The organism is Nocardia sp. NPDC050799, from assembly GCF_040654015.1.
Taxonomy (GTDB): Bacteria; Actinomycetota; Actinomycetes; order Mycobacteriales; family Mycobacteriaceae; genus Nocardia.
Genome location: NZ_JBFAHF010000008.1, coordinates 1 through 57,671, shown reverse-complemented (window position 1 = coordinate 57,671; position 57,671 = coordinate 1). Strand labels below are relative to the sequence as shown.

Annotated in this window: 51 protein-coding genes and 1 pseudogene (1 of these 52 running past the window's edge); 22 read left to right on the top strand and 30 right to left on the bottom strand. The window is 66.9% G+C overall.

Features of this window, described 5'->3' with window-relative positions:
* The 4 genes from AB0H42_RS10690 to AB0H42_RS10675 all read left to right on the top strand — a co-directional run.
* Positions 1 to 1,314: the 3' portion of a hypothetical protein gene (locus AB0H42_RS10690; protein ID WP_357053010.1), read on the top strand. It extends 42 nt beyond the left edge of the window; the window shows 1,314 of its 1,356 coding nt (coding positions 43-1,356); its start codon lies off the left edge, out of view; the stop codon is at positions 1,312 to 1,314.
* A gap of 343 nt (positions 1,315 to 1,657) precedes the next feature.
* Positions 1,658 to 2,461: a TIGR03084 family metal-binding protein gene (locus AB0H42_RS10685; RefSeq protein ID WP_357053007.1), complete on the top strand. Its 804-nt coding sequence runs from the start codon at positions 1,658 to 1,660 to the stop codon at positions 2,459 to 2,461.
* A gap of 365 nt (positions 2,462 to 2,826) precedes the next feature.
* A complete protein-coding gene (locus AB0H42_RS10680; protein WP_357053004.1) occupies positions 2,827 to 3,297 on the top strand; it encodes an SRPBCC family protein in 471 nt (156 codons plus the stop codon).
* 9 nt (positions 3,298 to 3,306) lie between these two features.
* Complete coding sequence (locus tag AB0H42_RS10675) at positions 3,307 to 3,870, top strand: ribonuclease H (protein WP_357053001.1); 564 nt, start codon at positions 3,307 to 3,309, stop codon at positions 3,868 to 3,870.
* Positions 3,871 to 4,185: 315 nt separating this feature from the next.
* On the opposite strand, the gene AB0H42_RS10670 is transcribed toward AB0H42_RS10675, so the two are convergent.
* From AB0H42_RS10670 to AB0H42_RS10605, 14 genes are all read right to left on the bottom strand, one after another.
* Positions 4,186 to 5,082 carry a hypothetical protein gene (locus tag AB0H42_RS10670; protein WP_357052998.1) on the bottom strand — a complete coding sequence of 299 codons (897 nt, stop codon included), beginning with the start codon at positions 5,080 to 5,082 and terminating at the stop codon, positions 4,186 to 4,188.
* A gap of 93 nt (positions 5,083 to 5,175) precedes the next feature.
* The gene (locus AB0H42_RS10665; protein ID WP_357052995.1) at positions 5,176 to 5,877 is read right to left on the bottom strand and encodes a hypothetical protein; all 702 of its coding nucleotides are present in this window, start codon (positions 5,875 to 5,877) and stop codon (positions 5,176 to 5,178) included.
* Between the two features lie 546 nt (positions 5,878 to 6,423).
* Positions 6,424 to 7,110, bottom strand: coding sequence for a hypothetical protein (locus AB0H42_RS10660; protein ID WP_357052992.1), 687 nt, complete (start codon positions 7,108 to 7,110; stop codon positions 6,424 to 6,426).
* A 73-nt stretch (positions 7,111 to 7,183) separates the two neighbouring features.
* Positions 7,184 to 7,993 carry a hypothetical protein gene (locus AB0H42_RS10655; protein WP_357052989.1) on the bottom strand — a complete coding sequence of 270 codons (810 nt, stop codon included), beginning with the start codon at positions 7,991 to 7,993 and terminating at the stop codon, positions 7,184 to 7,186.
* 225 nt (positions 7,994 to 8,218) lie between these two features.
* A complete protein-coding gene (locus AB0H42_RS10650) occupies positions 8,219 to 8,845 on the bottom strand; it encodes a hypothetical protein (RefSeq protein ID WP_357052987.1) in 627 nt (208 codons plus the stop codon).
* A 39-nt stretch (positions 8,846 to 8,884) separates the two neighbouring features.
* On the bottom strand, positions 8,885 to 9,865 hold the full coding sequence (locus AB0H42_RS10645) for a hypothetical protein (RefSeq protein WP_357052984.1): 981 nt from the start codon (positions 9,863 to 9,865) through the stop codon (positions 8,885 to 8,887).
* Positions 9,866 to 10,051: 186 nt separating this feature from the next.
* Positions 10,052 to 11,212 (bottom strand): MlaD family protein, encoded by a 1,161-nt coding sequence (locus tag AB0H42_RS10640; protein WP_357052981.1) that lies wholly within the window; start codon positions 11,210 to 11,212, stop codon positions 10,052 to 10,054.
* Positions 11,212 to 12,306 (bottom strand): MCE family protein, encoded by a 1,095-nt coding sequence (locus AB0H42_RS10635; RefSeq protein ID WP_357052978.1) that lies wholly within the window; start codon positions 12,304 to 12,306, stop codon positions 11,212 to 11,214. Before AB0H42_RS10635 ends, AB0H42_RS10640 begins: the two co-directional genes overlap by 1 nt.
* The gene (locus AB0H42_RS10630) at positions 12,303 to 13,403 is read right to left on the bottom strand and encodes an MCE family protein (RefSeq protein ID WP_357052975.1); all 1,101 of its coding nucleotides are present in this window, start codon (positions 13,401 to 13,403) and stop codon (positions 12,303 to 12,305) included. Before AB0H42_RS10630 ends, AB0H42_RS10635 begins: the two co-directional genes overlap by 4 nt.
* Positions 13,400 to 14,398 carry an MCE family protein gene (locus tag AB0H42_RS10625; protein WP_357052973.1) on the bottom strand — a complete coding sequence of 333 codons (999 nt, stop codon included), beginning with the start codon at positions 14,396 to 14,398 and terminating at the stop codon, positions 13,400 to 13,402. Before AB0H42_RS10625 ends, AB0H42_RS10630 begins: the two co-directional genes overlap by 4 nt.
* Entirely contained in the window at positions 14,395 to 15,426 is a 1,032-nt protein-coding gene (locus AB0H42_RS10620; protein WP_357052970.1) for an MCE family protein, read from the bottom strand. Before AB0H42_RS10620 ends, AB0H42_RS10625 begins: the two co-directional genes overlap by 4 nt.
* The gene (locus tag AB0H42_RS10615; RefSeq protein WP_357052967.1) at positions 15,423 to 16,979 is read right to left on the bottom strand and encodes an MCE family protein; all 1,557 of its coding nucleotides are present in this window, start codon (positions 16,977 to 16,979) and stop codon (positions 15,423 to 15,425) included. The genes AB0H42_RS10620 and AB0H42_RS10615 overlap by 4 nt, the downstream gene beginning before the upstream one ends.
* A 3-nt stretch (positions 16,980 to 16,982) precedes the next feature.
* Positions 16,983 to 17,846: an ABC transporter permease gene (locus AB0H42_RS10610; protein ID WP_357052964.1), complete on the bottom strand. Its 864-nt coding sequence runs from the start codon at positions 17,844 to 17,846 to the stop codon at positions 16,983 to 16,985.
* Positions 17,847 to 17,850: 4 nt separating this feature from the next.
* The gene (locus AB0H42_RS10605; RefSeq protein ID WP_030524481.1) at positions 17,851 to 18,669 is read right to left on the bottom strand and encodes an ABC transporter permease; all 819 of its coding nucleotides are present in this window, start codon (positions 18,667 to 18,669) and stop codon (positions 17,851 to 17,853) included.
* Between the two features lie 610 nt (positions 18,670 to 19,279).
* Here AB0H42_RS10605 and AB0H42_RS10600 point away from each other — a divergent pair.
* Positions 19,280 to 19,972: a serine protease gene (locus tag AB0H42_RS10600; RefSeq protein ID WP_357052962.1), complete on the top strand. Its 693-nt coding sequence runs from the start codon at positions 19,280 to 19,282 to the stop codon at positions 19,970 to 19,972.
* Between the two features lie 94 nt (positions 19,973 to 20,066).
* On the opposite strand, the gene AB0H42_RS10595 is transcribed toward AB0H42_RS10600, so the two are convergent.
* Entirely contained in the window at positions 20,067 to 20,675 is a 609-nt protein-coding gene (locus AB0H42_RS10595) for a hypothetical protein (RefSeq protein ID WP_357052959.1), read from the bottom strand.
* Between the two features lie 664 nt (positions 20,676 to 21,339).
* On the opposite strand from AB0H42_RS10595, the gene AB0H42_RS10590 reads away from it, so the two are divergent.
* A complete protein-coding gene (locus tag AB0H42_RS10590) occupies positions 21,340 to 22,227 on the top strand; it encodes a L,D-transpeptidase (RefSeq protein WP_357052956.1) in 888 nt (295 codons plus the stop codon).
* A 508-nt stretch (positions 22,228 to 22,735) separates the two neighbouring features.
* Here AB0H42_RS10590 and AB0H42_RS10585 read toward each other — a convergent pair.
* From AB0H42_RS10585 to AB0H42_RS10575, 3 genes are all read right to left on the bottom strand, one after another.
* Positions 22,736 to 24,739, bottom strand: coding sequence for a M13 family metallopeptidase (locus AB0H42_RS10585; protein WP_357052953.1), 2,004 nt, complete (start codon positions 24,737 to 24,739; stop codon positions 22,736 to 22,738).
* 58 nt (positions 24,740 to 24,797) lie between these two features.
* A complete protein-coding gene (locus AB0H42_RS10580) occupies positions 24,798 to 25,271 on the bottom strand; it encodes a DUF4190 domain-containing protein (RefSeq protein WP_357052950.1) in 474 nt (157 codons plus the stop codon).
* A gap of 121 nt (positions 25,272 to 25,392) precedes the next feature.
* Complete coding sequence (locus AB0H42_RS10575) at positions 25,393 to 26,172, bottom strand: pirin family protein (protein ID WP_357052947.1); 780 nt, start codon at positions 26,170 to 26,172, stop codon at positions 25,393 to 25,395.
* Between the two features lie 201 nt (positions 26,173 to 26,373).
* Between AB0H42_RS10575 and AB0H42_RS10570 the strand changes: the two genes are divergently transcribed.
* The 5 genes from AB0H42_RS10570 to AB0H42_RS10550 all read left to right on the top strand — a co-directional run bounded on the left by AB0H42_RS10570 (position 26,374) and on the right by AB0H42_RS10550 (position 30,634).
* Entirely contained in the window at positions 26,374 to 26,877 is a 504-nt protein-coding gene (locus AB0H42_RS10570; protein WP_357052944.1) for an NUDIX domain-containing protein, read from the top strand.
* A gap of 79 nt (positions 26,878 to 26,956) precedes the next feature.
* Positions 26,957 to 28,276: an MFS transporter gene (locus AB0H42_RS10565; protein WP_357053356.1), complete on the top strand. Its 1,320-nt coding sequence runs from the start codon at positions 26,957 to 26,959 to the stop codon at positions 28,274 to 28,276.
* A 40-nt stretch (positions 28,277 to 28,316) separates the two neighbouring features.
* On the top strand, positions 28,317 to 29,072 hold the full coding sequence (locus AB0H42_RS10560; protein ID WP_357052942.1) for a 5-oxoprolinase subunit PxpA: 756 nt from the start codon (positions 28,317 to 28,319) through the stop codon (positions 29,070 to 29,072).
* Positions 29,073 to 29,096: 24 nt separating this feature from the next.
* Entirely contained in the window at positions 29,097 to 29,774 is a 678-nt protein-coding gene (locus AB0H42_RS10555; protein ID WP_357052939.1) for an allophanate hydrolase subunit 1, read from the top strand.
* The gene (locus tag AB0H42_RS10550; RefSeq protein ID WP_357052936.1) at positions 29,771 to 30,634 is read left to right on the top strand and encodes a biotin-dependent carboxyltransferase family protein; all 864 of its coding nucleotides are present in this window, start codon (positions 29,771 to 29,773) and stop codon (positions 30,632 to 30,634) included. Before AB0H42_RS10555 ends, AB0H42_RS10550 begins: the two co-directional genes overlap by 4 nt.
* 18 nt (positions 30,635 to 30,652) lie before the next feature.
* Here the strand turns inward: AB0H42_RS10550 and AB0H42_RS10545 are convergent, their stop codons facing one another.
* Entirely contained in the window at positions 30,653 to 32,257 is a 1,605-nt protein-coding gene (locus tag AB0H42_RS10545) for a DUF4185 domain-containing protein (RefSeq protein WP_357052933.1), read from the bottom strand.
* Between the two features lie 206 nt (positions 32,258 to 32,463).
* Here AB0H42_RS10545 and AB0H42_RS10540 point away from each other — a divergent pair, with 206 nt between their 5' ends.
* The gene (locus tag AB0H42_RS10540; protein WP_357052930.1) at positions 32,464 to 33,288 is read left to right on the top strand and encodes a hypothetical protein; all 825 of its coding nucleotides are present in this window, start codon (positions 32,464 to 32,466) and stop codon (positions 33,286 to 33,288) included.
* A gap of 9 nt (positions 33,289 to 33,297) precedes the next feature.
* Here AB0H42_RS10540 and AB0H42_RS10535 read toward each other — a convergent pair whose 3' ends face one another.
* Both AB0H42_RS10535 and AB0H42_RS10530 read right to left on the bottom strand, forming a co-directional pair.
* The gene (locus AB0H42_RS10535; RefSeq protein ID WP_357052927.1) at positions 33,298 to 34,758 is read right to left on the bottom strand and encodes a CCA tRNA nucleotidyltransferase; all 1,461 of its coding nucleotides are present in this window, start codon (positions 34,756 to 34,758) and stop codon (positions 33,298 to 33,300) included.
* Positions 34,759 to 35,120: 362 nt separating this feature from the next.
* Positions 35,121 to 36,797, bottom strand: coding sequence for a 4Fe-4S binding protein (locus AB0H42_RS10530; protein ID WP_357052924.1), 1,677 nt, complete (start codon positions 36,795 to 36,797; stop codon positions 35,121 to 35,123).
* Between the two features lie 176 nt (positions 36,798 to 36,973).
* Between AB0H42_RS10530 and AB0H42_RS10525 the strand changes: the two genes are divergently transcribed.
* Complete coding sequence (locus AB0H42_RS10525; RefSeq protein WP_357052921.1) at positions 36,974 to 37,465, top strand: histidine phosphatase family protein; 492 nt, start codon at positions 36,974 to 36,976, stop codon at positions 37,463 to 37,465.
* Between the two features lie 3 nt (positions 37,466 to 37,468).
* Here AB0H42_RS10525 and AB0H42_RS10520 read toward each other — a convergent pair whose 3' ends face one another.
* Positions 37,469 to 37,669: a hypothetical protein gene (locus AB0H42_RS10520; RefSeq protein WP_357052918.1), complete on the bottom strand. Its 201-nt coding sequence runs from the start codon at positions 37,667 to 37,669 to the stop codon at positions 37,469 to 37,471.
* A 200-nt stretch (positions 37,670 to 37,869) separates the two neighbouring features.
* On the opposite strand from AB0H42_RS10520, the gene AB0H42_RS10515 reads away from it, so the two are divergent.
* The 4 genes and pseudogenes from AB0H42_RS10515 (at position 37,870) to AB0H42_RS10500 (ending at position 40,167) form a co-directional block, all read left to right on the top strand.
* Positions 37,870 to 38,175, top strand: a complete 306-nt coding sequence (locus tag AB0H42_RS10515; RefSeq protein ID WP_357052915.1) for a GNAT family N-acetyltransferase — start codon at positions 37,870 to 37,872, stop codon at positions 38,173 to 38,175.
* A gap of 80 nt (positions 38,176 to 38,255) precedes the next feature.
* Positions 38,256 to 38,567: pseudogene (locus AB0H42_RS10510) on the top strand (pirin-like C-terminal cupin domain-containing protein); the annotation flags it as partial.
* A 126-nt stretch (positions 38,568 to 38,693) separates the two neighbouring features.
* Positions 38,694 to 39,140 carry a MerR family transcriptional regulator gene (locus AB0H42_RS10505; RefSeq protein WP_357052912.1) on the top strand — a complete coding sequence of 149 codons (447 nt, stop codon included), beginning with the start codon at positions 38,694 to 38,696 and terminating at the stop codon, positions 39,138 to 39,140.
* A gap of 16 nt (positions 39,141 to 39,156) precedes the next feature.
* Positions 39,157 to 40,167 (top strand): aldo/keto reductase, encoded by a 1,011-nt coding sequence (locus AB0H42_RS10500; protein ID WP_357052909.1) that lies wholly within the window; start codon positions 39,157 to 39,159, stop codon positions 40,165 to 40,167.
* On the opposite strand, the gene AB0H42_RS10495 is transcribed toward AB0H42_RS10500, so the two are convergent.
* Complete coding sequence (locus AB0H42_RS10495; protein ID WP_357053353.1) at positions 40,145 to 40,312, bottom strand: hypothetical protein; 168 nt, start codon at positions 40,310 to 40,312, stop codon at positions 40,145 to 40,147. The genes AB0H42_RS10500 and AB0H42_RS10495 overlap by 23 nt on opposite strands.
* A gap of 182 nt (positions 40,313 to 40,494) precedes the next feature.
* Between AB0H42_RS10495 and AB0H42_RS10490 the strand changes: the two genes are divergently transcribed.
* The gene (locus AB0H42_RS10490; protein WP_357052906.1) at positions 40,495 to 43,512 is read left to right on the top strand and encodes a Tn3 family transposase; all 3,018 of its coding nucleotides are present in this window, start codon (positions 40,495 to 40,497) and stop codon (positions 43,510 to 43,512) included.
* Positions 43,513 to 43,648: 136 nt separating this feature from the next.
* On the opposite strand, the gene AB0H42_RS10485 is transcribed toward AB0H42_RS10490, so the two are convergent.
* Complete coding sequence (locus AB0H42_RS10485; protein ID WP_357052903.1) at positions 43,649 to 44,716, bottom strand: hypothetical protein; 1,068 nt, start codon at positions 44,714 to 44,716, stop codon at positions 43,649 to 43,651.
* Between the two features lie 453 nt (positions 44,717 to 45,169).
* Here AB0H42_RS10485 and AB0H42_RS10480 point away from each other — a divergent pair, with 453 nt between their 5' ends.
* Positions 45,170 to 46,174 carry a site-specific integrase gene (locus AB0H42_RS10480; protein WP_357052900.1) on the top strand — a complete coding sequence of 335 codons (1,005 nt, stop codon included), beginning with the start codon at positions 45,170 to 45,172 and terminating at the stop codon, positions 46,172 to 46,174.
* A gap of 39 nt (positions 46,175 to 46,213) precedes the next feature.
* On the opposite strand, the gene AB0H42_RS10475 is transcribed toward AB0H42_RS10480, so the two are convergent.
* The gene (locus AB0H42_RS10475; RefSeq protein ID WP_357052897.1) at positions 46,214 to 46,900 is read right to left on the bottom strand and encodes a helix-turn-helix transcriptional regulator; all 687 of its coding nucleotides are present in this window, start codon (positions 46,898 to 46,900) and stop codon (positions 46,214 to 46,216) included.
* A 101-nt stretch (positions 46,901 to 47,001) separates the two neighbouring features.
* On the opposite strand from AB0H42_RS10475, the gene AB0H42_RS10470 reads away from it, so the two are divergent.
* A complete protein-coding gene (locus tag AB0H42_RS10470; RefSeq protein ID WP_357052894.1) occupies positions 47,002 to 48,015 on the top strand; it encodes an aldo/keto reductase in 1,014 nt (337 codons plus the stop codon).
* Positions 48,016 to 48,157: 142 nt separating this feature from the next.
* Here the strand turns inward: AB0H42_RS10470 and AB0H42_RS10465 are convergent, their stop codons facing one another.
* On the bottom strand, positions 48,158 to 48,550 hold the full coding sequence (locus tag AB0H42_RS10465; RefSeq protein ID WP_357052892.1) for a VOC family protein: 393 nt from the start codon (positions 48,548 to 48,550) through the stop codon (positions 48,158 to 48,160).
* Positions 48,551 to 48,636: 86 nt separating this feature from the next.
* Between AB0H42_RS10465 and AB0H42_RS10460 the strand changes: the two genes are divergently transcribed.
* Positions 48,637 to 49,098, top strand: a complete 462-nt coding sequence (locus AB0H42_RS10460; protein ID WP_357052888.1) for a MarR family winged helix-turn-helix transcriptional regulator — start codon at positions 48,637 to 48,639, stop codon at positions 49,096 to 49,098.
* Between the two features lie 25 nt (positions 49,099 to 49,123).
* Here the strand turns inward: AB0H42_RS10460 and cynS are convergent, their stop codons facing one another.
* Positions 49,124 to 49,573 carry a cyanase gene (gene cynS, locus AB0H42_RS10455; protein WP_357052885.1) on the bottom strand — a complete coding sequence of 150 codons (450 nt, stop codon included), beginning with the start codon at positions 49,571 to 49,573 and terminating at the stop codon, positions 49,124 to 49,126.
* A 249-nt stretch (positions 49,574 to 49,822) separates the two neighbouring features.
* Here cynS and AB0H42_RS10450 point away from each other — a divergent pair, with 249 nt between their 5' ends.
* Positions 49,823 to 50,740 (top strand): formate/nitrite transporter family protein, encoded by a 918-nt coding sequence (locus AB0H42_RS10450; protein WP_357052882.1) that lies wholly within the window; start codon positions 49,823 to 49,825, stop codon positions 50,738 to 50,740.
* Here the strand turns inward: AB0H42_RS10450 and AB0H42_RS10445 are convergent.
* From AB0H42_RS10445 to AB0H42_RS10435, 3 genes are all read right to left on the bottom strand, one after another.
* Positions 50,683 to 53,019: a hypothetical protein gene (locus AB0H42_RS10445; protein WP_357052879.1), complete on the bottom strand. Its 2,337-nt coding sequence runs from the start codon at positions 53,017 to 53,019 to the stop codon at positions 50,683 to 50,685. The two genes, AB0H42_RS10450 and AB0H42_RS10445, sit on opposite strands and share 58 nt — an antisense overlap.
* Positions 53,020 to 53,388: 369 nt before the next feature.
* Complete coding sequence (locus AB0H42_RS10440) at positions 53,389 to 57,342, bottom strand: DNA-directed RNA polymerase subunit beta' (RefSeq protein ID WP_357052875.1); 3,954 nt, start codon at positions 57,340 to 57,342, stop codon at positions 53,389 to 53,391.
* Between the two features lie 110 nt (positions 57,343 to 57,452).
* Positions 57,453 to 57,671: hypothetical protein (locus tag AB0H42_RS10435; RefSeq protein WP_357052872.1), on the bottom strand; the 219-nt coding region annotated here is incomplete at its 5' end.

The following is a 57,671-nucleotide window of genomic DNA, read 5'->3' as shown; positions in this document are numbered from 1 at the left end:
CTCACCGGTCAGAGCAAGTTCGTCGTCGATCTGATCAGTTTCCCGATATTCAGTGCGGCGGCCGGTTGGCTCACCAACTGGACCGGTGTGCTGATGTTGTTCTGGCCGCTGCTGTTCCGCGGTGTCCGGATTCCCGGGCTCGACGTGCTGTATCCCTATCTGCCGCGCCGGGTCCAGGTACTGCCGACCTTTTCCGAGGACGGGTCCCGGCTGGGTTTCCAGGGTTTCATTCCGGCACGCGCCGAGAAGATGGCCAGTATCTGTGTGGACAAAGCCTTGCTGCGGATCGGTAGTCCCCGGGATTTCATCCACGAACTCGATCTCGACGGTATCGCCGATTATGTCGCGGCCCTGGCCCGGAAACAGGTCAAGAGCATTGTCGACGAGGTGATGAACCGGGAGAATCCGGATCTGTGGAATGCCGTGCCCCGGGCGATGCGGCAACTGATCTATCAGCGGGTGGAACGGGAACTGCCCGAACTCACCGGCCGAGCGTTCGATTCCCTCGGCGACAATGTCGATCAGCTCATCGACGTGAAGGGTTTCGTGATCCGGTATCTGCAGGAGAATCCGCAGATCCTCAAGGACCTCACCACCACCATCGCGGCGCCGGAACTGAAGTTCATGGTCCGGATCGGCCTGCTCGGCGCCCCGTTCGGGCTGCTACTGGCGCTCTACCTGCACATCCACTCCGATATCCCGGTCTGGGGCTGGGTTCCGTCCTGGGCGATCGTGCTGGCGGCCTCGGCGCTCATCGGTGTCGTGGTGAACATCATCGCCGTACGGGTGGTGTTCACCCCCGGCGATCCACAACCCCGCTACAAATACCTCTGGAAACAGGCACTGCTGGCGAAACGGCAGCCGCAGGCGGCCACCGATCTGGCCCATATCCTCGCCTACCAGGTGCTCACCCTGCCCAACCTGTCCAACGAGTTGCTCAACGGCCCCAACGGCGACAAGACCCGGCTGCTGCTCGAACAGCTCATCTCCGACGAGATCCACCGCCAGCTCGGCCGCACCACCTCGGTGGTGCGGGCCGCGTTCGGGCGGCGGCAGTTCGACAATTTGAAGGTCGGGGCGGCGGGCGCGGCGGTGGGGCTGGCGCCCTCGCTGGTGGAGGACGCCGATTTCATCCGGGAGCAGGCCGAGAACATCGATGAGTTCGCGGCCCGGAAACTGCAGCTGCTGACACCCGGTGAGTTCATGGAGATGTTCTATGCCTCGGTCGAACAGGACGCCTGGCTGCTGTATCTGCACGGGGCGGCGCTCGGGCTGCTGGTCGGCGCCACCCATCTGCTGATCTTCGGCTGGTAGTCACCCGTATCGGCACGGGGCCCGGTCCGCTCGCGTCGCCCGAAACGTTCCCGGTGGCACAGGACAGCAGTCCTCGTCCGGGCCGGATATCAGCAACCGGATGTCGATGGCCGAGACGTGCGGCGCCGCCCGGGAAACACTGCTCGGCCCACGGAACACCTTGGCCACTGGGGGGTGCCCCGTCGTCCGGGTAGCCGAGCCCTGATCCGGACCGTCGTGTACAGGTCGCGAACTTCGGGAGCCGGAGTTCCGCCAAATACAAGCAGGCATGCTTGTATTTTTCCCGCACCGCTGGAATGCTGATTCCCGCGCCGGGATGCGCGGTACGGAGATGAGGGAACCGATGGCCGATCTGGACGCGTTACTCCGCGACCTCGCCGCGGAAGGCGCCGAGCTCGAGACGCTGGTCGCCGATCTGCCACTGCCGGACTGGAGCCGGCCCACCCCCGCGGCGGGTTGGACTGTCGCTCACCAGATCGGGCATCTCGCCTGGACCGACGAGGTCGCCACGCTGGCCGCCACCGACGCCCGGACCGGTGGCAGCGCCTTCGCCGACCTGTTGACCGCGGCGGCGCTCCGGGTGGCGACCTTCGTCGACGAGGCCGCCGCCGAAGCCGCCGCCACCCCACCACCGGAGCTCCTCGAACGCTGGCGGCGCGGCCGGGCCGAACTCGCCCCGGCATTGCGCGCGGTCCCCGCCGACGCGAAGGTGCCGTGGTTCGGGCCACCCATGCGCCCGGGGTCCATGGTCACCGCCCGGCTCATGGAGACCTGGGCACACGGTCAGGATGTCGCGGACGCGCTCGGGGTCGAACGCGAACCGGCCGACCGGCTGCGCTCGGTGGCCCATATCGGTGTGCGCACCAGGGATTTCGCCTACACCGTCCGGGAGCTGCCGGTACCCGCCACCGAGTTCCGGGTCGAGCTGCGCGCACCCTCGGGTGAGCTGTGGTCGTGGGGGCCGGTGGAGGCTCCCGAACGGGTCACCGGCCCGGCGCTCGATTTCTGCCTCCTGGTGACCCAGCGCCGCCATCCGGACGATCTGGCGCTGCGGACGACGGGCGCGGAAGCGGCCCGATGGCTGACCATCGCCCAGGCATTCGCCGGCCCACCGGGCAGCGGGCGGGAACCGGCAGGGAAGGGCTGACAGCGCCGGCGAGCGTCACACCGTTCCCGGAACAGCCGGACATCGTTGGCCGGATAGCTCATCACGGCAGTCGGGTACAGCGCTCGCCGACGGGTGATAAGTACCCCCGGGGGCGTGTCCCGAAACCCGGCAGCGGTCACGGATCGGCACCTTCGCTCCCGCACGAACGACGCCGATGTGACGCTCGTCTCGACTGTTCAGGCCACTTGTTTTCCGGCCGCCCCGCCCTCACCTGCTCTGATACGCTCTGCGAACGTTTCGGCGCTGCGTCACAGCCGGTACCCAACGGCTATCGAACCCTCATCGGCCTTAAATAAACCGGAAAGCTATAGTACTTTTATCGGGCAGCCGTGGAGGGAGGGCCCGTGGGCTTCATCAAATACGCGAGCGACGTAACGGCGCCGATCACCGTTGCCTTCGCCTATGCCGACGATCCCCTGTCCATCCCGAACTGGATGGTGGGAGCCGCCGAGATCACCCGGTGTGGCGATCCGGAACGCGGTATCGGAGCGAAGTACGAGATCGGTTACCGGCTCGGCCCCTGGCGTCCCGTCCTGCACTGCGAGGTCGCCGAGCACCGTCCGGACGCGGTGCTGGGCTACGCCCTCACCGGCCCCTTCACCGCCCGGCTGACACTGCGATTCGACCCGCTCGGCCGCGGCCGGTCGGTGCTGACCTCCGAACTCGACTTTCCCGGTTCCAAGGGATTCGCCGCGGCGCTGCGCGAGCGGCCGCGCGCCGCACTGCTGCGCCGCGCGCTGCGACGCAGCGAATCACGATTGCGCAGGGCAATAGAGGAATTCCACGGTACCGATCTTGTCGGCCGACTTGCGTAGGGTACTTCCATGATCATCGTGAGTACCGACGGATCGTGTCTGCGCAACCCCGGCGGAGCGATCGGCTGGGCGTGGGTGGACCATGCGGGTGGCGCGGAAAGCGGCGGCGAGGCATCGGGTACCAATCAGATCGCCGAGTTACGTGCCGTCCTGGAGGCGATCCGGGCCCACCCCGGATCGGATCCGCTACTCATCGAGAGCGATTCGCTGTACGCGATCAAATGCGCATCCGAGTGGCTGCCGAACTGGCGCAACAACGGCTGGCGCACCTCGAGCGGGTCCGCGGTCAAGAACGTCGAGCTCATCCGGGAGATAGACCATGCCATCGCGGGCCGCCCCGGCCCGGTGCGATTCCGCTGGGTGCGTGGACATGTCGGTAACTATTTCAACGAACAGGCCGATGCACTGGCTGGAGCCGCGGCGCGAAAGGCGGCGGCCACATCGACCGTAGCGACCCGGACCGTGACCCGGGTCGCCCCCGAAACCTCCGCGGCAACGAGGAAGGCTGCGGAACCGGCGGTTGTACCGACCGCCGACTACGCGACAACAGCGCAGGCGCTCCACCTGTTCTGAATCCCGTCCGGGATCGGCGCGCCCGCGCTGTTGTCGTCGTAGTACCGATAGATCCGGATACCAACCGAATAGCCTCCGGCGGTGGTGGCTCGACCCACCGCCGGGGGCGCCCGGAGCTTGTCAAATGGGCGCCTACCAGGCAATATGCCGAAATTGGCACACTCTGGATCACGGCAAATCACCCAGAATCCGAGTAAGTTGCGCCGAGATGTGCCCACGTGAGTTACGTCCACGGTGGACATAGCCGCCTGCTCGCCTCCCGGAGGGGGGCTTTGAACGCAACGGCTCCCGACCTGATCGATTCCCAGGGCGTGATCACAGATACAGCACTCCGTGCCACTGAGAGCCCTTCATGATCGTCTCGCCGAGATGGGGGTCGTGGCCGGTGAGCGCCGCCAGCTCCGCGGGCGACGGAATACTCTCACTGTCCACCCGGAGCCGATGACGGTACTGCTCCAGCAGTCTCCCGTCGTCGGGCGAAACAGTCCCACTGTCGATCACGGCGTCGATACGGGCTCGGATACTCTGCAGCGAATCGGCGAGAAGATCGCGGCGGGTGTTCCACTGGTAGCCTTCTTTCGCCCAGACCACTCCGCCGTCCAGTTCGGTCTTCACCTCGACACGAACCACTCCGGACCGCCGATAGTACTCGTGCAGAGACGAAGACAGCGCGCGGGCGAATCCCTTTCTCTGATAGCTCTCCTTCAGTTTCATATATTCGTTGGTCACCACCAGATCCCCCGTACCGTCCCGGCGAAAGCTCCGCGAGAAGGAGCCCACATGAGTACCGTCGTGGTCGGTGATATCCGCATCCAGGTAGAGCTTCTCCTCGCCGAAGTCATTGGTATCGCGCCCGAAATACACTCGGCGGAGGACATAAGGTCCGACCGGGCGCTCGAGCCCCTTGACGGCCTCGGTCAGCGCACGGCTGTCCATCCTGCCCGAAAATGCCCCGTCGACCAGCGTACCGAGCGGAGGCAGATCCGAGAGATCGGCGATCCGTCGCGTTGATCCCGAGAGTGCTGCACCGCCCACTTCCGTAGCTCCACCGGACCGGCCGGACACTACTTTCCGGACACCTCGGTAGTCACTGTCGATATAACTGCGTGCCGCACCGGCAACCACGCCAGAGTAATCGCGCAATTCATGCTCGTAACCGTCGGACCACTGGCGTATCCGGAATCCGAGCAGACGCCCGTACCGCTGGAGCAACTCCTTGCTCAACTCCGCGCGACCCACCTCGTTCGAAGGCATCTCGACCCGTACCGTCTCAGGCCCAGAAGGACAGCGAACGCCGGAAGTTCGTCACTGAATGCCCTCCGCAATGGCCGCCATCAACTTATCCGGGGGCAGATTCATGAGTTCGGTGGACAGCCACATCGTGTGTAAACCATTTTCGTCCACACGGTCGAAATCCATGTAGGTATCACCGTTGATCGTTCCGGGATCGGTGAATCTGATTCGCCATCCGTTGTCGAGCAACTGGCGGATGGTGTATTCCGCGGTCGGATCACCCGGAACATAATCACCGTTCGGGTCCATAGCTCTGTCGAAACCACCGGGCAGGCCGGTATCCAGCGGGCCCTCGAGCGGGGTCTTCGGTCCACTCGGAGCAGCCCGGTCCTGCTCCTCGTCGCGCCGATCGGCCGGCGCGCCGTTATCGCTGTCCCGCTGGTCACCGCTACCGGATCCGCCGCCATCGGATCCGTCTCCATCGCCGCCGGTCTGCGAAGCCACTGCACCCACGATGAAGAAGCTCGCCGCGATACCCGCGCCGAAACCCAATCCTGTCTTGGGGTTCGTCGCCTCGGTGACCGCATCACCACGCGATTGAGCGGTCACGGCGCCCCGGACGGCAGCCGTACTCCAGCGGTCGGCGCCGCCCAATCGCGTGACGACGCCGCCGGGTCCGACAAGATGGCCGCTGGTGGCGGACAGCCGGCCGGCCAGACCGCTGCGCATACCGGCCACCGCCGCCGAGAGGCGGTTCACCCCGTCTCGCAACACCCCAGACGTCCTCTCCGACGATGGTCCGAGGTCACCGGCGGGGCCGCCGAAGGCCGATTTCGGTACCAGGCGCATAGAATTCGATCCCAACCGAGGTCTCGCGGGAACCTCTTACGCCGCTATGAATCGGGAGATTCCGGACAACCACAGATTACCCGTCGTAATGCGAAACAACAGCGCAGCCGCCCTGTTTCGGTGCAAAGTGCACAACGCCGTCGAGCAAATATGTCACTCCGGCATATTCACGGCTCGGCTATCGACCCTGGATTCGAGTCGCCGAATACTTCGTGTTCATGCGCTCGTCATATTTCGCACTTTTGTCCTCGTGACGCAAGGCGGCGAGTTGCCCTGCCCGGCAGATATTCGCGCAGCCGATCACAGGACTCCTACGCGAGAGCGGTATCGGCGGATTCGCTGCGCCGGAAAACCCGAGCTACCCCGACCGACATCACGGCGACTCGTAAACCCGCAGCAGCCGGGCCGCCGCCGACGCATCGCCGGGCGCACTGTTCCGACGACGGCAGTGCGGCTGCCGTCGTCCACTGATCACTTCTCACGGCCGTCCCAGGGCGCACCGAACCAGCCGTCGAAGGAACGCAGGAGGGCCAGCAGAGCCGCCGCCAGCCGCCGGTCCAACTCGGGTTCGCACAGCTGTAGCCGGTCTCCGAACGGTCTGAAGTCCAGGCGCAGCCGACCACCCACGCGCCACCTGATACGCCGAGGGGCACGCGGTAGGCCGCTGTTCTCGAACAGGGCGCCGAGGAAGAAGAATGGTAAGAGCGGGGAGAGCAGCCAGCAGACGAGCCACCAGAAGATCCGGCCCTGGTAGCCCACCGCGATGGGTGAACCGGGCTGTTCCACTGTCCAACGGGTCCGTATACCTCGCCCTTTGAACGCTTTCTCGCGTACGAGCGTGCCGATGATCTCACCGTGCGCGCCGAGCACCTGATAGGTCGCCACTCCATTGTGGGCCGAGTGCGTCACCAGGGTGGCTACTCGGCTGCCACGGTGTTCGTCGGCCCACAGAACGAACGAGCGAGCACCGGTTTTGCGCGCCGCGAGGTAGGCGGGGACGCCACCGGGCGGCAGTTCGCGCTCCATGTACGCGACAGCCTGGAGTGTTCCCGACCCATCGGTGCACTCCACCACGTTCCTGACCGGCGGCGGGGCACCCACTTTCTCCAGGTCGGCGAGCTTCACTGGAGGAATCCGCATGGTCAGATGGGCTGTCACCCTGACTACTCCTTTTTGTTGTTCCCTGGAACCGTGGAAAGACCAGCCCTCGGCGCCGACGTCGTATCGGTGGTCACGCACCACCTCTGGCGGTGACCGAGATGGCGTCGGCGCCCAGCCCCGGTGCCGCCCTCCGGGCGAGTTCGCGGATATCCTCCAGGTCCGCAGTGCCCGCCACGACAATGCGTACCGAAGTGGTGTGCATTGTCGCGCCGACGACCGGATACTCGGCCCGCACCGCCTCATAGGCGGCGATGGCCTCGGTCGGAAGGCGACCGTCGGCGTCGGATCGCACGGTGATGGCGGGGTTCGCCCCGGCACGTGTTACGACCTCGACCGATGTGAGGTCCGACGGGAGTCGGTGCGGGCCGGTGTTGCCGACCATATCGTCGAACACCGCCATAGCGGCGGTGGAGTCGACTGTGGTCACCTTGGACCGCCAGTGGTGGACGCTCTTGGAGGTCCAACTCTCGATATCGCCGTCCACCACACGGTCGTCGGTTGTCAGCGAACGCCACAGGTCCAGGATCTCCCGGGTACGCCGCTCGTCGGGATCGACGGTGACAGTGACGCCGTCCGCCGTGATCCGGCCGGTGATCGACCCGTTGCGCGCGAGGTACTCCCGCAGATCGCCCGCTCGCGCAGTTACGCGCTCGGCCGACGTGCCGTCGTCGAAGACGAGTACCCCGATCGCTTTCCCGCCGAAAGGCAGAATGTTGTATCCGTTGACGCGGACTTCCGCGATATCCGAGGTGCCGGCCCAGTCTTTTTCGAACTTCGTCGCGAGCGCGGTGCCCTTGTCGATCGCGCAGCCGGACAGTAGCGGCAGGGCCAGTACGAATGCGAGGATTCGAATCGGCCGCGGCGAGGCGTTGCTTCTCACTGCTGTCTCCCGGATAGCAGGTGAGCGGCCCGGAGCGGATCAGCCCCGGGCCCGGCCTGCAGTAGTCGTGGCAGGCGTAGCTTACGGCGCCCTCGCCGACGGGAATGCCCGCGCGCACCTACTGTTCATGGCGACAGCCGTCGAGTCCGGCCGGAAGTCCGGCGCAGCCCGGGAGTGGTTCGACCCACCGCTGGAAGCGCCCGGGATCGACCCGGGCGCCATGGCTCAGTTACCCGGCCGCGGGGCCGACTGTCCGCCTTCGGGTGCGGCCGGTGCGGGACCGGCGGGCGCGGGCTGTCCGCCCTGGCCACCGATACCCGCGAGCATGGCCAGCTCCCACTGGTTCACGATCCAACGGTCCCCGTCCTTTTCCAGGGTCGCGGTCACCGCGATGTCCTGGCGCTTCGGCTCGGGGGTCACCGAATTCGTCTTCATGAGGCCGATATTCACGAGCACCTTCGCGGACTTCTCGTCACCGGACTGAAAACCGCAGGTCGCCTCGTCCACCCAGGATTTCACCTTGGATTCGGTGAGCAGTTGGCGCAGTACATCCCAGTTCTGCTCCAGCGAGGACACCACATTGTCGGTGGCGCCGTCCTTCATGGCCTGCATGAAACCGTCCAGGTCGCCCTGGTAGTCGTAGGTGTTGGTCGCGCGGGCGAAATCGCATGCGGCGCGGGTGGACTGGTCCTGGGCGGCGAGCTCTCCGCGGTTCTGCTGGAACGCCCGGAAGTACACGACGCCGGCGGCGACCAGCGCCACCAGCACCACGCCCGCCACGAAGGCAGCCACCACCGGCAGCAGGCCGGACTTGTCGCCGGTGTCCGGTGCCGCGGTCTCGTTCTTGGCCATAGCTTCGAGTCCTTACGTCTGTTCGTCTCGCGGCTGCAACTACTGCTGCATCATCGGCGTATCGAAGTCGGCGACCAGCCAGGTGCCGTCGACCTTCTGCATGGAGACGTTCGCGGCCACCTTGACCTGCCCCGGTCCCCGCTCCTGCGGAACGTTCGCGGTGGTGAACTGCTGGTCGATGACCAGCACCACCCGCGCCTCGTCACCGGACCCGGATTCGTAACCGCACTGCACGCCGTTGGCGGTGGAACTGACCTTGGACTCGGCGAACCGGGTCTTCAGGTCCGGTCCGATCTGCGACACCAGTTTTTTCCACTCCCCGGTGGCGGACCGGTCCAGGCGCTGTATGTAGTCGTCGGCCTCGTCGCCGGTGTAGGTCGCGAAATTGTTCCCGAAATCGCAGGCGGCCTTGGTGGCCGCGGCGCGCCGGTCCAGTTCGTCCTGTTTGTTCCCGGCGAGGAAGAAGAAGACCCCGACCGCGACGAGGGCCGCCACCAGCAGCACCGCGGCACCAATCAATGCGGGTAGCGGGAACGGCGAGCGGCGGCCGGTGGATGTCGCGGCATCGGCGGCTCCGGACTTCGCACCGGCATCCGCTTCCGGCTCGGTGGCAGCGGCGAACTTCTTCTCGGTGTCGACCTTCTCGGGAGCGGCATCCGACTTGCTCGAGGCGACCGTGGAGCCGGACTCCGCCTCGCCCGCGGCCGGCGCGCCGGTTCCGGCCTTGTCCACCACCACATTGTCGTCGTCGACCGCCCCGGCTTTGCTGATCACGACCGTCTCGTCGCCGCCTCCGCCCGCGGTACCGGTGCCGGCCGTAGCGGCATCGGCGGTGGACACCGACTCGGTGGTTTCCGCGGTCGAATCCGGGGCCGCCGTTTTCCCGGCTCGCACGGTGGCCTCCGCAGCACCGGTTTCCGCCGCGGTATCAGCTCTGCTCTCGGTCGCGCCGCCGCTCGGCGCAGCGTCGGATTCGTCATTACCGGAAGGGGCGTGCTCAGCCGCGGCGTCCGCTGGCACACCGGTGCCTTCCGGCTCCAAGGGGTCGGAGACGGGTTTTTCTGAGGACATCTGTACTGTTCACACCTTCCCGGCGCGGCTCTGGGAAACGCGCCGTAATCTACCGGTCGAAAACGACCGCCGGGTGTGGCGGGCATCTCTGCGAGAGTATGCACCGTCGCACCCGGCGCGCGGCGACCGGTCCTCCTACCGCACGGGCGGCAGCGTACGTTCGTTCGGATCCACCCCCGGCGGAATGGTGGCGCCGTTGTTCGGGATGTTCGGTCGCGGCGCGTTCACCGCGCCACGGATCTGCTCCCCCGGTCCGGGGCTGTCGCAGTAGTTCCACATCGGGATGGTGCCGTCCTGCACCACCTGGGTCTTCATCGGGGTGGACTGGTACTGGCAGTACGGCCGGAACCAGATATCGAGGATGGTGTGGAACTCGTTGTCGTGGGCCGGGACGCCGAGTGCGGCGCCGCCGAGCTCGAGCGCCGGGAACAGCGCCGCCAATGCGGGGGTGCGCAGCTGCGCGGCCCGGGTGAGCGCGAGGAAATTGTTGGCCAGCGCGGTGATCGGGTCACTGGTGCTGTCCAGGGTGGCGGTCACGCTCGCGAACTGTCCCGGCGCCTGATCGAGCACCTTGATCAGTTCGGCGTTGGCCTTGTTGAACTGATCGAACAGGACCCGCGAATTGGCGGTCAACGTCCCCAGATCGGGCTGGGCCTGGGAGGTGGTACCCGCGATGGTGCGCAGATTGGCGATGAGATGCGTGGTCTGCGGCAGCAGCGAATCCATCCCCGCGGTGACCAGGCTGACCCCTTCGATCAGCGAACGCAACTGATCGGGCCCGCCGCTGAGCGCGATATCGAGTTCGTTCAGGATCACCGCGAAATGTTCCGGGTTCACCTGGGCGATGAGATCGCTGGAATTCTCCAGCACCGCCGAGATCGGGACCGGGGTGCTCACGCGCTCGGGATCGAAGGTGACCTCCGAACCGTCGGTCAGGTACGGGCCCTGGTCACCGGCCGGCCGGAAATCGATGTACTGCTCACCGGCGCCCGACAGTGCCTGAACCGCCACCTTCGTATCCACCGGGATGTCGTAGCGGGAATCGATCTCGGCCTTCGCCTGGATACCGGCGCCGTCGTCGACGAGCCGGAGGTCGCTCACCTCACCGACCCGGTAACCGCGCAAAGTGACATCGTTGCCGGGCTGCAGGCCACCGGAGCGGTCGAGGCTCACGGTCACGGTGTAGGTGCTGCGCAGCGGATTGACCCGCATGACGTTCACCAGTAGATAGGTGCCGCCGATCAGCAGGGCAAGGACCAGCCCGACATTCGACAGCAGAATCTTGTGCTTGGACATCACTGGCCTCCCACGCGGTACTGCACGACCTGGAGGATCTGCAGCAGGCTGCCCGCGAAGTCCTGCAGATCGCGCACATCGTAGAAGTGGCTGGTGCCGGGCGCGGTCAGCATGGCGATATCGAGATTGGTGACATTGACCTGGGCGGCCAGGCTGCTACCGCGGAAGGTGGCGTTCACCGGGCCCTTCAGATCGTGCAGGGCGTCCATCAGCGCGCCGAAGTTGTCGCCGGTGGCCGCGAGCGCCGCCATCAAGTTGTTCAGATTGTCCAGCGTCCCGGCCAGATCACCACCGGTGGTGTTCGCGTAATCGCCGAGGGCCGCGCTGGTGGTGGCGATTTTGCCCAGCAGATCTCCGAGCGCCCGGTTGTTCTCCGCGATGGCGCCGATCATGTCCGGGAGCGTGTCGGCCACCTGACCGAGTTCGGTCCGCCGGCCGTCGAGAGTGTCGGCCAGCACGTTGAATTCACCGAGCACACTGTCGATCTGCGCGGAGTTGGCATTGATACTCGAGACCACGCCGGTGATCTCGTTGACCAGATGCACCAGCTGATCGCTGCGACCGCCGACGATCGAGTCCAGCTCGGTTCCCAGCCGGGTCAGATGGGCGATACCACCACCGTTGAACATCAGCGATACCGACAGCAGCAGTTCCTCCACTGTCGCGCCGGCCGAGGTCTTCTCGATGGGCAGCGTATCGCCGTCGGTGAGCAACCGGCTGCCCTGCTCGGTGGGCGGTTTGGAGACCGCGATGAACACGTCACCGAGCGGGGTGGCCTGGCGCAGTTCGGCGGTGGTGCCCTCCGGGAGGTCGATATCCTTGCGGATCTCCATATCGACGACGGCCTGGAAGTTCTTGGTCGCGATATGGGTGACCACACCGACATCGGAGCCGCCGATCTTCACCTTGGCCTGGTCGGGCAGGTTCAGCGCGTTCTCGAACACCGCCTTCAGCGTGAAGGTGTCACCGCCGATACCGGGTTTCGGCAGCGGGATGTCCTCCACGGTCAGACCGCATCCGGAGGCCAGCACCACCGTCCCGGCCGCGGTGAGGGCGGCCATGGCGCGGCGGGCCCGGCGAATCGTTCGCATCATTTCGTCAGTCCCAGCAGTGCGGCGGTGAGTCCGAAGTCGGGTCCGAAATCTTCGGGCCGGCCGGTGCGGCAGCCGTCGGACTTCATCTGTATCCGTTCGCAGAACAGGCTGATGAGCTCGCCATTCGCGAGGTTGGTACCGATCAGCGCGTGCAGCCGGACGTAGCCCTGTTCGTAGTTCATCGACCGGTGGATGTTCTGCAGCAGCATCGGCGCGACATCGACCACCTCGGTGACACCGTGCGCGTTCACCCGCAGCTGCTCGATCACACTGTTCATCCGATTCAGCGTGTCCACCAGCTGATCCTGATGCTGCGCGAAGACCGAACTGGTGTTGTTCAGGAAGTCGTAGAGCTGCTGCAGGGTGGCCTGCAGGCCCGGCGCCTGCTCGGCCAGCATGGTGGTCATCTGGGTGGCCTGGTTGCTGAAATCGCGGACGGCCTGGTCGTTCTCGGCCAGCATCGTGGTCAGCTCGTTGAGCTTGATGATGATGTTCGAGATGTGGTCCTTGTTGTCGACACCGACCTTCAGCGCGCTCGACAGCGCGTTGAGGGTGTCCCGCATTTTCGCGCCCTGACCGTTGAGCATCGGGTACAGCACCCGGCCCGAGAGCGGGCCGATACCTTCCTGACCCTCCTGGGGTTTGAGCGCATCGGCGAACTTGTCGATGGTCTTGAGCATCGTATCCAGTTCCACCGGGACATCGGTGCGTTCCAGCGGCAGGTGATCGCCGTTCTCGAGGGTGTCCCCTTCGACATAGCGGGGGGTCATCTCGATATGCCGGTCGGTGACGATAGAGGGCGAGACCACCACCGCCATCGCGTCCTTCGGGATCTGCACATCACCGTCGATGGTCATATGGACCTCGACCAGATCGCCGTGCGGCACGATCTTGTCGACCTTGCCGACCTCGAGCCCGAGCACGGTGATCGGGTTGCCCTCGAACATGCCGGCGATGTTCTCGAAATCGGCGGTGATTTTGATGTCCCCGCCGGTCACGCTGTTCACCACCGAGCAGCTGCCGAGCGCGACCGCCGATACTCCGATGACCAGCGCCTGGGCGGTCCGCTTCACGATCCCGATCTTGTTCTTGGTCATCCCTGGCACCCCTCGGCGACTTCGGCGAAGCACAACCAGTTGTCCGGGAACAGCCACGGAATACCGACCTCGGCGTAGTTGCCGTTACCCCACGCGTTGGCCAGGTAGCGCACCGACGGCGGCATGATCGACAGCAGCCGATCCAGGTTGTCCTTGTTCTTCTGCAGGCCCGTTGCCATGGTGTTCAGCTGGTCGAGCGTGGTGCTGAACTGGTTGTTGTTCTGGGCACCGATCGCCTGCAACTGCGCGGTCAGCGTGGCCACATTGTCGAGCAGGGTGCGCAGCAACTGCTGCCGTTCCACCACCCGCGAGGCGATGGCCTCGCCCTGGGTGATGATCAGCAGCGCGCTGTTCCGGTTGTCGGCCAGAATGGTGGTCACCCGGTCGAGATCCTTGAGCAGCTGGGAGACGTCGTCCTTACGCTGGTCGATCACCTTGGCCAGCGCACCGATGCTGTCCAGCGACTGGACGACCAGTTCCGGCGACCCTTCCAACTGCTCGTTGAACAGGTTCAGCGATTCGGCCAGTTTGCCGGGATCGAGTTCCTGGAACTCCGGGGTGCCCTTGGAGACCACATCGGCGAGGTCGTAGGGGACCGCGGTATTGGTCTTCGGGATCCGGTCGTCGGGCAGGCCGGAGCCGTCACCGGGATCCAGATCCACATAGCGGGCGCCGAGCAGGGTCGCCATCTTGATGGCGGCCCGGGCATCGGGTCCGAGCTTCACGTCATTGCTGACCTGCAGGGTCAGCAGTACGTGGTCGCCCTCGAGTTCGGCGGCCGCGACCCGGCCCACCGGCACCCCGGCGACATCGACCTTGTCGCCGACGGTGATACCGGCGGACTGTACGAACTCGGCCTCGATGGACTGTTCACCGATCCCGAGGTTGCGGAATCCGGTCGAGGCCAGGACCAGCACACCGACGACTACGACACCGATGATGCCGAGGCCGAAATACCGATTGTTGTTGAACCAGGTTTTGAGTTTCGTCATCATGGCCGGCACACCGCCGATTGCGAATTGCCGCCGATCTGGGAGAACAGCCCGCGCGGGAAGAGCACACCGTAGAGCGATACATCCAGTCGGCAGATGTAGGCGTTGGCGTACGCGCCCTCGGAGGTGAAGCGCCCGGCATCGGCGAGGATGGACGGAAGGTCGATCGCGGCCTGATCCAGCTTGGCGCCGTTGGCCAGGAACAGGGTCAAAGCGTCACGTGTCGAAATTTGGACGGCCTCCAGCTTCGGCTGGATATTGCCCACCATGCCGACGAGAGCCGTGGTCGCGCCCGCGATCTGCTCGGTCGAGCCGAGCAGCTGCTGCCCCTGCTCGTACAAACCGCCGATCAGCGCCCGCGTCTGGGTTATCAGCGTCTCCAATTCGTCCCCTCGTTTGGCCAGACCGGCCATCACACCGCTGAGGTTGGTGATCACATCGCTGAGGATGGCGTCGCGCCGCTGGAAATCGCCTGCCATGGTGGCGGCCTGGGTGATGAACGAGCTCAGCGACACCCGATCGCCCTGCAACGCGAGGATGAAGGTTTCCGAGAGCCGGTTCACCTGCGCGGGCTCGAGCACCTCGAACAGCGGCTGGAAACCGTTGAGCAGCGCCGAGATATCGAAGGACGGCTCGGTGCGGTCCAACGGGATGGTGCCGTCCTCGGGCAGCTGGGCCGCATCGCCACCGGACCCCGGCGCCAGCGCGACATAACGCTGGCCGATCAGGTTCTGATAGCGCACCAGCGCCTTGGTGTTGCCGAAGAGCGTCTGATCGTCCTGGACGATAAAGCTGACCTTGGCATTGTGGTCGTCGGTGACCTCGATCTTCTGGACCTTGCCGACCCGCACGCCCGCCATCCGGACGTCGTCGCCCTCCCGCAAGCCCAGTACATCGGTGAAAACCGCGGAATACGATTTCGTACCACCGTCGACCGTCCGGGCCAGCGTATTCCACACCAGTACGGTGACCAGCACGGATACCACCGCGAACAGGCTGAACCCGATCAGCGGTTTGCGAACCTTCCTCACGAGGCGGCCTCCTCGGTCACGCGCAGGGTTCCGCCTTCCAGAATCGAACTCAGCATCAAGTACTCCATCGAGGACGGCTTGCGACCCAGCAGCGTCTGCACCGCGGCGTCGCCCTCGTAGGTGATCGGTGCGGCCGCGGGCACCACGCCGGTACCCGGGGCGGTGCCGTTGTCCGCGGCCGGTGCGGGCGCCCCCGGCTGAGCCGGCGGATTCTGCGGCTGCGCACCGGGCTGCGCGGCAGGAGCCGGGGCCGGTACGCCGGGCAGCCCTGGAAGCTGCGGCAACCCCTGCGGGAAAAGCCCTTCCAGCGGCGTACCGGCGAACGGGTTGTTGCCCGGCGCCTGAGTCGTCGGTGCGGGCGCGCCGGCCTGGGTGGTGACACCCGGGATCTCCGGCAGACCGGGCAGCGGCGGCAGCACCGGCAGCCCGTCGGCGGCGGGGAGCCGGCGCGGTTTCACCTGCTCGGGGAGGTAGCCCGGATCCGCGACCGCGGGGGCGGTGGCGCAGCTCGGGCCGGCCAGATCGCCGTAGCGCGGGCAGTCCGCCATGGTATTGGGGTTGAACGGGGTGAGGGTGACGCCCGCGTTCCAGACCATTTGCCGCTGTGGTCCCCAGGTGAACACCGTGTTCAGCTTGCGCGACGAGTTGTTCAGATTACTGATTGCGTTGGTGATGGACGACGGGTTCGCGGCCAACGCACCGAAGGTCTGGTTCATCCCGACGGTGAGCTCTTTACCGACATTCGGGTTCCGGGCGAACAGATCGTTGATCTGATCGGCCATGCTGCTGGCGCCGGTGATCACGTTCACCAGCTCCTCGCGCCGGTCGGCGATCGTGCTCGCGGTCTGGACGGATGAGGCCAGGACGTCCATGAGCTCCGGCGCCGATTCGTTGAGTGCGTGCACCGAACCCGAAAGATCGCCGAGGAAGACACCGAGATCGGGAATCGACTCGTCCACCGAGGTCACCCAGCGGTCGACCCGTTCGATGGTCGACCCGGGCATCCGGCCGCTGCCGTCCAGCGCGTAGGAAAGGGTGCCCAGCACCCGGCCGAACTGCATCGGATCGATGGCGTCGAGGATGTTCTGCACCGTGGTCAGGGTGGTCTGCAGCGCGATGGTGCCCTGGCTGCGGTCTTCCTCGATGGTCGAGCCCTCGTCGAGGTGGTCCTGGCTGGGCCCGTTGTAGACCAGCTCCACCGAGGTGACGGCGAACAGGTTGCTGGGCACCACGCGGGCGGTGACCGTGGCCGGGATTCCGTCGGCGAATTCGGGCTTCAGTTCGATGTTGACCTGCTGCAGTTCGCCCTGGGCGGCGACCGACACGTTCTTGACCGCGCCGACCAGCACACCGCGGAACTTGACGTCGGCTTGTTCGGGCAGCCCGTCACCGGTGGTGGTGAGATTGGCCGTCACCTTTACTTTTTCCACGAAATAGCCCTGATACCGGGCCATCAGGAAGCCGAGCACGATGGCGAAGACGACCAGGCCGCAGACGCCCGCGATCAGCAACTGCTTCATCGTGGGCCCGCGCCCACTCGGATCGATGATCATTGCCTACCCCGAGATCCGGATGCCGGGGTTGACACCCCAGATGGCCAAGGTCATGAAGAGGTCCACGAAGACGGTGGCGATGATGCACATCTTGATCGCACGACCGGCCGCGACACCGACGCCCTCGGGGCCACCGGAGGCGAAGAAGCCGTAGTAGCACTGGATGAACGTGGTGATGGCGACGAAGATGATCGCTTTGAGCAGCGAGTACAGCACATCCGTCGGAATCAGGAACTGGTAGAAGTAGTGCTGGTAGGTACCGCTGGCGGTACCACCGATGAGCTGCACGGTCAGTGCACAGGAGATGTAGGCCATCGCCAGGCCCAGGCAGTACAGCGGCAGGATGGTGATCATCGCCGCGATCATCCGGGTGCTCACCAGGTAGGGCAGCGGGCGGATGGCCACCGACTCCAGCGCGTCGATCTCTTCGGAGATACGCATGGCGCCGAGCTGAGCGGTGAATCGGCAGCCCGCCTGTGCCGCGAAGGCCAGCGAGGCCAGCAGCGGGCCGAGCTCGCGGGTGGTCGCGAAGGCGGAGATGGCGCCGGTGATCGGACTCAGGCCGAGCAGGTCGAGCGAAGTGTGGCCCTGGATGGCCACCGTCATTCCGCCGAACGCGCTCAGGATGAGCACGACGCCGATGGTCCCGCCACCGACGATGAGATTGCCGTTGCCCCAGGTGACATCCGAGAGCAGCCGCCAGACTTCTTTGGGGTACTGCTTGAACGCCAGCGGCATCGAGCCGATCGAGCGGAGGAAGAAGAACACTTGGTGCCCGAGCCGGGCCAGCAGATCGACCGGTGCGCCGGCCGCTTTACGCAGTTGCTGCAGCGGTTTGAGCAGCGGGGGCACATAGGTTGCGGACACCGGCTCACACCACCTGCGGGGGGAACAAAGTGTTGTACACCTGGGTGAAGATCACATTCACTCCGAACAACATCACCGCGGACATGACAACGGCGGTATTCACCGAGTTGGCGACACCGCCCGGACCACCGCGGGTGTTCAATCCGGTATCGCAGGCGATGATTGCCGCGAGCAGGCCGAACAACAGCGATTTCACCAGCGCGACAAGCAGGTCGAGCGTTATCGCAAACGAGGCGAAGGTCGCGATATAGGAACCCGGGGTACCGCCCTGGGCGAAAATATTGAAAATGTATCCGGTCAGAAATCCGACGAAGACCACGAACCCGCAGAGCAGCACGCTGACCAGCATTGCGGCACCGAGCCGGGGTGCCACGAGCCGGCGCAGTGGGTCGACACCCATGACTTTCATGGCGTCGATTTCTTCCCGGATGGTTCGGGAGCCGAGATCGGCACAGATCGCGGACCCGACCGCGCCCGCGATCATCAGCACGGTGACCAGTGGCGCGCCCTGCTGAATGATGCCCAGGCCATTGGCCGCGCCGATGAACGAGGTGGCGCCGACCTGCTGCGCGACCGCGCCGACCTGGATGGATACGATGACACCGATCGGAATCGCGACGAGCAGCGTGGGCGCCGCGGCGACGCTCGCCATGAAGGCGCACTGGCGGATGAACTCGTCGAGAGGGAACCGGCCACGGAAGATACTGACCACGAGTTCGGAGACCGCTTCGACACCCATGGTCATCTGCCGGCCGAGCGTTTCCAGGGAACGTCGGGGGTGGTCGCGCCAGTAGTCCCGCGTCCACTCGACCGCCCCGCTCAACCGAGAACCTGTTGGTGGACTCTTGGTCGACTGCACTGACTAACCCCTCTCGACGTCGGTTACATACCCCGACGGCTGGTTTGCTTGAGGCACCTTACTACGTAGTAGTGCGGAACACACCATAGGCGCGAGACCTCGATCACAGATGTTCATCACTTTGTGGCGTGACCACTGAGTTATCACACGTTCCTTGGTGTGTATCCCAACGAGAGTTCCGCGGCACCGGAAGAACATACCTCTGACCGGCCCCGAATGTAACGAAGACTGCAAGAACCGATGCGAATCATGGTTCACTTAAATAACGGAGAGTATTCCGGGAAATTAACCCTTTCGCGGCAGTCCGGAGATTCGACTGTTACTCGACCCGCGCGCCCAAATCCGGGACAATTAATAGCGTTCGGCTATTCTTCCCAAGGTTATCGTGGCCGGAGTTCGTGCGGTGCGCGCCGCACGCGAAGCACCCCGGCCGAATGCACGACCGAATAGCCGAACCCCTCTGTTACGCAACGGAACTCGCGGGTAACGGTTACTCGGGGCGCGCGTCGGGGCCTTTGCTGCCACGATGAGGTGCCACACATTGATATCGTGCGGCTTCAAGGTCTGGAGGGATATGTTCAGGAAACTCGCCCAGGCGGCCAGTGCCGTCTTCGCCGTCGCACTGAGTACGGCGCTTCTCGGCACCGGGGCGGCAGCCGCCGACCCCGCCCGGCCCGTACTCGGTGGTGGCTCGGGGCTCATCATCTCCTCTGAGTCCGGCCAAATGTCCGAATATGCGATCCAGTGCACGCTCACCACGATCGGTCACGACGGCGCCGGCAGACTCGTCGGCCTCACCGCGGGACACTGCGGAACGCCCGGGCACGAAGTGTATGCGGAACAGGACCCGGGCGCCGGCGTGCTCGGCCGGTTCGTCTACTCCAACCAGGACCTGGACTACGCGGTACTCGAGTTCGATCCGGGCCGGGTGACCCCGGTCAACCGGATCGGCAACCTGAGCATCACCGGGGTCGGCGCACCGGCCCAATTCCCCAATATCGTCTGCAAGGAGGGCCGCACCACCGGCAACACCTGCGGTCTCGCCTACGGAGACATCTTCGCCAGCAGTATGGAGACCTGGTCGCAGATGTGTGTGATGGAAGGCGACTCCGGCGCCCCGGTGGTCGTCGGTTCCACGCTGGTCGGCATGGTGAACGCCTACCTGGCGATCGCCTGCTTCGGCCCCGAGGTCGGCACCAATATGACGACCATCATGGGTGATATCGACAGTCGCCACGGCATCGGAGCCGGGTACCGGCCCATCTAACGGCTACCGGAGAGACAGGACGAGGCGGGCACCCCTGGTGCCCGCCTCGTTCATTTCCGCCCTCGGGCGCCGCTACCGGGGCGGTTCGGAAACCTCAGAGTTCGTCGACGCACACCACGAAGCGCCGCTCCGGGTAGACGTAGCCGGAACTGCCCGCGCCACACGCGTCGACCTCGGTGGCGCCCTGCTCGATCGCGACGACCTTCACCCCGTCCGCGGCCGAGGTCTCGGTGCAATCGATACGCTCCGGGCCGGTGGTCCCGCCACCCACGTCCATACAGCCGCCGACCACCCAGTCGATATCGAGGCACAACGCCCCCATCTCGATACCGTTGCGGCTCTCGGCGTAGTAGTTGTCGGCATCGCCGATGCACTGGCTGCTCTGCTCGGCCTTGCCGATCACCTTGTAGTTCGACTCGTTGCTACCGCAGGACGCCGCTTCGATACTGGCGTCGGTGGTGGTTCCGCCGAGGGTCACGCAGTCACCGACCTCGGCGTCGAAGCTGACATCTCCGGCCTCCGGGGTGGTGGTCGGCGCGCTGGAGGTGGTGGTCCGCGAGGCTTCGCCGGAGCCGGGGGTACCGGTCACGTCCACCGCGTCCACCGTGCCGGTCTCCAGCACCGGCTGCGCCCGGCCCTCGATGGTGGAACTACAGCCCGCGACCGCCAAGCCGACCGCGACCGCGGCCCCGGCGATCGCCACCGACAATCGAGATGATGCCCAACCAGACACGCACAGTCCTCCCGCTGTGATGCCGAACTCTGCCCCCATCGAATCCGCGCCTCACTACAGCTCCGCCAGCAAATATCACGCCATGAATACACCATGGCGGCCCGAGCGTCGACTCCGATGACGCCGCCCGCGGGGAGCCGCGGCCGTACCGCCGACGACCGTGCCGCGGAGACAGCGGGGTGACGTGACATATCTCATCGGCAGGTTTGGTAACGCAGATCACCATCCCCGGGCTCAGACACACCGTCCGAGCAGGAATCCCCGGCCCACCGGGCATTCAACGGGTCCGGGGGCGCCCCGCCGGGGGAGCATGCTACGACGCACCTGCGATGCATAACAGCTATATAACGGAAAACGGGAGTGGTCACGACTTCGTAAAGGCAGTACGAAGGAACTCGGAGCGGAGGCGCATCGGCTGGATCCCAGCGAGCTTCCGCGATGCGCACCAGCCCGTCGGGACCGCTCCACAACTCTACGACCGGTGGCGCGCGGACGATCCAGACGCCCACGGGCCGGACGGCCGTGGAGGGGCTCCACAGAACTCCGCGAACACTCGCCGGGGTGCTCCGAAGGAGATATCGGCGGCCCACAGGCCCCGTGCGCTCCAGAGTCGAATGGACGGACGAACACTCTTATGCATGTCTTCGACAACACCGGGTCGCTGCCGACCGGTCGCCGCGCCCAGCGGCGGCTTCGGCAAGGTGTCCTGTTGACGGCCGCAGTCGCCGCAGCCACCACGGTGGCCACGGCGCCGGTCTACGCGCTGCCGAGCCTGCCCTCCGGGTCGGCGGCAGGCGTCGTCGAACCCGCACCGCCCGCGGCCAACTTCGCGCCGCCGGCGATCAACCCCTCCGAAGGCGAAGAGGTCGGCATCGCGCAGCCGATCATCATCAACTTCAAGGATCCGATCGACGATCGCGCCGCCGCCGAGCGCGCCATCAAGATCACCTCTTCGACCGAGGTACCCGGCCATTTCTACTGGTGGAGCGATAGGCAGGTGCGCTGGCGGCCGAACGAGTTCTGGCCCGCGCAGAGCGACGTCGTGGTCGAGGCCGGCGGCAGCCGCAGCGCCTTCCACGTCGGTGACGCGGTGATCGCCACCGCCGACGACAACACCAAGATGATCACCGTGACCCGTAACGGCGAGGTCGTACGCACCATGCCGACCTCGATGGGCAAGGTCGACCACGAAACGCCCAACGGCACCTATATCGTCGGCGAGCAGAAGCGTGAAATGGTCATGGACTCCTCGACCTACGGAGTTCCGATCGACGCCCCCGAGGGCTACAAGCTCGATGTCGAATACGCGACCCGCATCTCCAACAGCGGAATCTTCGTACACGCCGCACCGTGGTCGGTCGGCTCGCAGGGCTACGCGAACACCAGCCACGGCTGCCTCAACGTGAGCACCGAGGACGCCAAATGGTTCTACGAAAACGTCAAAAAGGGTGACGCGGTGGTCGTGCAGAACACCCAGGGCGGCACCCTCAACGCCGGCGACGGCCTGGGCGACTGGAACTGAGCTGTGTTTTTTGGCGCCGCCTGCGGCGGCGCGGGGTTGAGGCCCCCTTGGTCTCGCCGTTTCGGCCTCGAGACTCGAGCTTCGCTCATGCGACGTGCGGTCGGCCTTCCACGGAAGGCCGACCGTTGAGCACCTCCGGCCAAGGGCGAGACGGGCCTCAACCCTTCGAGGTGTCTCGTAAAACTCGACACATGTGGTTACGTCAGCCTTGACGGGCCAGGTCGGCATCTGGATCCGCACGCACCATAAGGATCACTGTCGGCTCGGCTTCCGTCCCCCGGTCGGCCGCACCATATCGACCTTGCAGCGTGCTGCCTGCCCCTTCGCCGACGGCATCACCGCCATTCGCCGGGTTGGTCACCTCTCATACCCCGAGCAGAACCTCTCATCCGCCTGCCTTCCCGAACGGGCCCACAATCTCGGTGCCGAGTCTTACGAGGCCCTGAAAGGGTCGAGGCCCGTCCCGCCGTTCAGGCCTCGAAGTGCATGCATCGTTACCGGGTGATGGTCACCAGATCTTGACCCGCTCCTCGGGCGCCAGGTAGAGGGCGTCGTCCGGGGTCAGGTCGAACGCCTCGTGGAAGGCGTCGATATTGCGGACCACCGCGTTGCAGCGGAACTCCGCGGGCGAATGGGGGTCCACCGCGAGCCGGCGAACCGCTTCCTCGGGTCGCGCTTTGGTCCGCCAGACCTGCGCCCAGCCGAAGAACACTCGCTGCAGCCCGGTCAGGCCGTCGATAACCGGTGCTTCCTGCCCATTCAGCGAGATCCGATACGCCTGCAGCGCGATCGAGAGGCCGCCCAGGTCGCCGATGTTCTCACCGATCGTGAACTCACCGTTCACGGTGTGCTCGTCGGACAGATCGGCGGGGGAGAGCACATCGTACTGGTCGATCAGCGCCCGCGTGCGCTTACCGAACTCGGCACGATCGGTATCGGTCCACCAGTCGACCATATTGCCGTCGCCGTCGTACTTGGCGCCCTGATCGTCGAAGCCGTGCCCGATCTCGTGCCCGATCACCGCCCCGATCCCGCCGTAGTTGGCGGCGTCGTCGGCGTTCATATCGAAGAACGGCGGCTGCAGGATGGCGGCCGGGAAGACGATCTCGTTCATTCCCGGGTTGTAGTAGGCGTTCACGGTCTGCGGGGTCATGAACCATTCGTCCCGGTCCACCGGGCCGCCGAGCTTGTTCAGGTCCCGGTCGTGGTCGACGGCGTAGCCGCGGCGGTAGTTGCCGACCAGGTCGGCCGGCGCCACGGTGAACGCGGAATAGTCGCGCCAGCGCTCGGGGTAGCCGATCTTGGGCGTGAACTTGTCCAGTTTCGCCAGCGCCGCCTGCCGCGTCGCCGGGCTCATCCACTCCAGCTCGGCGATATTGCGGCGATAGGCTTCGCGCAGGTTCTCCACCAGCCGCACCATCGCCGCCTTGGCCGCGGGCGGGAAGTGCTCGGCCACATACAGTTTGCCCACGGCTTCACCGAGCAGGTCCTGTACCAGCGACACCCCGCGCTTCCACCGCTCGCGGTTCTCCTGGGCGCCGGTCAGCGTGCGGCCGTAGAAATCGAAACTCTCCTCGACCACCGCCTCGGTGAGATAGGGCGCGCGGGACCGCAGCACCCGCCACTGCGCCCACAGCTGCCACTCCTCGACCGATTCCGATGCCCACAGCTGCGCGAAGGTCCGGAGAAAGTCGGGTTGCCGGACCACCAGCTCGGCCAGCAGGTCCGGTCCGCCGCCCGTGACGCCTTCGGTGAGACCGTCGGCCCAGGCGGTCCAGTCGAATTCCGGATGCGCGGCCGCCAGGTCGGTGAAAGTGGTGAGGTTATAGCTCAATTCGGCGTCGCGACGACGCACCACGTCCCAGTGTCCGGCCGCGAGTTTGCGTTCGAGTTCGAAGACGCGGCTGCCCACCGGGCCGGCGGGCAGCAGCTCCGCGATCCGCGGATCGGCCGCCACCAGTGCGAACATCCGGTCGATATGTGCGATATAGCGCTCCCGCACCTCGGCGTACTCGTCGGAGCGGTAGTAGGACTCGTCGGGCAGCCCGATCCCGGACTGCGTCGCATAGACGAGGTAGCGCTGGGAGTTCTTGTCGTCGGTATCGACGTAGACGGCGACCGCACCGGAGACGCCGACCCGCTGCAGCCGGCCCAGCAGCCCGGCGAACTCACCCCGGTCTGTGGTTCGCGCCGGCGCGGCCAGTTCTTCGACGATGGGGGTCAGGCCCACGGACTCGACCGCGTCGGTGTCCATGAAGGAGGCGTAGAGGTCGGCGATCTTGCGGGCATCGCTGCCGGGCTCACCCGTGGCATTGCGGATGATCTCCTGGACATCGAGCTCCGCCCGGTCGAACAGGGTGCGGAACGCGCCGTCGACCGCCCGGTCGGCCGGGATCTCGTACCCGGCCAGCCAGGCGCCGTTGACATGCGTGAACAGGTCGTCCTGTACCCGGACGGCCGGGTCGAGATGGGTCAGATCGATACCGGAGGGGCTGGTCACGTCAAAAGTCACAGCATCCAGTATGCCGGTGCGGGCCCGTCCGAGCGGGATACCGGACCGGCCCGCCCGTTCAGTTGGTGGGCTCCGGTGGAGCGATCGTCACCCCGTACTGGTCCTCGATACGCTGGTTGAACTCGTCTTCGCACCGCGACACCGCGCTCTGGTCACCGCCCGCGTTGCTGACGCAGTCGACGAAGTCGCGGCCACCCGAATCCGACCAGATGCCCCAGCCGACGATGCCGACGACGATCACTCCGGCGAGGGCGAGCCCGCCCAGGATCAGGCCGATCACCGCCATGATCCCGCCGCCGCCGGTGCCGCGATTCGCCTTCACCAGGGCGATCACACCGAGGATCACCGCGATGAGCCCGAAGAGGATACCGCCGACGATCGTCCAGAAGCTCAGTACGCCGAGGATGCCGAGGACCAGCGCGGCGATCGCCATCCCCTTGCGTTTCGGCGATTCCTGCCAGTACTCGGGTTGCCCGCCGGTGCCGGGGTAGGGCCCTGGCTCGGGATAACCCGGGGGCGGTGGATAGGACATACGTTCCTCCTCAGCTGAGCTGGTCGAGACCCTGCCGGTAACGCTCGAGCGATCTCGGTCCGCATATCATTGTCGAGGGTCGATCACCCACGGGTCGACCCCTATCCGGACTTTTCGGACGTTACCCGGCGCCGAGCCGGGCATGCATCTCCCAGATCAGCACTTCCGCCGGTTCCCGCGCGGTCAGCCGCTGGCCGCCGGAAAAGGTCAGGCGCACCGCGTCACCCGTGTCCAGCAGGCCCACGCCCTCCATCTCGACCGACCCACGGGCGACGAACACGTGGACGTAGGGCGCCTCGGGCAGTTCTACCGACGCCTGCGCGTCCGGCGCCGACTTCACCACGTGCAGCGCCGAATGCGAGCTGTTGATGGCGATGGCGGTGCGGTCGCGATACCGCGGCAGCCCGGACGCGACGGTCACCAGACCCCCCGCGGCCAGTTGGTCGTCGATTTCGAGTTGCTGGTATCCCGGCTCGATCCCGGGTACGTCGGGCAACACCCACATCTGCACGAAATGCACCGGTTCGTCGTGTTCGGGCCGATTGCCGTCGATCCGCCACGAATCATTCTTCTCCGAATGCCGGATGCCGGTACCGGCACTCATCCGCTGCGCGAGCCCCGGGTAGATGACGCCACTGTGACCGAGCGAATCCTGATGAACCAGGGACCCCTCGAGCACCCACGTCACAATCTCCATATCGCGGTGCGGATGGGTATCGAACCCCTGGCCCGGCAGAACGATATCGTCATTGTTCACCAGCAGCAGACCGTGATGGGTGTTCTCGGGGTCGTAGTGTGCGCCGAAGGAGAACGAATGCTTGGAATCGAGCCACGATATCCGGGTCTTCAGACGATCACCCGCACGATGTACATCGATATGCGGCGTCGGCAGCGTGGACATCGCACGACTCCTTTCCGGCTCGGGCACAATTACCTTTCCCGCGTGTAGTACCTCGGCGATACCACGACCTCGTCGATTGTCCGCTCTGGGCATTTTACGCGAGCGACCTCGGGGTGAACGGCCGGTGAGCAAGCGGGTCGGTAATAGCGGTGTGGCAGATGTTTCACGAAAATGGATCTATACGGAACCGGGAGGTGAAGGATGCGCCCCGAAGCACTCGCGCGAACCGAGCAGCGGCTGCGCGCCGCCGCGCGGCGCGACGGCGTCACCGACCTGGTCGTCGGTGTCGCGGTGTTCCAGGACGGAAAACTGCTGGTGGTGCGCCGGGTACCGGGTGACTATCTCGGTGGGATGTACGAGCTACCCGGTGGCGGGGTTGAATCCGGCGAATCGCTCACCGAGGGCGCGGCACGGGAACTGCTCGAGGAAACCGGCCTGGTGGCCCGCCGGATCACCGATTTCCTCGGCTGGTTCGACTACGCCACCCGCACCAAGGCCAAGGTGCGGAAATTCAGTTTTCTGGCCGAAGCCGAAGCCGGTGAGATAACGCTGGACCCGGACGAGCACGACGATTACGCCTGGATAGACGCCGGCGCGCTGGGCACCCTGCCGATGGCGCCCGATATGCGTGAGGCCGTCGATCTGCTGATCGCCGAACGCGTGTCCGGACCGGCCGGAATACCTCCCGGCCTGCGGGGCAGGTAGCGTCGCGGCGGTGTCCAGCTCTGCGCCCGAACCCACCACCACGGACCGGATACCGGAAGGCGGCGGGCGGCGGCACGACCTGTCGGCCTTACGCGCCGCGATCAGCGAGAGCCCCGGCGCGGTCCGGTTGACCCTGGTGCGCTTCACGAGCCAGTTCGGTGACGGCATGTTCCAGGCCGCGCTGTCCGGGGCGATCCTGTTCAATCCCGAACGGGAAACCGACCCGCTCGCCGTCGCGGCCGGTTTCGCGGTACTGCTGCTGCCCTATTCGCTGATCGGACCGTACGCGGGGGCACTGCTGGACCGCTGGGATCGGCGACTGGTCCTGCTGATCGCCAATCTGATGCGCGGCCTGCTGATCGCCGTGGTGGCACTGGGCCTGCTCACCGGGGCCGGCGCGAGTTTCCTCTTGCTGCTGGCGCTGGCGGTAGTCGGGATCAGCCGGTTCACCGCGGCCGGTGTATCGGCGGCGCTGCCGCGGGTGCTGGCGCTGCACCGGCTGGTACCCGCCAACTCCGTGCTCGCGACAGTGGGCTCGGCGTGCGCGGCCGGCGGCGCGGCGGCCGCGGTGGCGGTGATCGGCGCGATCGGCGCCGGCGATACCGGTTCGGCCGTCGCCGTGGCGCTGAGTGTGACCGGTTCGGTGGCCGGAGTGACGCTCACGGCCGGGTTCCGCCCCCGCACCCTCGGCCCGGAATCGGAACCCGGCGACACCGCGGGCGCGGTGCGGGCGGTGCTCGCCGGACTGCTGGTCGGCGCACGCGCGGTCCGGCATTCGGTCGATGTGTCCACCGCGATGATCGGTATCGGAACCCACCGGATCGTCTTCGGCACCAACACGCTCGTCATGGTGCTGGTGCTGCGGGAATCGCCGTCCCAGGGCGCGGCGGTGGACAGTGGATTGATCGGCTTCGGTGTCGCGATCACCGCCACGGCCGCCGGAATGCTGCTGGCGGCGCTGCTCACCCCGCTGCTCATTCCCCGCCTGGGCCGGTCCCGGACCATCCTGCTGGCGCTATCCGGTGCGATCGCGGTACAGCTGGCGCTGGTCCTGCCCACCGCCCTCACCCACGCGGCCGACAGCGTGCACCGCGCCCACCAGCTCCTGCTGGCCGGGGCGTTCCTGCTCGGACTGGCCGGGCAGACCATCAAACTCACCGGCGACGCCGCCATGCAGATGGATATCCCCGACGACCGGCGCGGCCAGGTCTTCGCCCTCCAGGACACGGTGTTCAATATCGCCTTCGTCCTGGCGGTCGCGATGACGGCGCTGGTCGTCCCGGCCGACGGCCGATCCCCGGGCGTGGTCCTGGCGGGGGCGGCCTGCTATGGGCTCGGCATCGTCGCACTGTTGCTCAACAACCGCAGGCGGATTCGGCGACCCGGCAACGCCGGATGAGGGGAGGACAATGGAGACACAGCCGGAAGGAGGGCGTGCCATGGGTCTGGACCTCAACAGCGACCTCGGTGAGGGGTTCGGGGCATGGAGCATGGGGGAGGACGCCGCCATGCTCGACATCGTGACCAGCGCCAATATCGCCTGCGGTTTCCATGCCGGCGATCCGTCCATCATGCGGCGCACCTGCGCGACGGCGGTGGAGAAGGGGGTGCGGATCGGGGCGCATATCGGATACCGGGACCTGGCGGGGTTCGGGCGGCGGGCAATGGCGGTAGCGCCCGCGGACCTCCGGGACGAGACGCTCTACCAGATCGGCGCGCTGGACGGCTTCGCCCGGGCGGCGGGCGACCGGGTGCGGTATGTGAAACCTCACGGCGCGCTGTACCACGCCGCCGCGGCGGACACGGCGCTCGCCGACGCCGTACTCGCGGGCCTGCGGGACTACGATCCCGCCCTCGTCCTGCTCGGACCCGCCGGTACCCATCTCGAGAAATCGGCGCTGGCCGCCGGGACCCAGTTCGTGAGCGAGGGTTTCGCCGACCGGGCCTACACCGCCGCGGGCGGCCTCGCACCGCGCGGTACCCCGGGCGCCGTACTCGGTACCGAACCGGCAGTCGCTCAGGCGGTCTCGCTGGCGGAGAACGGTACCGCCCGGGTGCTGGGCGATGGCGGCACCGTGGCGGTCTCGCCCGACAGTATCTGCGTACACGGCGACACCCCGGCCGCGGTTCGGATGGCCCGGCGGATCCGTGCCGCACTCGAGGACGCCGGGATAGCGGTAGCGTCGTTCACCTGAACGACGGAACGGGGGTGAGGTGGCGTGTCGCGAGCTCCACGAATCCGGGAGGAGACGGCGGTACGGTGTGCCGGCGACCGGGCTTTCCTGCTCACTCCGGACGATCCGGAGCGGGTCGGCCGGCTGGCCACGGAATTGGCCGGGCATCCGGTCGCCGGGGTGGTGGATATCCTGCCCGCCGCGGAAACCGTGCTGGTGACCCTCGATTCGGTGCGCTCCGCACCCCGGGTACGGCGTGAGCTGGAACGCATCGTCGCCGCGGTGAGCGCGACGCAACCCGATGTTTCCCGTGGAACATGCACGCCCGCAACCGAACCTGTGCGGATTCCCGTACGGTACGACGGTCCCGATCTCGATACCGTGGCCGTGCTGCTGGATCTGCGACCGGACCAGGTGATCGCCGCGCACACCGCCGCGACCTGGCAGTGCGCCTTCGTCGGCTTCGCGCCGGGCTTCGGCTATCTCACCGCCGCCGACTGGCAGTACAGCGTCCCGCGCCGCGATACGGCGCGCATCCGCATACCGGCGGGGTCGGTCGGCCTGGCCGGAGGCTGGTCGGCGGTCTATCCGCGGGTGACGCCGGGTGGCTGGCAGTTGATCGGCACCACCGCACTGACCCTGTGGGATACCGATCGGGACCCGCCCGCCCTCGTCCGTGCCGGCGCGCGGGTGCGATTCGTCGATGTGGACGCCACCTCGTGATCGTGATCGAGCGGGTCGGCCCGGCGGCCACCGTCCAGGATCTGGGTCGCCCCGGGTGGTTCCATTCCGGCGTCGGCCCCTCCGGTGCCGCGGACCGCGGGGCGCTACGGCTGGCGAACCGCCTGGTGGGAAACCCGGAGGGCTACGCCGGGATCGAAGTCCTACTCGGCGGCCTGACGCTGCGCGCCGAAAACTCACTGCTGCTGGCGGTCACCGGGGCACCCGCCCCCGCGACCCTGGACGGGACGCCGGTGGGTCACGCGAGCGTACTGCACCTTTCGCCGGGCCGGCGCCTGCGGCTGGCCACGACGCGCACCGGACTGCGCAGCTACATCGGGGTACGCGGCGGAATCGATGTCGCCCCGGTACTGGGCTCCCGCAGTTACGACACTCTCTCGGGTATCGGCCCGCCCCCGCTGCGCGACGGCGAAACCCTCCCCATCGGTCCACCGCCCCGTGAGTGGCCGATCATCGAGCAGGCGCCACTCCCCGGACCGGACGCAACGCTGGAGATCCACGCCCTGCCCGGCCCCCGGGACGACTGGTTCACCGACCCGGGGGCCCTGTTCACGGGTCACTGGTCGGTGAGCGCCGATACCGACCGGGTCGGGGCGCGCCTGGACCGGGCGGACGGGCCGGCGCTGCGACGGAAATCGTCCGGCGAGCTCGCCACCGAGGGTATGGCGCTCGGATCGGTGCAGGTTCCGCCCGGCGGTCAACCGGTGGTCTTCCTCGCCGACCACCCGATCACCGGCGGTTACCCGGTGATCGCGGTGGTCACCGACGCCGATATCGACCGGGTGGCGCAGGCCCGGCCCGGTCAGCGGATCCGGTTCCGGCGCGCGGCGGACACCGGCTGATCCCGGCGTCCACGGACCTCACGACACGGGCGACTCGTCCGGCCGCGCCAGCCGGGCGTGCAGGAGATACACGTTGTACGAATCCCACTCCGACAGCGCCAGATACAGATCCCGCGAAGTGGACCACGGATGGAGGAAACCGCCGTAGGCCTTCGGATAGTCGGCGGTCGATACCAGCTGAACCGGTTCGGTCCAGCTGCCCTGAGGGTCGGCGGCGGTCCGCAGGACGACCGCGCCGCGCGCCGTATCCAGGTAACTCATCTGCCACAGTCCGGTCCCTGGATCGACCCGCACCGACAGCTCACTGGCGATACCGGCCACCAGCGGTGTCGCCTGGTTCTCCGCCGCCGGGGCCCAGGTGCCGTGCACCCAGTACTGGTACGCCGTCTTGTTCAGCACCTCGTCCTTCGGGACCCGGGCCAGCCCGATCACCCCGACCCGGCCGTTGGGCGTACCGAACATGTAGACGTGGTCGCCGTGCGGCACCATGGCCGTCACCTGGAACCGGTTGAGCCCGAACAGGTTGTCCCAGCGGGCATGCTGATCCTTGACCCAGGTGCTGCCGCCGTCGTCGGAGTAGGCGATACCGCCGTAGTTCGTCCACCACATCCCCGGAATGCGGCTCCAGCGGTTCACCGACATGAAGCTGAGGTACTGCCGCCCGCCGAGCGCGAAGCCGGAGGTCGGGATGGTGGTGGTCTCCCAGTTCTTGATCTTGCGACTGCCCAGCAGTTCGGCCGCGTGGCAACGGCTGTCCTGCACCATCGTATCCAGCGTCAAACCGTCGGAGAGGTCGCGGTCGGTGCTGTAGGCCAGCACATTGCTGCGCCAGTCCGGGCCGCCCACCTCACCGGCCGACCAGCCCTTTCCGAACGTATCGCCGAACACCATGGCGATCCGGCCCGGTTCGGTCTCCCACATCAGCCCGAGGTCGGTGCCGTCGACCTGCCAGCGCATATCGGTGCGGTTCGCCGACCCGGGCCCGGTGACCTGTTCGACCAGCCGCACCGTCTCGACCCGCGGCAGCACCACCGGAGCCGCGACCGGACCCGGTTCGGCCGGATGCACGACCGGCGGCGGTGCCGGTTGCGGCGGCGCGCCCTCGCCGCCGGGCACCGGGTACGGGATCGGTTCGATCTCCGGTTCCACCCGGATCTCGGGCAGCTGCCACGGTATTCCGGAACCGGACGACCCCGAACTGCTGCCGTTCGCCGAACCGCCACCCGGCGCGGCCGGGGGAGGCGCCGCGTCATCGGGGGCGGGCTCCACCGGTTTCGGTGTGTCGCGAATATCGGGACAGGGGTTGTGACAGGGGTCTGCGGGCAACGGATCCGGGGTGATCCGGGTGTTGTCCGGCGGCGGGTCGGGTACGGGCACGGGTTGCAGCTGCGGTACCGGAACCGGGATATCGATCCGGGGAGGTACCTGCACCGGCGGCGGGGGCGGGGCCGACGGATCGGGTTCCCGGGCGAGCGGGTCGAAACCGGTTTCGCCACACTCGTTCACCGGCGGCGGTGCCCACGGAAACGGCGCGGCATGCGCGGGGACCGGCACGGCGACATACCCCGCGAGCACCAATCCGAGGAACGCGAGCCCGACACGACCGGGCCGCGGGCCAGCCATCACCTCGATCAAAACTTCTCGCAGTCTCTGGTCGAGTCCCATTGCCGGACCGAACCTACCCGAACCGGACAGCCTCCGGGCCGATTGATCGACGCGGGTCGTGGGTCGAGTTGCACGGGAGTTCCGCCGCGGCCCCGACACGGCGGGTGACCCGGACGACACCGCGTGGTCCGGGCCCGGCCGACCCAGTACCCTCGCAAGTGATCATGGCCGCCTACTCCGATTCCCGTTCGACCTCCCCGTTCAACGCACTGTGGGCCGTCGACCTGGGTAAACGACTGTTCGAGCAGACCCGGCTGGAACAGTGGATAAGCCTGACCACCGCCTGGATGGAACCGATGGCCGACCTCGGCGCCGGGACCGTCACCGCGCTGCTACCGGACACGCTGCTCACCGTGCTCAGCGAAGGCATATTGAGCCGGTTCGGCGGACAGGAGATCAGCGCGACGCTGCTGGATCATCGGCTGACCGGCACCCTGGATCTCCTGAAGGTGCGCCGGCGCGGCGCGCATTTCCAGACCAAAGCGGTACTCCGGGGGCTGCGCTGGGACGAACGGCCCATCGACGAGGTCACCGTTGTCTCGCACGAGGTCCGGCTGGTCCCGGGGGTACCGACCCGCGTCCGCGCCAACCGGGTGGATATCGAGGGCACCGTCGGCTTGGACGCCGTGGTGGGCTGGCTCGCGAGCCGGCAGCGGGAATGGGAACTCTCGGTGACCGAGCAGGGGCTCATCCACGCGGTGCATCGCCGCAAGAGGATCACCGCCGACCTGGACGCCTCGGTCACCGAGGATGTGCTGCACCTGGTCGTGCGGCACGCCACCTGGGCCGGGCTGCCCGTTCCCCGGCGCTGGCGCACGATGAACCCCATCCCGATGGGAGAGTTGCCCCGGGGCGCGCGGGTGCGATGGGCCGTCCGCGACGGCGCGGTGGTGCGATTCCGGGTAGAACTCGCACCGGTCAGCGGCTCGTTCGACCTGGCTCAGATCCGTTCCGCGATCGTGGCCGGCACCACCCTGATCGTTTTCTGACCGGCCGGCTCATTCCTGGGTCTGCCACCACTGCTCGAGCGCCGCCTCGGCCTCGTCCCGGGTCAGCGGTCCGCGATCGAGACGCAGCTCCTTGAGGAAACGCCAGGCCCGCCCGACCTCGGGCCCCGGCGGCAGCCCCAGCAATTCCATGATGGCGTTACCGTCCAGATCCGGCCGGACTCTGGCCAGATCCTCCTGCTCCTGCAGCCGCGCGATCCGCGCCTCCAGATCGTCGTAGGTGGACCGCAACGCCGCCGCCCGGCGCTTGTTCCGGGTGGTGCAGTCGGCGCGCACCAGTTTGTGCAGGCGGGGCAGCAAGTCGCCGCCGTCGGTCACGTACCGGCGGACCGCGGAATCGGTCCACTGCCCCTTGCCGTAACCGTGGAACCGCAGATGCAGGAACACCAGCCGCGCCACGTCCTCGGTGAACTGTTTCGGATACTTCAGCGCGCGCATCCGCTTGCGCACCATCTTCGCGCCCACCACCTCATGATGGTGGAAGCTCACCCCGCCACCGGGTTCGTTGCGTTTGGTGTCCGGTTTCCCGATATCGTGCAACAGCGCGGCCCAGCGCAGCACCAGATCGGGATTACCCTCCTCCTGGTCGATGGCCTGTTCCAGCACGGTCAGCGAATGCCAGTAGACGTCCTTGTGCTGATGATGCTCGTCGATCTCCAGCTTCATCGCCGGGACCTCGGGCAGCACCCGCTGAGCCAGACCCGTCTCACACATCATGTCGATACCGTCGATCGGGTGGGCGCCGCCGATCAGTTTGTCCAGTTCGGTCCGCACCCGCTCCGCGGTGATCCGGTCGATCTCCGCGGCCATCCCGGTGATCGCCGCCCGCACCCGCGGATGTACGTCGAACCCGAGCTGTGAGACGAAACGCGCCGCCCGCAGCATGCGCAACGGGTCGTCACCGAACGAGTCCTCCGGGGCCGCGGGAGTATCCAGCACACCGGCCAGCAACGCCGCCATCCCGTCCAGCGGGTCCACGAACTCCAGCCCCCCGTCGGCCGCGACCCGGACCGCCATGGCATTGACCGTGAAATCGCGCCGGACGAGGTCGTCCTCCAGTGTGTCACCAAATCTGACCTGCGGATTCCGCGAAACCCGGTCATAGACATCGCTACGGAAAGTGGTGATCTCCAACTGCTGCCTGTTCTTGGCGGCACTCACCGTCCCGAACGCCAACCCCCCGGTGTCCCACAGCTGATCGGCCCATCCGCGCAGCAAATCCTGCACCTGCTCCGGCCGCGCGTCGGTGGTGAAATCCAGATCCGTCCCGAGCCGCCCCAGCACCGCGTCGCGCACACTGCCCCCGACCAGATACAGCTGGAAACCGTGCGCGGCGAACATCTCGCCGAGCGGCGTCAGTACATCGGAGAGCCGGCCCAGCGTGATCGCGGCCGCCGCGAGCAAACGGGTACGGCGATCCTGCACAACGTCGTCGGACTCGGTCGAAACCACAGCAGAACCTTACCGAGTAGGAACAAATGCTGTGTTTTTGGCGGCGCCTTCGGCGCCGCGGGGGTTGAGGCCCCCTTGGTCTCGCCGTTTCGGCCTCGAGACTCGAGCCTTCGGCTCATGCGCTTTCGAGGCCGAAACGGCGAGACGGGCCTCAACCCCTCGCGGTGTCTCGTAAGACTCGACGCCTGCGGGTTACGTAGACATTCGACGTCTGGATCGGATGCGGACCGGCATGGGAACGTGGCCCGGTCGCATCAGGACGAGCGGGTCCCTGTTGACGACCCTGGGCCCGTGCCCCGGATCGCTCCGGGGCACGGGCCCACTTCGCCGCGCCATCCGGCGGCGGCCGGCGGCATCCTTCGTCAGCTACCGCCCTTGGCCGCCTGAAGCAGGTCGGCGAGGGTGGTGAACTTGACCCGGGGCCGGCCCGACTCCTTGCCGGCGCCGCGTTCGGCCTGGTCGATGGCCTTCCAGCCGACCCGGTCCACCAGGTCCGGCTGGCGTTCCTGGACCAGGGCGCGTAGTGCGTCCCGGTCGGCGGTGGGAGCGGCCAGTTTGCCCGCGACGAAGTCGGCGATCAGGCCCTCCACCGTTTCCGCGGAGTCGACCCGGTTGGAACCGATGACCCCGCGCGGGCCACGTTTGATCCAGCCGCTGACGTACACCCCGGTGAGGGGCTGACCGTCGGGACCGATCACGCGACCGTGTTCGTTGGGGACCACCGCGCGTCTGTCGTCGAAGGGCAGGTCCGGGACGGGCTGTCCGCGGTAGCCGATCGACCTGAGCACCAGCGAGGCCGGGAGGCTGCCGATCTCGCTGGTGGGGCGGGCGTTGAGGATTCCGTCCTCTTCCACCAGTTCGTTGCGGGCGTATTCCAGTGCTTCGACCTTGTCGGTGCCGGTGAGCGCGGTCGGGGCGGCCAGATACTTGAACACGATCCGTTTGTTGCCCTCGGTCGGCGGTTTCGCCGCGAACTCTCCGGCGAGCGCGTATTTCAGTTTCAGCGAGGGTTCGACGTCCGGGTGGTCGAGCAGCGCCTGCGAGGCCGGGTCGAGTTCCAGTTCGGCCGGGTCGATGACGATATCGACCCCGGACAGGTGCGCCAGCGCCAGGAACTCCGGTGAGGTGTAGGCCGCCTGCAGCGGACCGCGCCGGCCCAGCACCACGACCTCGCGAATATTGCTACCACGCAGGGCCGCCAGGGCATGGTCGGCGATATCGGTTTTCGCCAGCTCGTCGGGGTGCACGGCCAGCACGCGGGCGACGTCGAGCGCGACATTGCCGTTACCGACGATGATCGCCCGCTCGCCGGAGAGGTCGAAAACCCGGTCGGCGTAGTCGGGGTGCCCGTTGTACCAGGCCACGAACTCGGTCGCGGAATGGCTGCCGGGCAGGTCCTCACCGGGGATGCCCATCCGCCGATCCGAGGAGGCGCCCACCGCGTAGAGGACCGCGTGGTGATGGGCCAGCAGTTCCTCGTGGGTGATGTGCTTACCGACTTCGACGTTCAGGTAGTACTGCAGGGTGTCGCGCCGGAAAGCCGATTCGAACATGCCCGCGACCGTTTTGGTGCCGGGATGGTCGGGGGCCACCCCCGCGCGAACCAGACCCCACGGGGTGGGCAGCCGGTCGAACATCTCCACCTGGACATCGCAGCGCCGCAACAGTTCGTCGGCCGCGTAGGCGGCCGCCGGGCCGGCGCCGACGATCGCGACCCGCAACGTACCCAGATCCTTGGGCGGCCGCACCGGGGTCGCGATCGGATCCAGGTTCGACTCCAGCGGATGCCGCTCGAACCAGGCCGCGTTGATCTCCCGGAATCGGGCCAGCGACGCGGACAGATCGTCCTCGGAGAAGATGGCCTCCACCGGGCACGCGTCGACACAGGCGCCGCAGTCGATGCAGGTGTCGGGGTCGATGTAGAGCATTTCGGTCGTGGCGAATTCCGGCTGGTCCGGAGTCGGGCGGATGCAGTCGACCGGGCACTCGGAAACGCAACTCGCGTCATTACAGCAACGCTGCGTGATTACGTAGGCCATATTTGTGCAGATCCTCGAGACTTATATGCGGGCTGGTGCCGTCCGGGTCGCGGGTGGCAGGGCGTGACGACTGAGCGGGGACCGGGATCACCGGGCCTACCTCCATTGTGACGCCGCTTTCAGTTTGCCTCGAGTGTGTGGTGGATCTCTGCACCGAGGGTGCCTACGGTGGACCCATGGTTCGGACTCTGATCTTGATGCGGCACGGGAAATCGGCGTACCCGGCCGGAATCGAGGACCACGAGCGCCCGCTGGCGCCGCGTGGGAAGCGGGAGGCGGCCTTGGCCGGCACCTGGCTGCGCTCGAACCAGCCGCCGATCGACGCGGTGCGTTGTTCCACCGCGACCCGTACCCGGGAAACACTCACCGCCACCGGTATCACCGCGCCGGTCGAATTCGAGTCCGGGATCTACGAGGCCACGGCCGACTATCTGTTCGAACTGATCGGGCTCACCGACCCCGCCGTCTCGACCCTGCTGGTGATCGGGCATGCGCCGGGTATGCCGTGGACGGCCTGGGACCTCGCGGCCGCACACGACACCGAGGATGCCCTGCGGCTGAGCCGCAAGTTCCCCACGTCCGCGCTCGCGGTGCTGCGCCTACCCGGCGCATGGGACCGGGTGGGCCCGGGTGCGGGCGACCTGATGACCTTCCACGTGCCGCGCTGACACTCAGCGCAGCAGCTTACCGCCGAACACCGCCCCGGCGCCGAGCACGACGAGCAGCAGAAACGCCGCCCAGCCGCCGATCAGCCACCACACCAGACCGAACACCACGACGATCGGCGCCACCGCGATCGCGGTGATCACCGGGCTCTCCCTGACCGTGGCCCACGCCGAACGCGCCCGGACCCGGTCGATTTCCTTGTCCATCCTCCCAGGTTACGTGCCGGACCCCGGATGCGCTGGTACGCGCGTGTTCCGGGCGGTGACCCCCCTGGACAGGCACGGGCCACGTCAGCTGTCCCAGCGCGCCGCCCGGGTCGCGGGCGGCTGAGTACGCTGGCGCTCGGCGGTACGGCCCCGGGTCGTGCCGTCGTGAAGATGGCCGGATACGGAAAGGAGCCGCGGCGATGACCGAAGCGATTGAGCAGAGCAAGGTGGTGCACAACCCCGGCGAGAACCGTTACGAAGTGTGGTACGGCGCCGAGCTGGCCGGATTCGCCGAGTACACCGAGCACGGCGGGGAAACCGTCTTCACCCATACCGAGATCGGACCCGAATTCGGCGGTAAAGGGCTGGGCAGCCGGCTGGCCGAGTTCGCGATCTCCGACACCGTGGATCGCGGGCGCAAGATCCGGCCCGAGTGCCCGTTCATCCGGAGCTATCTGGAGAAGCATCCGCAGTACAACGAGCACGTTGTCGGCGGCGGTGAGTGACCTCGATCCGCACCCCACCGCGGCCCTGTGCGAGCCGGGAATCGGGCCGGGACCGATAACGCGGGGGCACGGTCACCGCCGCCGGATGCGAGCTCACGCCGGGCCCGCTGCTGTATCTGGGCACCGGCCGCGACAGCCTCGACCTGTCCAGCGACTCCGGCGACCGGTTCGCCCTGATCGGCGGGGAGCCGCTCGCGGAGGAATTGGTGATGTGGTGGAACTTCGTCGCGCGCGAGCACGCGGAGATCGTGGCGGCCCGCACGGATCGGGAGTCGCACGACACCGGGCGTTTCGGTGATATCACCGACCACACCCCGGACCAGCGGATTCCGGCGCCGCCGATGCCCGGTGGGCAGCTGATGCCCCGCGCCCGGCGGCCACACGGCAACTGATCCGCCGCTCAGCGCTTGCTTGGAGTCCACTCCAGGTGGATATCGTTGTCCTCGTTCGACGAGAGGATCGAGCGCTACACGGAAACCCTTGTGGTGCAATGATTTTCGACAAGGAGAGTAGTCGGCGTGAGTATCACCGAACCCGGCCCGGACGTCACCGACCCGGCTCGGGAACTCCCCCGGCATTCGATCGGGGCGGCGGCCCGGCACTGCGGTCTGAGCCAGGACACGCTGCGCTGGTACGAGCGCATCGGCCTGCTGGCCCATATCGGCCGCGACCACACCGGCAAACGCCGGTTCAGTGACCGCGACCTGGACTGGCTGACGCTGATCACCCGGTTGCGCACCACCGGTATGACGGTGGCGGACATGATCAGGTACGCCGAACTCGTCCGCGCCGGCGCGAGCACGATCCCCGAACGGCTCGCGATGTTCCGCAAGACCCGCGCCGATGTCCTCGAACGTATCGCCGAACTCGAACAGACCGTGGCGGTGCTGGATCACAAGATCTCGCTCTACGAGCAGCACGCTCCCGGCGACGCCACCCGGTCACCCGACAACGCAGCATCGTGAAGGGATACCCGAGATCATGACCGAAGTACTGCCGACCGCTCCGCTGGGCACCACCGGGATCCGGGTGGGTGTCCAGGGGCTGGGCTGCATGGGTATGAGCGAGTTCTACGGCCCCACCGACCGCGCGGAATCCCGCGCGACCCTCGACCGCGCCCTCGAACTCGGCATCACCCTGTTCGACACCGCCGATATCTACGGTGCCGGCGACAACGAGGAGTTCCTGAGCGATTTCGTCCGCGCCAACCGGGACCGGATCGTGCTGGCCACCAAATTCGCGATCGTCCGCCGGGCCGACGACCCGCACTACCGCGGTATCGACAACTCACCCGACTACATCCGCCGGGCCGTCGAGGCCAGCCTGCGCCGCCTCGGGACCGACACCATCGACCTGTACTACATGCACCGGCGCGATCCCGAGGTACCGATCGAGGACAGTGTGGGTGCGATGGCAGAGCTGGTGCGCGCGGGCAAGGTGCGCGCGCTCGGCCTGTCCGAGGTCACCGGGGCGGAACTGCGCGCCGCGCACGCGGTCCATCCGATCGCGGCGGTGCAGTCGGAATGGTCGCTGTTCTCCCGCGACGTCGAGCGCACGGCGGTACCCGCCGCCGCCGAACTGGGCGTCACATTCGTGCCCTATTCACCGCTGGGCCGCGGTTTCCTCACCGGAGCCCTGCCCGGCACCGACGACCTGAGCGCGAGCGATTTCCGGCGCCATATGCCGCGTTTCACCGGCGCCAACGCCGCACACAACGCCGCCCTCCTCGCACCGCTGCACGCCATCGCCGAAGCGCGCGAACGCACGCCCGCCCAGATCGCGCTGGCCTGGGTGCAGTCGCGTGGACAGGTCCACGGGTTGCCGGTGGTACCCATTCCCGGCACCCGTCACCGGACCCGGCTCGCGGAGAATGCCGCCGCGGCCGCGGTCACCCTGACCGCGGCGGAACTGGACCGGCTGGAACCGATCGCCGGCCAGGTGGCCGGACCCCGCTACGCGGATATGTCGTTCACCTCGGCGGGCCGCGAGTAGTAGGGCGGCCGCTCCGGCACATCCAGCCGCTGGGTGCCGATGACGCGCAGCAGTTCCATCTTCCCGCGGCATCGGTACCCGGCAGCGGCCAGTAGATGAGCAACCGCTGGGTGGCGTTCGGTGTCAGCATGGTCTCGCAGAACATATCGATCACCCCGAGCTCGGGGTGCACCGCGCTCTTGGTGGGGTTCCGGTAGTAACCGCCGAAAATCGGGCGGATATGGCGTACCTACCTGGTAGGCAACAGTTTCGTGTTCGAGATGCGCCTGGACGTGCTAGGTGTTTGGCTGCCGGTGATGGTGTTGGGCGGCGGTGGAGGCTGGTTTCGTGGCGACGCGGATGTTCGCGGACGAGGAGTTGGAACGTCTGCGGGGGTTCCCGGAGATCGGCCGCGAGGAACTGTTCCGGTTCTTCACGTTGACTCCGGCAGATCTGGCGTTCGTGGACCCGGGCCGCGGCCGGGGCCCGGCCGAACGGCTGGGTCTGGCGATCACCCTGTGCACGCTGCCGTGGCTGGGGTTCGTGCCCGACCGGCTGATGACGGCTCCGCCGGTGGCGGTCGCGCGGGTCGCCGAGCAGCTACGGGTGGATCCGGTCGAGATCGGCGCCTACGGCCGTCGCGCCAAGACCCGCACCGAGCATGTGCGCCTGGCCGCGCAGTACCTCGGGTGGCGGGCGGCCGGTGCGCTCGAACTCAAGGAGCTCGACGAGTTCCTGCTCGCGCGGGCGATGGAGCACGATTCCCCTACCCTGCTGTTCCGGTTGGGCTGTGAGTATCTGATCTCGGCGCAGGTTATCCGTCCCGGCCCGGTGAGCATGGTCGAACGCATCGCACACGCCCGCTACCAGGCACAAACCGAGACCTACGACCGCCTGGCCCACGAGTTCACTCCCGCACGGTGCGCCGAGCTGGACGCACTGCTGGCCGTGGATGCCTCGCTGGGGGTTTCGCGGTTGCGGTGGCTGTCGACCGGTCCGGTGGAGGCGTCGGCGGCCGCGGTGCGCGCCGAGGTCGACAAGCTGGCGTTTCTGCGAGGGTTGGGCGCGGATCGCCTGGATTTGTCGGTGCTGCCCGCCGAGCGGCGCCGGTTCCTGGCCGCGATGGGGCGCCGATTGACCCCGCAGGCGCTGGAACGGCGTGATCCGCAGCGCCGGTATCCGATCCTGCTCACGGTGTTGGCCCAGTCCGGTACCGACGTGCTCGATGAGGTCGTGGCGTTGTTCGATCAGGCGATCTCGGCGAAGTTCGGGGCCGCCGAACGCCGGATGCAGCAAGAACTGGCCGAACGGGGCAAGTCCGGTGAGGACCGCCAGGCCCTCCTCGATGACTTGCTGGCGATCGTGACCGACCCCGCGGTCGCGGATGAGGAGATCGGTGCGCTGATCCGTGGGGAGAAGATCGGGTGGGAGCGCCTGCGGGCCGCAATCGCGCAGGCCAAACCCCGGTTGCCCCGTGATCACGGGCATCTCGCGGCGCTGGATTCCTCCTACAACTATCTGCGCCAGTTCACCCCCGCGGTGCTCGCGACGGTGGGGTTCGCCGGCGGGACCGCGGCGAGTGAGCTGCTGATCGCGGTGGCGATGCTGCGTGAGCTCAACGCCACCGGGCGCCGGAAGGTGTTCGACGACGCCCCGACCGGGTTCGTGCCCGCGAAGTGGCGCGGCTACCTCGATCAGGCGCGGAAGTCCGGTAGCGCCACCGCGTACCGGCACTACTGGGAGTTGTGCGTGCTGTTGGGTTTGCGTGACGGGTTGCGCAGCGGGAACGTGTTCGTGCCGGGCTCGCGCCGCTATGCCGACCCGGCCGCCTACCTGCTCACGCCCGAGCAGTGGGCTCCGCAGCGCGGCGAGTTCTGCCGCCTGGTCGGACGCCCGCCCGACCCCGGCGTCGCCCTGGCCGCCGTCGTTGAGGAACTGCACACCGCGGTCGGTGAACTCGACACTGTGCTCGCCGAAGGGGAGGGCCCGGTGCGGCTGGACGGCGAGTCCGGGGATCTGGTCATCTCACCGTTGACCGCCGAGGATGTTCCGGCCGAGGCGGTCTCGCTCAAGGCCGAGCTGACCGAGATGCTGCCGTTCGCGCCGATCGTGTCGCTGTTGATCGAGCTGGACAAACGCACCGGCTACCTGGACTGCTTCACCCACGCCGGCGGCCAGGCCACCCGCACGCCGGAGTTGAAACGCAACCTGATCGCGGTGCTGCTCGCGCACTCGACCAACCTGGGACTGACCAGGATGGCCGAGGCCTGCGGCATCTCCTACGACATCCTGTCCTGGACCGACGAATGGTACGTGCGCGAGGAGACCCTGCGCGCTGCGAACCTGGTGCTCATCGACTACCACCAGCGCCTGCCGCTGACCCCGGTGTTCGGCGCCGGGACGCTGTCCTCCAGCGACGGGCAGCGGTTCCCGACGCGCGGGAAGTCGACCACCGCCCGGCCGTTGAGCCGCTACTTCGCAGGCGAGGGCCTGTCGACGTACACCCATGTCACCGAGCAACACGCCACCTACGGCACCAAGGTGATCGTGGCGACCAGACGCGAAGCCGACTACGTGCTCGACGAGATTCTCGGTAATGCCACCGATTTGCCGATCACCGAACACGCCACCGACACCCACGGGGTCACCCTGGTCAACTTCGGGCTGTTCGACCTGCTCGGGATGCAGCTGTCCCCGCGGATCCGGGACCTGGGGCGGATCACCCTGTACCGGCCGGGCCCGCGTGGCGAGGCCGATTCCCGGTTCCCGTACGCGGGCCCGCTGATGACCCGCAAGGCCAACCTGGAGTTGATCGCCGAGCACTGGGACGATCTGCTCCGGCTGGCCGGATCGTTGAAGTTCGGGCACGCCACCGCATCGCTGCTGGTCGGCAAGCTGTCAGCATCCGGTCGACAGAACACTCTGGCCGCGGCGCTCAAGGAGTACGGGGCGTTGCGGCGCACGATCTACGCCGCGAAATACCTCTCCGATCCGGACTATCGGCGCAAGGTCGCCCGCCAGCTCAACAAGGGCGAATCCCTGCACGCGCTACGCCGGGACCTGCTGTATGCCCATGAGGGCATGATCCGGGCCCGCCAGCTGCAAGATCAGACCGAGCAAGCCTGGTGTTTGACCCTGGCGACCAACGCTGTGATCGCGTGGACCACGGAGTATTACGGGCTCGCGGTCGAGCAGATGCGCCGGTCCGGGCAGCGGATCGACGACGAGGTCCTGGCTCATATCTCCCCGGCGCACAGCGCCAATATCAACTTCTTCGGCGCGATCGAGGTCGACATCGACGCCGAACTGGCCCAGCTCGGGCCGACCGGGTACCAGCCGCTGCGGGTGCGCGACACCTTGTTCTGAGCCCCCTACATCGAGAGGACGACCTGATGCCCGAACAGATCGACGACGCGGCCGATCCCGATCACCCTGTTTCGAATGTCGGTTGTCGGTTTCTGGCGCGACCGCGACGATTGTCAGGGTTCGGTCGTTCCCGCCGTCATGCCTCCCATGACGACCGACGTGGCCAACCGTCCGCCTCGGCGATCCGATCCAGATGCGCTTGACCGAACATCGGGGATGGACGTGGCCCACCGAACATCGGGGCCAGGTGGGGTGGTGGGTCGGATTGGGGCAGGTGGATGTAGGCGTCGTTGTCGGGGCCGAATTCTCCGCCAGCGTTGTGGTAGTCGAGGAGGTCGGCGACAAAGGTTTCGTCGCCGGCGTTGTGCTTGCGTGCTGCGGCGGCGAGCAGGTTGGTGCGGTCGTAGCCTCCGGTGAACTCGATGCTGGTCGTCGAGTGTGGGCCGGCGTGCAGAATCGCACCGGCGTTGGGCGGAAAGTGCGGCGAGTTGCTGGTGTGGAGGCTGCCCAGCAGGGCGGCGACTTTGGTGTCGGGGTCCTCGGACAAGATGCCGTCGATGGTGGCGGCCATATGTCTGTCGCGCACTTCTTGGGCGTCGCGGGCCGGATTTGCGGATCGACGCATGTCGAGGGGGACAACGGTGATGCCTTCGGCGTTCATCGCCCGCATCATCTCCTCGTACCCGGACAAGTGCCTCAATCCGACTCGTGTGAGATCCGCGGGTCGGCCCGCGTTCAGCTCGTCGAACGCCGAATGTGGGGGTGCCTCGACACCGAAGTGAGTGATTCCCGCTTCCCGCATGGCCCGAGCCTGGCCGGCCAGGAACTCTCGTCCCGGCGCGTTGTAGTGAAGCTCACCCAACAGGACCGCGCGATGGTCACCGACCATGGCATTCCAGTCGACCGAGCGCCGGTTGACCACGACGCTGTCGAGGGAGTCCGGTGTGAATCCGGCCGTTCCCTCACCTCGAAGGTCGGTCTTCTCCTCGCCATCTCGCCTGACGGGCTCCGTGGCGTTGTCCAGCTGTCGGGCAGCCGACGCGCCGGCATCATCATGCACATCAGCCGAATCCCGAAGACCATCCGCGCCGATCGGGCCCCTGTAAGCGCGTTCGTAGTGCCCAGCAATCCCGGGCATCTCGCGTTTACGCAATCCATCAGCCATGTCCGAGAAAAGTCGAGATAGCGGACTCTCTCGCGGCAACTCTCACACCTTGCTGTTCTCGTGCATGGCAGCGACAACGCCCTGAGCTGCCCCTGTCCCTACGTTGGGGAGCATCCTCCCGATAGGGCTTGAATGGTACTTCTCCACGGTCACACCGGCCGGTGCGTGGAAGGCAGTTGCTGTTGCTCCGGTGCCGCCACCCCGGCCTGGAGAAGGCCGCTACAGACCGCCTGCCCCGACGTCACGGTCTTCCCGCGCCGAACCCGACGCGGCCCCAATCGAGCCGATGTATGTAGAGGTGGGTGATCGAGGTTGTTTTGAGCTGGCGCGATGTGTCTTGGATGAACAATTTGCGCGGAATCCAGCGGCCATGATTTATCCCGGATAATGGGCTGTTATCCGGGATATCGTGAGACTCGACCTGCGGCGGACCCGCTCCGCCGCGTACACGAAGCAGCCCCGTTATCCGGGGCAAGCCGGAGAAGGGATCCGATGGCCGCGAAGGTGACCTGGCTGCGCACCGCGGCGCCGCGCACCCTGCGCTCGTCCGCCGACGCGTTCCTCGACACGATCGGATCGGCCAACACCCGCCGCGCCTACGGCATAGCGATCGTCAAGACCGTCGACGAGCTCGACGGCCGCCCGGACGGACTCGTCGGCACCAGCCGCGCCTTGGACTCGGTCACCGACGCCGAAGTCGGCGCCGCGCTGGAAACCCTCTGGGGCAACGCGGCGGTGAACACCTGGAACGCGCGCCGCGCTGCGGTCGGCAAATGGCTCTCCTGGTGCGCCGAGCAAGGCTGGACCACACCGAGCATCCCGGCCTCGGCCGGGCGGTCGACGCCGCCGGACTCCGACACACCCGTCCGCTCGCGCACCGCGATCGACCGGCTCATCGCCCGCCGCGAGATCCACGTGCGGGAGAAGACGCTGTGGCGGATGCTGTATGAAACCTGCGCCCGCGCCGAGGAACTGCTCCAGCTCAACATCGAAGACCTCGACCTCGCCGGCCGCACCGCGGCGGTGAAGTCCAAGGGCGCCAAACCCCGCACCCGCCGCCGCGGCGCCACCCACCACGAACACGTCCTCGAAAACGTGTACTGGGACGCCGGCACCGCCCGCCTGCTTCCCCGGCTCATCCGCGACCGCACCCGCGGCCCCGTGTTCGTGACCCACCGCCGACCGGGACCCGGCAAGTACCTCGCCGACCGCGACGTCTGCCCCGACACCGGCCTCGCCCGGCTGTCCTACGACCAGGCCCGCGACCTACTCGACACCGCCACCACCCTCGACGGACCCGGAACCGGCTGGGACCTCCACGAACTACGCCACTCCGGCCTGACCCACCTCGGAGAATCCGGCGCGAGCCTGCTCGAACTCATGGCGAAATCCCGACACCGCAAGGCCGAGAACCTGCGCCGCTACTTCAAACCATCCCCGCAGACGATGCGCGAGCTGACCTCGCTCCTGGGCCCGGGAGCCGAACGCCGACGCTGACCAGCAGCTACGCCATATCCGCCCGATTTTCGGCGGTTACTACCGGAACCCCTTGGTGTCGGAGTGCCGCACCGCCACCTCGTGCTCGTTCCAGAGCCGTTCGAACTCCGGACTGTTCGCCCGCAGCGCGCCGATGAACTCGATGACGTCCGGGTCCTTCGGCCGACGCGCGGCGGTGGCCCGCAGGTCGGCCGCCTGCCGGCGGGCGAGCCCGTCGGTATCGCGTAGCGGAGCGATCGCCCGGGCCTCCGGTTCGGTGAACCACCGCCAGGCATAGAACCGGTTCCAGCCCTGCTGTCCGGCCTGGTCGCCGAAGAGCAGGGTGTGCATCCGGTTCTGTACCAGGCATTCGCCGAGGTCGGTGATGACCACTGCCGGGATATCGTCCAGTTTCGCGAGCACATGCATCAGCCCGGGGCCGACGTGCTTATCCGTCCGGTTGCCGCCGGGCGGCGCGTGTTCGCACAGCAGATAGATGTGATCACGTTCGTCGGCGGTACAGCGCAGCGCACGGGTCAGGGCGGCGAGCACCTGGGTCGACGGCCGGGGCCCGCGCGCCTGTTCCAGCCGCGTGTAGTAGTCGGTGGAGATGCCGGCCAGCTGCGCCACTTCGTCGCGTCGCAGGCCCGGGGTGCGGCGGCGGGTACCCGGGGGCAGCCCCACCGCCTCGGTGGTGAGCTGTTCCCGGCGGCGACGGAGGAAATCGGCGAGTTCGCTGCGATCCATACCTCCACTGTCGCGCACCGCCGCGCGGTCAGCCAGGGATCGCCGCTCCCCCGATAAAGCGTCTCTGCCGCGAGCGGGACCGGTCCACCACGGTGGTCTGTATGACGAATACACAGATCGCAGTCGCGCAACTGGGCAACACCGGGCCGACGGTCGGACGGATCGTGCTCGGCGCGATGGGGATGTCCGGTTCCTACGGTCCCGCCGACGAGACCGAATCGACGGCCACTGTGCACGCCGCACTCGATTCCGGCGCCCGGCTCGTCGATACCGGCGATTTCTACGGGATGGGCCACAACGAATTGCTGGTGGGCCGGGCGATCGCCGACCGTCCCCGGGACGAAACGGTCCTCAGCGTGAAGTTCGGCGGCATGATCGGACCGGACGGCACCTGGCAGGGATTCGACAGCCGTCCGGCCGCGCTGCGCAACTTCCTGAGCTATAGCCTGCGCCGGCTCGGGGTCGACCATGTCGACATCTATCGTCCGGCGCGGCTGGACCCGGCGGTGCCGATCGAGGACACCGTCGGCGCCATCGCCGAACTCGTCGAGGCGGGGTATGTGCGGCATATCGGCCTGTCCGAAGTCGGCGCCGAAACATTGCGCCGGGCAGCCGCGGTACACCCGATCGCCGATCTGCAGATCGAGTACTCGCTGTTCTCGCGCAGGATCGAGGCCGAGATCCTGCCCGTGTGCCGCGAACTCGGTATCGGGATCACCGCCTACGGGGTGCTCTCCCGCGGGCTGCTCAGTGATACTGCTCCCGGCCGCGCCACCGGGTTCGGGCAGTCGGACTACCGCGCCCACGCTCCCCGCTTCCAAGGCGACAACCTCACCGCCAACCTGAACCTGGTCGACGCGCTCGCCGCTCTCGCGCGGCGCCACGGCGTCTCCACCGCCCAGCTGGCCATCGCCTGGGTACTGAGCCGCGGCGACGATATCGTTCCGGTGATCGGGGCGCGCACCCGTACCCGATGGTCGGAGGCGCTCGGCGCGCTGGATATCGCGCTCACCGCGGCCGATATCGCCGCGATCGAGGCCGCGGTACCGGCGGCGGCAGTAGCCGGTGGCCGGTACGCGGAGGCACAGATGAGCGCCCTCGACAGCGAGCGCTGAACCGGGCCTCCAGCGAGGCCACCTCCCGTCGGAACGCCTCGGGTGCGGCCCGGGAGTACCGGATCCGGCCCTGCTTCTCCGTGATTACCATGCCGCGTCCTCGCGCAGCCGGATGCGCTTCTCGATGCCCGGTGGCGCGCTGTCAACGGGCCACGGTGAACATTTCGTAGCTGTGCCCTTCCGGCGAGCGGACGTACACACCGCGACCGCCGCCCAGGTGGTCGATATCCCGGTCCCAGCCGCTCCCGGGCCCCGACCCGTACTCGACGGCGGGCCATTGCGCCAGCCGTCGCAGTACGGCGTCGAAGGTGGCCTCGTCGACCAGGAAGCCGTAGTGGCCCGGCTCGACGCGGCCGCGGTCGTCGAAATCGAATGTCAGCTGTTCGTTCACCCGCACCGGCACGAACGGGCCGGCCGGGTCGCCCACCGCCAACCCCATGAGCTCGGCGAAGAACGTCGCCCCGGCCACGCGATCCGGCACCGGCACGATGGTGTGGTCGAGCACGATGCGCGGGGTGTTACTCGGGTCGGACATAGACCCCTCCTCTCGATTACATGCGTTACACATAAAAAATACATGCGCATCGCATTGAAATTTTTGAAGAGGATAGATTGGTCTATATGAGCGGCAGCTCCTCCCCCGCGGACGGCGGGCCCGCCCTGTTCCGCCTGGTTCGGTTCTGGTCCCGGCGCTGGATACAGCGCGGCGCCGGGGGGCAGAGCGCGGAGCTGGGCAACCCTCAGCACGTCCAGGTCGTGGAGGCGGTGGCCGGTGCCGCCGATGCCCCCGATGAGGCGACCATCACCGCGGTCGCCCACCAGCTCGGTCTCGATCATTCCGGAGCCAGCCGGATGGTCCGCGACGCCACCACCGCCGGTTACCTCGCACGTCGCGAATCCGACCTGGACCGGCGCCGCACCGCCCTGCACCTCACCCCGGCAGGTACCCGCCTGCTGGCCGACGCCCACGATTGGCAACGGCAGATATTCGACCGGCTCACCGACGACTGGTCCCCCGCCGACCGCCGCCGGTTCGCCGGCTACCTCCAGCGGCTGGCCGAAGAACTACCGCACAACCAGTGAGAACCCGCTCGGCGGCGGGCCCGGATCACCACCGGTAGTCGAGGAACTTCCCGTCGAAGGTGATGACCACGCGATCGCCGTCGGGGTCGGGACGGCGAGCGAAATCGACCTTGAAGTTGATGGCACTCATGATCCCGTCGCCGAACTCCTCGTGGATTAGTTCCTTCAACGCGGGCCCGTACACCGAGAGCGCCTCCACGAAGCGATAGATCGTGGGATCGCTCATCACCGCCGGATCGGCGCCGCGCGCCGGCTGCAACACCAGGCTTTCGGCCACCGAATCGTCCAGCCCGAGCAAGCGGCAGGCCGTGCCCGCCTGCTCCGCCGTCATCGGATGCTGCCCGAGCAATGCCGCAGTCGTCCAGACCAGCGGAGCACCGAGAGCGTCGGCGATATCGGCCCAGGACAAGCCCTGGCGGATACGGGCGGCGACAACGAGGTCGGCGGCCGCGCGCTTGCTCATGATCGGTTCCATACGAGACTCCTAGCATCGGGAAACATCGAAAGCCTCCCACCGGTGAACGCGCCGAACCGAATCGGTATCACAATGTTTACTTCCGAGACATCATGATCGGCGTGGCCGTCCTGCGAGGTCACGCCGGGGCACATACCGCCGCACCGATTCGGTGAGGGCCCGGTAACACGGGTGCGCTCGCCACGATACGGGCGGGAAATCTCGGCACCGCACACTTCGGCACGAAAGACCACAACCGAAGGGCGTGCCATGTCTTATCTCAAACCAGCGGACTTCGTGAAAGAAATGATCGACGCCGGCGAAGCGAAGGCATTCATGTCCACGCGCGATACCGTGATCCGCGCCTATATGGCCGGGGCGATCCTGGCGCTCGCCGCGGCCTTCGCGGTCACCATCACGGTGCAGACCGGCCAGGCACTACTCGGGGCGGTCCTGTTCCCGGTGGGTTTCTGCATGCTCTACCTACTCGGGTTCGACCTGCTCACCGGCGTGTTCACGCTCGTACCGCTGGCCTGGCTGGACCGGCGGCCCGGGGTGACCTGGCGAGCCCTGCTGCGCAACTGGGGACTGGTGTTCACCGGCAACTTCCTCGGCGCGTTCACCGTCGCGGTGATGATGGCGGTCATCGTGACCATGGGTTTCTCGATGGACCCCAATGAAGTCGGGCAGAAACTCGGTGAAATCGGCGTCTCGCGCACGGTCGGTTACGCCGATCACGGTGCCGCGGGAATGCTCACCCTCTTCATTCGCGGTGTGCTCTGCAATTGGATGGTCTCCACCGGTGTGGTCGCGGCGATGATGTCGACTTCGGTGTCCGGGAAGGTCATCGCCATGTGGATGCCCATCATGTTGTTCTTCTACATGGGATTCGAGCATTCGATTGTCAATATGTTCCTCTTCCCGTCCGGCCTGCTACTCGGTGGCGATTTCTCGATCGGCGACTATCTGATCTGGAACGAGATCCCCACGGTGATCGGCAATCTGGTGGGCGGCCTGGCCTTCGTCGGCCTGACGCTCTATGCGACCCACGCGCGTACCGCCACGCCGCGGCCCCGCCCGGCCGCGTCGGCCGGTCCGGGCATCGGGACCGAACCGAGCGATGCGAATTCTCAGACGCCGGCGGCGAAGGCGGATGCGGGCGATCGGGTCGCTTCGGCAGCCCAGTAATCGGTGTCGACGGCCGCGTTCTGCGCGGCGAAGAAGCGCCGGCGACTCTCTTCGTCGGCCGGGTTGACCACAAAAGAGGTCATCGCGGTGGAGACCTGCTGCGCGTGTTCGTCACCGATCCAGCGCAGGATCCGGGCCGCGTCCTCCTCGGAGTACTCGGCCGTCTCCTCGCCGGTCGCGACCTGCTGGATCCGGTTGAGCTTCGCCCGGGTGGGCGCGGACAGATACTCTTCACCGGCCCGGCGCGCCATGCCCCCCAATTCGACGCCCTCCCGTCCGAGCGAGTAGGCGAGGACAGCCCGCTCCAGCTCCGCATGCGCCGCCGGGGTGTTCATCGCCGCGGCGTAATTCGAGGCCGCGACGACTTCGGCCAGATTCTTGTCGGCCAGCGACACATCGCCCCCGTGTTTCACCACATAGCCTCGCGCTTCCACCGCGCGCTGGATCATCTCCTCGTCGGTGAAGCCGGCACCGCGCAGCGAAGCGGCGACCTGCCCGAGGAATCCGCCACCGCCGACGAGTACACCGTCGACCGCGGCGGCCGCGCCCCGCGCCGTATTCACGCCACCCCGGCCTGCCGTACTGGCGACAGCCGTCGCGTCCCGGGCGGCGTGTGAGAGGTGCAGTCGATCGAGGAAGGCGTGCGTGAACAGACCGTCCGGGCCACCGATCTTCTCACCGTTCCATCGCATATTCCACGCGCCCCACTGGTCGAGCATGGCGCTCTGCCGTTTCCGTGAATGCGGTTCCAGTGGCGCGACCCGGTCGAACAGCCACGCCGCTGCCGGAGTGCTGTTCAATGTGCCGAGTGCGGCGGCCCCGGCGATCAACCCGAGGCCTGGAACACCGGAGTTGGCGACTCCGCTGGAACCCATACCGAGCGCCGAACCGCCGCCGGCGCCGCCCGCACCACCGCCCGGCGCCTGCTGCAGAGCAAGGGAGAACCGGTTGACGATCCACTCGTTGCCCTGGCGCAGGGCGGCGGAGAATCGCCGGAACTGCAGCAGACCGACGATTTCCACCACCGCGCCGAGGATCAGGACCAAGGTCGCCTGACCGCGCGCCTGGTCGAACAGGTTGCCGAGGAACAGGATGTACAAACCCAGATAGATGACGTACGCCGCCATCACCACGGCACCGTAGAAGCTGTCCACGAGATTGCGGACCAGAAATGTCTGCGTGGGACCGTAGACGAAACCGCCCGCCGCGAAACCGAAAATCGCCGCGAAACCGTGGAAGATCGAATCGAGAGCGGACCAGATGATCTTGATTGAGAGGTAGGTCCCGAACGCGAGCAGGATACCGGCGCAGATCAGCACGACCAGCCCCGAACCCGCCTGCCCCATGGTCGGATTCAGCGCCGCCTGGTGCGCCGCCAGGTCACCGCAGGCACGCAGCCCGGACACCAGGGCCGAATCCGAACCCGACTGCATTCCGGCCGACCAGACGGCCGCGCATCCCGGCCGGTCGTCGATCACATGCCCGAAGTTCCACACCTGGACCTGGCGCCGGGCGAAATTATCGGCCAGGTTCGCCTGCATCGTCGCGACCAGTCCGGCGGGGTCGCTGTGCATATGCCCGGTGAGCCCGGCAGCGACCGCGATACCGAGGTCACGCCCCTGCGACATCAGCCCGTGCGACGAAAGGACATCCTCGAGCGGTTGGGCCATGAAGACCGGCCCGATCACGGCGACCCCGACCATCGTCACCGCCTGGGTGGCCGCCCGCGCGTGGTGGCCGCGCAATACGAACCACGCCACGATGAACGCGCCGAGAGACGCCGCGACGATGAGCATCATCGGGATACCGAGCTGCGCGTGCAGGCTACGGGCGACTCCGGACAGCGCGTCCCCGAACGGATCGAGCCAGTGGAAACTCATTGTGTAACCGATCACCCAAATGGCACCCGTCACGATGACGATATAGCCGGCGAATTCGAGCCCGAGCACAATCGAGATGGCCGTCTCCAGCGGCTCGAACAAACTCCCATGTGTGGTGACGAACCGATAGTGGGTCAATTCGATGCCGCTGGAATCGCGGATATTCATCCAGTTCAGTGCCGGAAAACCGGCAGTCGCCACCGATTCGGAATCTCCGGTCGCGGCCAGCGCGGCCGCCCCGAGCATTGCGGGGAGCACGAACAGGACCGTGCCGATCACCGCGAGCCGCCGGAACCATCGGCGGCGACGCGCCGGCTTCGTGACCTCCGCGCTGCCACCCTCCGGACGCGCCACACGCGCCCGAATACCGCGCGCGAGCTGGGTGATTCGCATTGTCATGGGCCCTCCGGCGGTCGTCGGTCCGGCAACTGTTCGACGACTCCGGCAGACAGTGCGCTACCACGCTATTCATCACTGTTCGACCGAACGACGTTTGTGTGCAATGTGATCGCAATGCCCGGTTCATATTCCCACTGCTGAACCGACCCGGCTCAGCAGCTCAGCAGCTCAGCAGCTCAGCAGCTCAGCAGCTCAGCAGCTCGACGGCTCAGCGATCCCCGAACAGCATCCGGCCCGCTCCTATCGAAGAGCGGGCCGAGGTTTCCGGCAGCGGGGCCTTCCGGACCGAGCCGGCGATGGCCCGGCCCGGAACGCATTTCGGCCCCGCACCGAAACGGTGCGGGGCCGAACGCTGTTGCTACCTACCGATTACCGGTAGTCGCTGAAACCGTAATCGTCCAGCGGGACCGCGGCACCGGTGGTGGCACCGAAGCCCTCCGGGCTGTAGTAGGTGTCGTCGTAGGACGGCACCGCGTACGCCGCGGCACGCGCTTCCTCGGTCGGCTGAACCTGGATGTTGCGGTACCGGTTGATACCGGTACCCGCCGGGATCAGCTTACCGATGATCACGTTCTCCTTGAGGCCGATGAGCCGGTCGGAGCGGCAGTTGATCGCCGCGTCCGTCAGGACTCGGGTGGTCTCCTGGAAGGACGCCGCCGACAGCCACGAATCGGTGGCCAGCGACGCCTTGGTGATACCCATCAGCACCGGACGACCCGCCGCGGGCTCGTTGCCTTCGGCGACCACGCGACGGTTGGATGCCTCGAACTCCGAACGCTCGGTCAGCGAACCGGGGAGGAACTCGGTGGCACCCGAATCGATGATCGTCACCCGGCGCAGCATCTGACGGACGATGACCTCGATGTGCTTGTCGTGGATGGACACACCCTGGCTCCGGTAGACCTCCTGGACCTCGTGGACCAGGTGGATCTGGACCTGCCGGGGACCCATCACGCGCAGCACCTCGTGCGGATCCGCCGCGCCCTCCAGCAACTGCTGGCCGACCTCGACGTGATCGCCGTCGGAGAGCAGCCGCTCGGTGCCGTCGTCGTGCTTGAACACGCGCAGCCGCTGACGCTTGGACAGCTTGTCGTAGACCACATCGTCCCCGCCGTCGTCGGGAATGATGGTGATCTTGTAGAAGCGGTCGTCGTCCTCCAGCCGCACCCGGCCCGAGACCTCCGCGATCGGCGCCTTGCCCTTGGGCACCCGAGCCTCGAAGAGCTCCTGCACACGGGGCAGACCGCCGGTGATGTCGTCACCCGCGACACCACCCTGGTGGAAGGTACGCATGGTCAGCTGGGTACCGGGCTCACCGATGGACTGCGCGGCGACGATACCGACCGCCTCGCCGATATCGACGAGCTTTCCGGTGGCCATCGAGCGGCCGTAGCAGGTCGCGCAGACTCCGGTGCCGGTGGTGCAGGTCAGCACGGAGCGGACCTTCACCTCGGTGATACCGGCGTCCAGCAGCGCCTCGATCGCGGGATCGCCCAGGTCGGCGCCCTTGGTGACCACGACGTTGCCGCTTTCGTCGAGCGCGTCGGCGGCCAGCGTGCGGGCGTAGGCCGAGGTCTCCACGTGCGGGTCCCGGATGAGCAGGCCGTCGGGCTGCTTCTCCGCGATGTGCACGATGATCCCGCGTTCGGTGCCGCAGTCGTGCTCGCGCACGATCACGTCCTGCGAGACGTCGACCAGACGACGGGTCAGGTAACCCGAGTCGGCGGTACGCAGCGCGGTGTCGGCCAGGCCCTTACGAGCACCGTGGGTGTTGATGAAGTACTCCAGCACCGTCAGGCCCTCACGGAAGGAGGACTTGATCGGCCGCGGGATGAACTCACCCTTCGGGTTCGTCACCAGGCCCTTCATACCGGCGAGGGTACGAGTCTGGGTGAAGTTACCCGTGGCGCCCGAATCGACGATCGTGATGATCGGGTTGTCGGCCGGGTAGTGCGCGCGCAGCGCCCTACCGACCTCTTCGGTCGCTTCCTGCCAGATCTTGACCAGGGCGTTGTTGCGCTCCTGATGATCGAGCGCACCACGCTGGTACTTCTTCTCGATCTGATCGGACTGCGCCTCGTAGCGCTCCATGATCTCGGCCTTCTCCGGCGGAACGAGCACGTCCGACATGGAGACGGTGACACCCGAACGCGTGGCCCAGTAGAAGCCGGCGTCCTTGAGCTTGTCGACGGTCTGCGCGACCACGATCATCGGGTAGCGCTCGGCGAGATCGTTGATGATCGTCGCCTGCCGCTTCTTCGGCATCGGCTCGTTGATGAACGCGTAGTCGCCCGGGAGCAGCTCGTTGAACAGCACCCGACCCAGGGTGGTCTGAGTGGTCCACGCGTCGCCGCGCCGCCAGCCCTCCGGGAACAGTTCCGCCTCGACGTCCTTGGGCGGACGCTGATCGGTCAGCCGCACCTTGATGGTCGACCGCACGGTGAGCTCACCGCGGTCCACCGCCATCTGCGCTTCGGCCGGCGAGGAGTACACGCCCTGCTCCGGACCGTCACCGTTGGCGGGCTGGTACTCGCCCTTGGCGCCCTCGTCGAGCCGGGTCAGGTAGTACAGACCCGTCACCATGTCCAGACGCGGCATGGCCAGCGGGCGACCCGACGCCGGGGACAGGATGTTGTTCGAGGACAGCATCAGGATGCGGGCCTCGGCCTGCGCCTCCGCCGACAGTGGCAGGTGCACGGCCATCTGGTCACCGTCGAAGTCGGCGTTGAACGCCTCACAGACCAGCGGGTGCAGCTGGATGGCCTTACCCTCGACCAGCTGCGGCTCGAAGGCCTGGATACCGAGGCGGTGCAGGGTGGGCGCACGGTTCAGCAGCACCGGGTGCTCGGCGATGACCTCTTCGAGGACATCCCACACCTGCGGCCGCTGCCGCTCGACCATCCGCTTGGCGGATTTGATGTTCTGCGCGTGGTTCAGGTCGACCAGCCGCTTCATCACGAACGGCTTGAACAGCTCCAGCGCCATCAGCTTGGGCAGACCGCACTGGTGCAGTTTCAGCTGCGGGCCGACGACGATGACCGAACGGCCGGAGTAGTCGACACGCTTACCCAGCAGGTTCTGCCGGAAACGACCCTGCTTACCCTTGAGCAGATCGCTCAGGGACTTCAGCGGGCGGTTACCCGGACCGGTGACCGGCCGGCCGCGACGGCCGTTGTCGAACAGCGCGTCGACGGACTCCTGCAGCATCCGCTTCTCGTTGTTGACGATGATCTCAGGGGCACCGAGGTCGATCAGTCGCTTGAGGCGGTTGTTGCGGTTGATGACGCGACGGTAGAGGTCGTTCAGGTCGGAGGTGGCGAAGCGGCCACCATCGAGCTGGACCATCGGCCGCAGCTCCGGCGGGATCACCGGAACGGCGTCGAGCACCATACCCATCGGCGAGTTGCCGTTGGTCTGGAACGCCGCCACGACCTTGAGCCGCTTGAGCGCGCGCAGCTTCTTCTGGCCCTTACCGCTGCGGATGGTCTCGCGCAGGTTCTCGGCCTCGGCCTCGATATCGAAGTTCTCCATCAGCTTCTGGATGGACTCCGCGCCCATCGCGCCGGTGAAGTACTCGCCGTAGCGGTCGGTGATCTCGCGGTAGAGCACCTCGTCCACGATCAGCTGCTTGGGGGCCAGCTTCGTGAAGGTGGTCCAGATCTCCTCGAGCCGGTCCAGCTCACGCTGGGCGCGGTCGCGGAGCTGCTTCATCTCGCGCTCGCCGCCATCCTTGACCTTACGGCGGACGTCGGACTTGGCACCCTCGGCCTCGAGCTCGGCCAAGTCGGCCTCGAGCTTCTGGGCCCGGGCCTCGAGGTCGGCGTCACGCTGATCGGCGACGGTCTTCTTCTCGACCTCCATCTCGGCCTCGAGAGTCGACAGCTCGTTGTGCCGCATCTCGTCGTCGACGGCGGTGATGACGTAGGCGGCGAAGTAGATGATCTTTTCCAGATCCTTCGGCGCCAGGTCGAGCAGGTAGCCGAGGCGGCTCGGCACACCCTTGAAGTACCAGATGTGGGTGACCGGAGCGGCCAGCTCGATATGGCCCATCCGCTCACGGCGCACCTTCGCACGGGTCACCTCGACGCCACAGCGTTCACAGATGATGCCCTTGAAGCGGACGCGCTTGTACTTACCGCAGTAGCACTCCCAGTCCCGGGTGGGCCCGAAGATCTTCTCGCAGAACAAGCCGTCCTTCTCCGGCTTGAGCGTGCGGTAGTTGATGGTCTCCGGCTTCTTCACCTCACCGTAGGACCACTGGCGAATGTCTTCGGCGGTGGCGAGGCCGATCCGGAGTTCATCGAAGAAGTTGACGTCTAGCACGTAACTTCCTTTCCCCTGTGCGGGTCGAATACGAGCAAAAGTTCTCTATTGGATTCGAACGCGTTGGCCGGGTGCCGTGCCGTAATTCGTCACGGCACCCGGCCAACGCCCTAGTTCGCCAGATCGTCGACGGTGGCCGCTTCGTTCCGGGACAGGTTGATGCCCAGATTGGCCGCCGCCCGCTCGAGATCCTCGTCGTCGCCGTCGCGCATCTCGATCGCCGCGCCGTCCGAGGACAGCACCTCGACATTGAGGCACAGGGACTGGAGTTCCTTGAGCAGAACCTTGAACGATTCCGGGATGCCCGGTTCCGGAATGTTCTCGCCCTT

Coding starts and splice junctions, on each gene's coding strand:
- AB0H42_RS10685 (WP_357053007.1), top strand. CDS start 1,658: ATGGCCGATCTGGACGCGTTACTCCGCGACCTCGCCGCGGAAGGCGCC.
- AB0H42_RS10675 (WP_357053001.1), top strand. CDS start 3,307: ATGATCATCGTGAGTACCGACGGATCGTGTCTGCGCAACCCCGGCGGA.
- AB0H42_RS10650 (WP_357052987.1), bottom strand. CDS start 8,845: ATGGCCAAGAACGAGACCGCGGCACCGGACACCGGCGACAAGTCCGGC.
- AB0H42_RS10640 (WP_357052981.1), bottom strand. CDS start 11,212: ATGTCCAAGCACAAGATTCTGCTGTCGAATGTCGGGCTGGTCCTTGCC.
- AB0H42_RS10635 (WP_357052978.1), bottom strand. CDS start 12,306: ATGATGCGAACGATTCGCCGGGCCCGCCGCGCCATGGCCGCCCTCACC.
- AB0H42_RS10630 (WP_357052975.1), bottom strand. CDS start 13,403: ATGACCAAGAACAAGATCGGGATCGTGAAGCGGACCGCCCAGGCGCTG.
- AB0H42_RS10625 (WP_357052973.1), bottom strand. CDS start 14,398: ATGATGACGAAACTCAAAACCTGGTTCAACAACAATCGGTATTTCGGC.
- AB0H42_RS10615 (WP_357052967.1), bottom strand. CDS start 16,979: ATGATCATCGATCCGAGTGGGCGCGGGCCCACGATGAAGCAGTTGCTG.
- AB0H42_RS10600 (WP_357052962.1), top strand. CDS start 19,280: ATGTTCAGGAAACTCGCCCAGGCGGCCAGTGCCGTCTTCGCCGTCGCA.
- AB0H42_RS10590 (WP_357052956.1), top strand. CDS start 21,340: ATGCATGTCTTCGACAACACCGGGTCGCTGCCGACCGGTCGCCGCGCC.
- AB0H42_RS10580 (WP_357052950.1), bottom strand. CDS start 25,271: ATGTCCTATCCACCGCCCCCGGGTTATCCCGAGCCAGGGCCCTACCCC.
- AB0H42_RS10575 (WP_357052947.1), bottom strand. CDS start 26,172: ATGTCCACGCTGCCGACGCCGCATATCGATGTACATCGTGCGGGTGAT.
- AB0H42_RS10570 (WP_357052944.1), top strand. CDS start 26,374: ATGCGCCCCGAAGCACTCGCGCGAACCGAGCAGCGGCTGCGCGCCGCC.
- AB0H42_RS10560 (WP_357052942.1), top strand. CDS start 28,317: ATGGGTCTGGACCTCAACAGCGACCTCGGTGAGGGGTTCGGGGCATGG.
- AB0H42_RS10545 (WP_357052933.1), bottom strand. CDS start 32,257: ATGGCTGGCCCGCGGCCCGGTCGTGTCGGGCTCGCGTTCCTCGGATTG.
- AB0H42_RS10540 (WP_357052930.1), top strand. CDS start 32,464: ATGGCCGCCTACTCCGATTCCCGTTCGACCTCCCCGTTCAACGCACTG.
- AB0H42_RS10530 (WP_357052924.1), bottom strand. CDS start 36,797: ATGGCCTACGTAATCACGCAGCGTTGCTGTAATGACGCGAGTTGCGTT.
- AB0H42_RS10525 (WP_357052921.1), top strand. CDS start 36,974: ATGGTTCGGACTCTGATCTTGATGCGGCACGGGAAATCGGCGTACCCG.
- AB0H42_RS10520 (WP_357052918.1), bottom strand. CDS start 37,669: ATGGACAAGGAAATCGACCGGGTCCGGGCGCGTTCGGCGTGGGCCACG.
- AB0H42_RS10515 (WP_357052915.1), top strand. CDS start 37,870: ATGACCGAAGCGATTGAGCAGAGCAAGGTGGTGCACAACCCCGGCGAG.
- AB0H42_RS10500 (WP_357052909.1), top strand. CDS start 39,157: ATGACCGAAGTACTGCCGACCGCTCCGCTGGGCACCACCGGGATCCGG.
- AB0H42_RS10495 (WP_357053353.1), bottom strand. CDS start 40,312: ATGTTCTGCGAGACCATGCTGACACCGAACGCCACCCAGCGGTTGCTC.
- AB0H42_RS10480 (WP_357052900.1), top strand. CDS start 45,170: ATGGCCGCGAAGGTGACCTGGCTGCGCACCGCGGCGCCGCGCACCCTG.
- AB0H42_RS10475 (WP_357052897.1), bottom strand. CDS start 46,900: ATGGATCGCAGCGAACTCGCCGATTTCCTCCGTCGCCGCCGGGAACAG.
- AB0H42_RS10470 (WP_357052894.1), top strand. CDS start 47,002: ATGACGAATACACAGATCGCAGTCGCGCAACTGGGCAACACCGGGCCG.
- AB0H42_RS10465 (WP_357052892.1), bottom strand. CDS start 48,550: ATGTCCGACCCGAGTAACACCCCGCGCATCGTGCTCGACCACACCATC.
- AB0H42_RS10460 (WP_357052888.1), top strand. CDS start 48,637: ATGAGCGGCAGCTCCTCCCCCGCGGACGGCGGGCCCGCCCTGTTCCGC.
- cynS (WP_357052885.1), bottom strand. CDS start 49,573: ATGGAACCGATCATGAGCAAGCGCGCGGCCGCCGACCTCGTTGTCGCC.
- AB0H42_RS10450 (WP_357052882.1), top strand. CDS start 49,823: ATGTCTTATCTCAAACCAGCGGACTTCGTGAAAGAAATGATCGACGCC.
- AB0H42_RS10445 (WP_357052879.1), bottom strand. CDS start 53,019: ATGACAATGCGAATCACCCAGCTCGCGCGCGGTATTCGGGCGCGTGTG.